52 protein-coding genes (2 of these 52 cut by a window edge) are annotated in these 56768 nt (G+C 72.0%); 28 read left to right on the plus strand and 24 right to left on the minus strand.

All coding sequences use genetic code 11. The features are described from left to right. The 6 genes from ABT295_RS07785 to ABT295_RS07810 form a co-directional block, all read right to left on the minus strand. A protein-coding gene (locus ABT295_RS07785) for a VanW family protein (protein WP_352393816.1) crosses the window boundary here: on the minus strand, positions 1-352 show its beginning. It extends 1382 nt beyond the left edge of the window; the window shows 352 of its 1734 coding nt (coding positions 1-352); its start codon is at positions 350-352; the stop codon falls past the left edge of the window. A 111-nt stretch (positions 353-463) separates the two neighbouring features. After that, on the minus strand, positions 464-1405 hold the full coding sequence (locus ABT295_RS07790) for a PIG-L family deacetylase (RefSeq protein ID WP_352393817.1): 942 nt from the start codon (positions 1403-1405) through the stop codon (positions 464-466). Positions 1406-1479: 74 nt separating this feature from the next. Next, complete coding sequence (locus tag ABT295_RS07795) at positions 1480-3282, minus strand: ABC transporter substrate-binding protein (RefSeq protein WP_352393818.1); 1803 nt, start codon at positions 3280-3282, stop codon at positions 1480-1482. A 7-nt stretch (positions 3283-3289) separates the two neighbouring features. Further along, positions 3290-5188 carry a translational GTPase TypA gene (gene typA / locus ABT295_RS07800; protein WP_352393819.1) on the minus strand — a complete coding sequence of 633 codons (1899 nt, stop codon included), beginning with the start codon at positions 5186-5188 and terminating at the stop codon, positions 3290-3292. A 66-nt stretch (positions 5189-5254) separates the two neighbouring features. Further along, positions 5255-6241 carry an NAD-dependent epimerase/dehydratase family protein gene (locus tag ABT295_RS07805; protein ID WP_352393820.1) on the minus strand — a complete coding sequence of 329 codons (987 nt, stop codon included), beginning with the start codon at positions 6239-6241 and terminating at the stop codon, positions 5255-5257. 167 nt (positions 6242-6408) lie between these two features. Continuing rightward, entirely contained in the window at positions 6409-6849 is a 441-nt protein-coding gene (locus ABT295_RS07810; RefSeq protein ID WP_352393821.1) for a (deoxy)nucleoside triphosphate pyrophosphohydrolase, read from the minus strand. Positions 6850-6910: 61 nt separating this feature from the next. Here ABT295_RS07810 and ABT295_RS07815 point away from each other — a divergent pair, with 61 nt between their 5' ends. The 8 genes from ABT295_RS07815 (at position 6911) to ABT295_RS07850 (ending at position 16526) form a co-directional block, all read left to right on the plus strand. Further along, a complete protein-coding gene (locus tag ABT295_RS07815; protein ID WP_352393822.1) occupies positions 6911-7219 on the plus strand; it encodes a 4a-hydroxytetrahydrobiopterin dehydratase in 309 nt (102 codons plus the stop codon). Positions 7220-7420: 201 nt separating this feature from the next. Continuing rightward, positions 7421-9061 (plus strand): hemolysin family protein, encoded by a 1641-nt coding sequence (locus ABT295_RS07820; RefSeq protein ID WP_352393823.1) that lies wholly within the window; start codon positions 7421-7423, stop codon positions 9059-9061. Continuing rightward, positions 9058-10071, plus strand: coding sequence for a hemolysin family protein (locus ABT295_RS07825; RefSeq protein ID WP_352393824.1), 1014 nt, complete (start codon positions 9058-9060; stop codon positions 10069-10071). The genes ABT295_RS07820 and ABT295_RS07825 overlap by 4 nt, the downstream gene beginning before the upstream one ends. A gap of 230 nt (positions 10072-10301) precedes the next feature. After that, positions 10302-11294, plus strand: coding sequence for an ABC transporter permease (locus ABT295_RS07830; RefSeq protein WP_352393825.1), 993 nt, complete (start codon positions 10302-10304; stop codon positions 11292-11294). 44 nt (positions 11295-11338) lie between these two features. Further along, positions 11339-13117, plus strand: a complete 1779-nt coding sequence (locus ABT295_RS07835; RefSeq protein ID WP_352393826.1) for an ABC transporter substrate-binding protein — start codon at positions 11339-11341, stop codon at positions 13115-13117. A 133-nt stretch (positions 13118-13250) separates the two neighbouring features. Next, positions 13251-14264, plus strand: a complete 1014-nt coding sequence (locus ABT295_RS07840; RefSeq protein ID WP_345507407.1) for an ABC transporter permease — start codon at positions 13251-13253, stop codon at positions 14262-14264. Further along, entirely contained in the window at positions 14261-15391 is a 1131-nt protein-coding gene (locus tag ABT295_RS07845; RefSeq protein ID WP_352393827.1) for an ABC transporter ATP-binding protein, read from the plus strand. Before ABT295_RS07840 ends, ABT295_RS07845 begins: the two co-directional genes overlap by 4 nt. Before the next feature lie 67 nt (positions 15392-15458). Then, positions 15459-16526: an ABC transporter ATP-binding protein gene (locus ABT295_RS07850; protein ID WP_352393828.1), complete on the plus strand. Its 1068-nt coding sequence runs from the start codon at positions 15459-15461 to the stop codon at positions 16524-16526. 95 nt (positions 16527-16621) lie between these two features. Here ABT295_RS07850 and ABT295_RS07855 read toward each other — a convergent pair whose 3' ends face one another. Next, on the minus strand, positions 16622-17302 hold the full coding sequence (locus tag ABT295_RS07855) for a winged helix-turn-helix transcriptional regulator (RefSeq protein WP_352393829.1): 681 nt from the start codon (positions 17300-17302) through the stop codon (positions 16622-16624). Positions 17303-17482: 180 nt separating this feature from the next. Here ABT295_RS07855 and ABT295_RS07860 point away from each other — a divergent pair, with 180 nt between their 5' ends. Further along, positions 17483-18322 (plus strand): class I SAM-dependent methyltransferase, encoded by an 840-nt coding sequence (locus ABT295_RS07860; protein WP_352393830.1) that lies wholly within the window; start codon positions 17483-17485, stop codon positions 18320-18322. A gap of 146 nt (positions 18323-18468) precedes the next feature. Here ABT295_RS07860 and ABT295_RS07865 read toward each other — a convergent pair whose 3' ends face one another. The 4 genes from ABT295_RS07865 to ABT295_RS07880 form a co-directional block, all read right to left on the minus strand. Further along, positions 18469-19287, minus strand: coding sequence for an ABC transporter permease (locus ABT295_RS07865; RefSeq protein ID WP_352393831.1), 819 nt, complete (start codon positions 19285-19287; stop codon positions 18469-18471). 10 nt (positions 19288-19297) lie between these two features. Further along, positions 19298-20110: an ABC transporter permease gene (locus tag ABT295_RS07870; protein ID WP_352393832.1), complete on the minus strand. Its 813-nt coding sequence runs from the start codon at positions 20108-20110 to the stop codon at positions 19298-19300. Positions 20111-20197: 87 nt separating this feature from the next. Continuing rightward, on the minus strand, positions 20198-21421 hold the full coding sequence (locus tag ABT295_RS07875; protein WP_352393833.1) for an ABC transporter substrate-binding protein: 1224 nt from the start codon (positions 21419-21421) through the stop codon (positions 20198-20200). Between the two features lie 38 nt (positions 21422-21459). Then, entirely contained in the window at positions 21460-22542 is a 1083-nt protein-coding gene (locus ABT295_RS07880) for an ABC transporter ATP-binding protein (protein ID WP_352393834.1), read from the minus strand. A 100-nt stretch (positions 22543-22642) separates the two neighbouring features. Here ABT295_RS07880 and ABT295_RS07885 point away from each other — a divergent pair, with 100 nt between their 5' ends. From ABT295_RS07885 to ABT295_RS07895, 3 genes are all read left to right on the plus strand, one after another. After that, positions 22643-23392: a FadR/GntR family transcriptional regulator gene (locus ABT295_RS07885; protein WP_352393835.1), complete on the plus strand. Its 750-nt coding sequence runs from the start codon at positions 22643-22645 to the stop codon at positions 23390-23392. Next, entirely contained in the window at positions 23389-24174 is a 786-nt protein-coding gene (locus tag ABT295_RS07890) for a PDC sensor domain-containing protein (RefSeq protein ID WP_352393836.1), read from the plus strand. The genes ABT295_RS07885 and ABT295_RS07890 overlap by 4 nt, the downstream gene beginning before the upstream one ends. A 512-nt stretch (positions 24175-24686) precedes the next feature. After that, entirely contained in the window at positions 24687-26123 is a 1437-nt protein-coding gene (locus tag ABT295_RS07895) for a glycoside hydrolase family 3 N-terminal domain-containing protein (RefSeq protein ID WP_352393837.1), read from the plus strand. Between the two features lie 61 nt (positions 26124-26184). On the opposite strand, the gene ABT295_RS07900 is transcribed toward ABT295_RS07895, so the two are convergent. Next, positions 26185-26328, minus strand: coding sequence for a hypothetical protein (locus tag ABT295_RS07900; RefSeq protein ID WP_352393838.1), 144 nt, complete (start codon positions 26326-26328; stop codon positions 26185-26187). Beyond that, positions 26328-26759, minus strand: a complete 432-nt coding sequence (locus ABT295_RS07905) for a hypothetical protein (RefSeq protein WP_352393839.1) — start codon at positions 26757-26759, stop codon at positions 26328-26330. The genes ABT295_RS07900 and ABT295_RS07905 overlap by 1 nt, the downstream gene beginning before the upstream one ends. A 143-nt stretch (positions 26760-26902) precedes the next feature. On the opposite strand from ABT295_RS07905, the gene ABT295_RS07910 reads away from it, so the two are divergent. The 4 genes from ABT295_RS07910 to ABT295_RS07925 all read left to right on the plus strand — a co-directional run bounded on the left by ABT295_RS07910 (position 26903) and on the right by ABT295_RS07925 (position 29543). Next, positions 26903-27481: an ArsR/SmtB family transcription factor gene (locus ABT295_RS07910; protein ID WP_352393840.1), complete on the plus strand. Its 579-nt coding sequence runs from the start codon at positions 26903-26905 to the stop codon at positions 27479-27481. Then, entirely contained in the window at positions 27478-28269 is a 792-nt protein-coding gene (locus tag ABT295_RS07915; RefSeq protein WP_352393841.1) for an SRPBCC family protein, read from the plus strand. Before ABT295_RS07910 ends, ABT295_RS07915 begins: the two co-directional genes overlap by 4 nt. A gap of 163 nt (positions 28270-28432) precedes the next feature. After that, a complete protein-coding gene (locus tag ABT295_RS07920) occupies positions 28433-29242 on the plus strand; it encodes an LLM class flavin-dependent oxidoreductase (protein ID WP_352393842.1) in 810 nt (269 codons plus the stop codon). 130 nt (positions 29243-29372) lie between these two features. Beyond that, entirely contained in the window at positions 29373-29543 is a 171-nt protein-coding gene (locus tag ABT295_RS07925; RefSeq protein WP_352393843.1) for a BldC family transcriptional regulator, read from the plus strand. A gap of 32 nt (positions 29544-29575) precedes the next feature. Here ABT295_RS07925 and ychF read toward each other — a convergent pair whose 3' ends face one another. From ychF to ABT295_RS07940, 3 genes are all read right to left on the minus strand, one after another. Further along, on the minus strand, positions 29576-30661 hold the full coding sequence (gene ychF / locus ABT295_RS07930; protein WP_352393844.1) for a redox-regulated ATPase YchF: 1086 nt from the start codon (positions 30659-30661) through the stop codon (positions 29576-29578). Between the two features lie 67 nt (positions 30662-30728). Next, positions 30729-31268 (minus strand): histidine phosphatase family protein, encoded by a 540-nt coding sequence (locus tag ABT295_RS07935; protein ID WP_352393845.1) that lies wholly within the window; start codon positions 31266-31268, stop codon positions 30729-30731. Positions 31269-31290: 22 nt separating this feature from the next. Next, entirely contained in the window at positions 31291-32130 is an 840-nt protein-coding gene (locus ABT295_RS07940) for a thioesterase family protein (RefSeq protein WP_352393846.1), read from the minus strand. A 139-nt stretch (positions 32131-32269) separates the two neighbouring features. On the opposite strand from ABT295_RS07940, the gene ABT295_RS07945 reads away from it, so the two are divergent. Continuing rightward, a complete protein-coding gene (locus ABT295_RS07945; protein ID WP_352393847.1) occupies positions 32270-33478 on the plus strand; it encodes a DNA recombination protein RmuC in 1209 nt (402 codons plus the stop codon). Between the two features lie 22 nt (positions 33479-33500). On the opposite strand, the gene ABT295_RS07950 is transcribed toward ABT295_RS07945, so the two are convergent. Further along, complete coding sequence (locus tag ABT295_RS07950) at positions 33501-34535, minus strand: 4-hydroxy-3-methylbut-2-enyl diphosphate reductase (RefSeq protein WP_352393848.1); 1035 nt, start codon at positions 34533-34535, stop codon at positions 33501-33503. Positions 34536-34613: 78 nt separating this feature from the next. Here ABT295_RS07950 and xseA point away from each other — a divergent pair, with 78 nt between their 5' ends. After that, positions 34614-35927: an exodeoxyribonuclease VII large subunit gene (xseA, locus tag ABT295_RS07955; protein ID WP_352394702.1), complete on the plus strand. Its 1314-nt coding sequence runs from the start codon at positions 34614-34616 to the stop codon at positions 35925-35927. A gap of 10 nt (positions 35928-35937) precedes the next feature. Beyond that, the gene (locus tag ABT295_RS07960; RefSeq protein WP_352393849.1) at positions 35938-36255 is read left to right on the plus strand and encodes an exodeoxyribonuclease VII small subunit; all 318 of its coding nucleotides are present in this window, start codon (positions 35938-35940) and stop codon (positions 36253-36255) included. A 189-nt stretch (positions 36256-36444) separates the two neighbouring features. Here the strand turns inward: ABT295_RS07960 and ABT295_RS07965 are convergent, their stop codons facing one another. Next, positions 36445-37212, minus strand: a complete 768-nt coding sequence (locus ABT295_RS07965; RefSeq protein WP_352393850.1) for a DUF4245 domain-containing protein — start codon at positions 37210-37212, stop codon at positions 36445-36447. 96 nt (positions 37213-37308) lie between these two features. Here ABT295_RS07965 and glpX point away from each other — a divergent pair, with 96 nt between their 5' ends. The 7 genes from glpX (at position 37309) to ABT295_RS08000 (ending at position 45258) form a co-directional block, all read left to right on the plus strand. Then, positions 37309-38301, plus strand: coding sequence for a class II fructose-bisphosphatase (glpX, locus tag ABT295_RS07970; protein ID WP_352393851.1), 993 nt, complete (start codon positions 37309-37311; stop codon positions 38299-38301). 9 nt (positions 38302-38310) lie between these two features. Further along, the gene (locus tag ABT295_RS07975; protein ID WP_352393852.1) at positions 38311-39249 is read left to right on the plus strand and encodes a carbohydrate kinase family protein; all 939 of its coding nucleotides are present in this window, start codon (positions 38311-38313) and stop codon (positions 39247-39249) included. A 248-nt stretch (positions 39250-39497) separates the two neighbouring features. After that, positions 39498-40853, plus strand: a complete 1356-nt coding sequence (locus tag ABT295_RS07980; protein ID WP_352393853.1) for an ABC transporter substrate-binding protein — start codon at positions 39498-39500, stop codon at positions 40851-40853. Further along, the gene (locus tag ABT295_RS07985) at positions 40850-42004 is read left to right on the plus strand and encodes a carbohydrate ABC transporter permease (RefSeq protein WP_352393854.1); all 1155 of its coding nucleotides are present in this window, start codon (positions 40850-40852) and stop codon (positions 42002-42004) included. Before ABT295_RS07980 ends, ABT295_RS07985 begins: the two co-directional genes overlap by 4 nt. Next, positions 42001-42864: a carbohydrate ABC transporter permease gene (locus tag ABT295_RS07990; protein WP_345507377.1), complete on the plus strand. Its 864-nt coding sequence runs from the start codon at positions 42001-42003 to the stop codon at positions 42862-42864. Before ABT295_RS07985 ends, ABT295_RS07990 begins: the two co-directional genes overlap by 4 nt. 150 nt (positions 42865-43014) lie before the next feature. Then, entirely contained in the window at positions 43015-44727 is a 1713-nt protein-coding gene (locus ABT295_RS07995; protein WP_352393855.1) for a fumarate hydratase, read from the plus strand. 15 nt (positions 44728-44742) lie between these two features. Then, complete coding sequence (locus ABT295_RS08000; protein ID WP_352393856.1) at positions 44743-45258, plus strand: beta-class carbonic anhydrase; 516 nt, start codon at positions 44743-44745, stop codon at positions 45256-45258. Positions 45259-45312: 54 nt separating this feature from the next. Here ABT295_RS08000 and ABT295_RS08005 read toward each other — a convergent pair whose 3' ends face one another. The 4 genes from ABT295_RS08005 to rplM all read right to left on the minus strand — a co-directional run bounded on the left by ABT295_RS08005 (position 45313) and on the right by rplM (position 49247). Then, positions 45313-46494 (minus strand): low temperature requirement protein A, encoded by a 1182-nt coding sequence (locus tag ABT295_RS08005; RefSeq protein ID WP_352393857.1) that lies wholly within the window; start codon positions 46492-46494, stop codon positions 45313-45315. 88 nt (positions 46495-46582) lie between these two features. Further along, a complete protein-coding gene (gene glmM, locus ABT295_RS08010; protein WP_352393858.1) occupies positions 46583-47929 on the minus strand; it encodes a phosphoglucosamine mutase in 1347 nt (448 codons plus the stop codon). 337 nt (positions 47930-48266) lie between these two features. Beyond that, complete coding sequence (gene rpsI, locus ABT295_RS08015) at positions 48267-48770, minus strand: 30S ribosomal protein S9 (protein WP_034771666.1); 504 nt, start codon at positions 48768-48770, stop codon at positions 48267-48269. 33 nt (positions 48771-48803) lie between these two features. Next, positions 48804-49247 (minus strand): 50S ribosomal protein L13, encoded by a 444-nt coding sequence (gene rplM / locus ABT295_RS08020; protein WP_352393859.1) that lies wholly within the window; start codon positions 49245-49247, stop codon positions 48804-48806. A gap of 280 nt (positions 49248-49527) precedes the next feature. On the opposite strand from rplM, the gene ABT295_RS08025 reads away from it, so the two are divergent. Both ABT295_RS08025 and ABT295_RS08030 read left to right on the plus strand, forming a co-directional pair. Then, entirely contained in the window at positions 49528-50181 is a 654-nt protein-coding gene (locus ABT295_RS08025; RefSeq protein ID WP_352393860.1) for an ArsR/SmtB family transcription factor, read from the plus strand. Continuing rightward, complete coding sequence (locus tag ABT295_RS08030) at positions 50178-51512, plus strand: MFS transporter (protein ID WP_352393861.1); 1335 nt, start codon at positions 50178-50180, stop codon at positions 51510-51512. Before ABT295_RS08025 ends, ABT295_RS08030 begins: the two co-directional genes overlap by 4 nt. On the opposite strand, the gene ABT295_RS08035 is transcribed toward ABT295_RS08030, so the two are convergent. After that, entirely contained in the window at positions 51493-52437 is a 945-nt protein-coding gene (locus ABT295_RS08035; protein ID WP_352394703.1) for an aldo/keto reductase, read from the minus strand. The genes ABT295_RS08030 and ABT295_RS08035 overlap by 20 nt on opposite strands. Positions 52438-52565: 128 nt before the next feature. Next, positions 52566-56768, minus strand: partial view of a pullulanase-type alpha-1,6-glucosidase gene (pulA, locus tag ABT295_RS08040; RefSeq protein ID WP_352393862.1) — the 3' portion only. Its footprint extends 1590 nt past the window's final position; only the last 4203 of its 5793 coding nucleotides appear in the window; its start codon lies off the right edge, out of view; the stop codon is at positions 52566-52568.

Genomic DNA, 56768 nt, shown 5'->3' on the forward strand with positions numbered 1-56768 from the left:
CCGTCGTCGGGTCGAGCGTGAAGCCGGTGAGCCCCTCGAGCGACCGGTCGACGTCGACGCGCAGCCCGGCCTCGCGAGGCACCACCTGAAGGGGGTCGTCACGGCCCGGCACGTGCAGGGTCATCGGGCCGTCGAGCAGGGGCTTGCTCCCCCGCACGACCGCGGCGTGCGCCGACTCCGTCGTCATGCCGCCGACGGCGATGCCGCCGACCGACACGGTGGCGGGCAGGTGCTGCGACGACCAGGCGCACAGGCCGGCATACGCCCCGCCGAGCACGACGACGGAGGCGAGCAGGCGCAGCGCCGTCGAGCGTCGCTCGCGGCGGGCGTCGTGCTGCCAGTCGTCGGCCAAGGGTGCTCCGTGCGCGAGGTGGCGTGTGGGGTCGGCACGACGGTAGCCCGAGCCACGGCCCGACCGGCGCCGCAACGCCGAGGGCTCCCGCTCCCCACCGCGGAGGCGTCGTCAGGCGAGCAGGTCGGTGCCGCGCCGGCCGGTCGGCCGCCAGGTGCGCGGGTCGACCTGCCGGAAGCCCTCACGGGCCGTGGTGCGCACGGCGATGAGGTTGGAGAGGGCGTGCACGTCCTCGCTCGCGACGACGACCTGGGTCGCGTGCGCGCGCAAGGCCGCGTTCTGCGCCGCACGGGCACCCGCGTCGTGCACGACGTGCGTGACGAGGTCGTCGTCGACGACCGACGGCGCGAACGCGTCGTCGGGGGCCGGCACGACCAGCACGGGGGCCGCCGGCGCCGGTGGCCCGTCGGGCCCGTCCGAGACGCCCAGGTCCTGGTCCGCCCACCACGCAGCGGTGTCGAGCAGGTCGGGCCCGGCCGACTGCAGCCACGCGCGGTCCTCGCGTGCCCAGCCGAGCGGGGTCACGATCTCGTAGGCGTGCCGGGGCAGGTCGGCGTCGCCCAGCAGCTCCATCGCGCGCCGCGTCACCCGATGCGCCTGCACGTGGTCCGGGTGTCCGTAGCCACCGTGCTCCTCGTAGGTCACGACGACGTCGGGCCGCACGTCGCGCACGACGTCGGCCACGAGCCCCGCGGCCTCGTCGAGGTCGGCGCCGGCGAACGCCTCGGGGCGCGCCGCAGCCGGCGAGCCGACCATGCCGGAGTCGCGGTAGCGCGACAGGCGCCCGGATGCCGGGTCCGCGCCGAGCACGTGCGACACCGCCCCGAGCCGCTCCAACGCCAGCAGCAGCTCGCCGTGGCGGTGCGGTCCCAGCCGGTCGTCCGGGTCGCCCTCGAGGTGCGCGAGGCCGGGCGGGATGACCTCGCCCTCCTCGCCCAGCGTGCACGTCAGCACGTGCACCTCGTCACCCCGGGCGACGTGGTGGGCCATCGTCACGCCGCACGTCAGGGTCTCGTCGTCGGGGTGGGCGTGGACGAGGAGCAGTCGGGCCACGGGTGATCCTCTCGAGGGCGGTCGGGGCTGCAGGTGGTGCGGGTGGTGCGGTCGCAGACGCCTCAGCGGGCGCCTCAGCGGACGGCCACGGTGGCGAGGTCGACGATGCCACCGACCGCGTGGTCCTCGTAGCCGCGCACCCCGGCGCCGTGCAGGTGCAGGGCCTTGGTCGCCGACAGCGCGATGTAGCCGCCCTGCTCGCGGATCGTCCGGTCGGCCTGGCGCCAGATCGCGGCCCGCCGGGCGGGGTCGGCGGTGGCGTCGGCGCGGTCGACGAGCGCCTCGACGGCGCGGCTGCCGAAGTAGCCGACGTCCTGGCCGGGCCCGGAGGAGTCGAGGTTGATGCGGGCGTCGAAGAGCGCCGGCAGCACGCCGCCCGCCGACGGCCAGTCGGGGGTCCACGCACCGCGGAACACGTCGTAGTCGCCGGCCGCTCCGGGCTTCTCGATGGTCTCGTAGTACTCCTCGGGCGCGACCCCGGTCAGGGTGACCGCGAAGCCGGCGCGCTCCCACCCGGCGGCGAGGGCGGCATACGCCTTGTCGGTGAGCACCGAGCGGGCGTAGACGACGCGCAGCGGCACCGGGAGCGTCACGCCGGCCCGGCGGAGCACCGCACGCGCCCCCTCCGGGTCACCCTCGACGTCGGCGCCGCTCGGTGGCGTCACGGCACCCGGGTCGACGGCGGGCGAGAGCACCGACCACGTCGCCGTGCCGGCGCCGTCGCCACCGGTCGCGGCCAGGTAGGTCGCCCGGTTCGTCGCGAGGGCGAGCGCCTGGCGCACCGCCGGCTTCGCGAGCACCGGGCTGCGCTGGTTGAGCGCGAGGTAGTCGACGTTGCCGGTGTACGGGAAGGTCAGCCGGGCCTGCAGGTCGGTGCCGGCCTGGTTGCGCAGAATGGGGCTCGCCTGCACCCACGAGACGGCATACGCGTCGTCGTCCTGCTGGTTGAGCAGGCGCTGGATGACGCCCTGCTCCTCGAGGCCGGAGGTCACCCGGATCGCGTCCGGGTAGGCGTGCCGGATCGGGTCGCTGCGCGGGTCCCAGCGCTCGTTGCGCACGAAGGTGCCGCCGCGCTCGGGGTCCCACGGCGCCGCGAGGCGGTAGGGCCCGCTCGACATGACGGCGTACGAGGCCGCGTCGGACGGGGTGTCGCTCGAGGCCTTGCGCGGGGCGAACTCCGGCAGCGCGACGATCTGGGCGAAGTCGGGCTCGGGCTCGCGCAGGTGGAAGGTGATGGTGCGACCGTCGCAGGCGACGGCGCGCTCGAGGTCGCCCTGGTGGGCGGTGTCGGACGGCCCGGCGTACACCGGCTTCTCGAGCCCCTCCGGCGTCACGCGGGTGGGCACGTCTAGCAGGAAGCTCGCGTAGTTCGTGCCACCGACGTGGGTGCGCCGGTCGAAGGTGCGCGCCACGCCGTGCCGCACGTCGGCGCACGTGACGGGCGAGCCGTCCTGCCACGTCGGGCCGGCGCGCAGCGTGAAGCGCCAGGTGCGGCCCCCGTCGCTCGAGCTCCCCGTGTCGGTGGCGAGGTCGCCGAGCAGGTCGCGCTGGTGGGTGCCGGTGCCGTATGCCGTGAGCCCCCGGGCGAAGGTGCGCTGGGCGAAGAACGCCTCGGGGCCGACGTACATCAGCTGCGGGTCCCACGTCGCGACCGCGCCCGCGACGAGCACCTGGAGGGTGCCGCCGGCCTGCACGTCGCCGGCCGGTGCCTCCGTCGACGCTCCGGCCGGGCCCGCGCCGAGGGCGTCGGGGCCGGCCGGGGCGTCGGCGCCGGAGGACGTGCAGGCCGCGGCACCGGCCGCGAGCACGGCGGCGCCGAGCCCGCCGATCACCCGCCTGCGGAGCCCCCGCAGGCGGGTGCGCAGCGCTCGGTGCACCGCTCGGTCAGCCTTCGGCCTTCGCGGCGGAGCGCGCGCGGGAGGCCGTGCGGGCGCGCTCGCCCGCGTCGAGGACGACCTTGCGGATGCGCACCGACTCGGGCGTCACCTCGACGCACTCGTCCTCGCGGCAGAACTCGAGGCTCTGCTCGAGGCTGAGCTTGCGCGGCGGCACGATCTTCTCGAAGTTGTCCGAGGAGGAGGCGCGCACGTTGGTGAGCTTCTTCTCCTTGGTGATGTTGACGTCCATGTCGTCGGCGCGCGAGTTCTCGCCGACGATCATGCCCTCGTAGACCTCGGTCGTCGGGTCGACGAAGAGGGTGCCGCGCTCCTGGAGGTTGACCATCGCGTACGAGGTGACGACGCCCTTGCGGTCGGACACGAGCGAGCCGCTCGTGCGGGTCGTGATCGCGCCGAACCACGGCTCGTAGTCCTCGAAGACGTGGTGGGCGATGCCCGTGCCGCGCGTCTCGGTGAGGAACTCGGTGCGGAAGCCGATGAGGCCGCGGCTCGGCACGAGGAACTCCATGCGGATCCAGCCGGTGCCGTGGTTCGTCATCTGCTCCATGCGGCCCTTGCGGGCGGCCATGATCTGCGTGATGGCGCCGAGGAACTCCTCGGGGGTGTCGATCGTGAGGCGCTCGACCGGCTCGTGCACCTTGCCGTCGACCTCGCGCGTGACGACCTGGGGCTTGCCGACGGTCAGCTCGTAGCCCTCGCGGCGCATCTGCTCGACGAGGATGGCCAGGGCGAGCTCACCACGGCCCTGCACCTCCCAGGCGTCCGGTCGCTCCGTGTTCAGGATGCGCAGCGACACGTTGCCGATGAGCTCCTTGTCGAGGCGGTCCTTGACCATGCGGGCCGTGACCTTCGAGCCGCGCACCTGGCCGACCATCGGGCTCGTGTTCGTACCGATCGTCATCGAGATGGCCGGCTCGTCGACCGTGATGAGCGGCAGCGGGATCGGGTTCTCCGGGTCGGCGAGGGTCTCGCCGATGGTGATGTCGGGGATGCCGGCGACGGCGATGATGTCGCCCGGGCGGGCCTCCTCGGCGGGCTTGCGCTCGAGGGCCTCGGTCATCAGCAGCTCGGTGATCTTGACGCGCTGCTGCGAGCCGTCGTGGCGGCACCACATGACCTGCTGGCCCTTCCTGATCGTGCCGTTGAAGACACGGAGCAGGGCGAGGCGGCCGAGGAAGTTGGAGGCGTCGAGGTTCGTGACGTGGGCCTGCAGCGGCGCCTCGTCGTCGTAGGTCGGCGCGGGGATCGTCGACAGGATCGTCTCGAAGAGGGCCTCGAGGTCCTCGCCCTCGGGCAGCCCGCCGTTGTCGGGGCGCTCGGTCGACGCGCGGCCGGCCTTGGCGGAGGCGTAGACGATCGGGAAGTCGATCTGCTCCTCGGTGGCGTCGAGGTCCATGAAGAGCTCGTAGGCCTCGTCGACGACCTCGGCGATGCGCGAGTCGGGGCGGTCGACCTTGTTGATGCAGAGGATGACCGGCATCTTCGCGGCGAGCGCCTTGCGCAGCACGAAGCGGGTCTGGGGCAGCGGGCCCTCGGACGCGTCGACGAGGAGCACGACGCCGTCGACCATCGACAGGCCGCGCTCGACCTCACCGCCGAAGTCGGCGTGGCCGGGGGTGTCGATGATGTTGATGGTGACGCCGTCGGTGAGGCCGCGGTCCTGGGCGGCCTTGCCGGTGTAGTGCACCGCGGTGTTCTTCGCGAGGATCGTGATGCCCTTCTCGCGCTCCAGGTCGCCGGAGTCCATCGCGCGCTCGTCGACGTGCTGGTGCTCGCCGAACGCGCCGGACTGCCAGAGCATCTTGTCGACGAGGGTGGTCTTGCCGTGGTCGACGTGGGCGACGATGGCGACGTTGCGGATGTCCGCGCGGGTCTTCAAAGGCATGAGCACCATTCTCGCAGGGTTTTGGGGTGCCTTTGTCCACCCGGGGTCGGGCCCCTCCCGGGTGCGTCAGCGGTGGGCGGCCACGAGCTGGTCCATGAGGGCGTCCATCCGCTGGTCGACCTGCTGCCGCGACGGGTCCGCGTCGAACCAGTCCACGATCTCGCGGGCGCCCCGGGCGAAGGGCACCGTCGCCCTCCAGCCGGGCACGAGCGACTTGACGAGGCTGTTGTCGAAGACCGTCGAGTGCGCCTTGTCGCCGAGCAGCGCGGCGCCCCAGTCCGCGTCGACCCGGGCCACGGCGTCCGACGGGACGTGCACGAGCCGGGGCTCGACGCCGGCTGCCGCGGCGACGATCTCGTAGACCTGGTTCCAGCTGAGCCACTCGTCCGAGGTGATGTGGACGCTCGCACCCACGGCGGCGGGCTGGGCGAAGAGCCCGACGAAGGCCCGCGCGAAGTCGGTCGCGTGCGTCAGGGTCCACAGCGAGGTGCCGTCGCCGTGCACGACGACCTCGGCCCCGCGGCGCATCCGGTCCACGACGGTCCAGCCGCCGTCGAAGGGGACCGAGGTGTGGTCGTAGGTGTGCGAGGGCCGCACGATCGTCATGCCGAGACCCTCCTCGCGGTGCAGGCGCACGAGGAGGTCCTCGGCAGCGATCTTGCCGCGCGAGTAGGACCAGAAGGGGTTGCGCAGCGGCGTCGACTCGACGACGGGCACGCGGACGGGCGGGGTCTGGTAGGCCGAGGCGGAGCTGATGAAGACGTACTGCCCCATCTGCCCCTGCAGCACGTCGAGGCGCGCGGCCACGTCGTCGGGGCCGAACGCCCGGAAGTCGGCGACGACGTCGAAGTCGCGGCCCGCGACGGCCGCACGGAAGGAGTCGGCGTCGTCGAGGTCGGCGGTCAGCAGCTCGCAGCCGTCAGGGGCCGGGCGGGTCGATCCGGCCGTCCGCCCGAGCACGGCGACCTCGAAGCCCTCCTCAAGGGCCTGCCGCGTGCAGGCCGAGCTGATGGTCCCGGTGCCGCCGAGGAAGAGCACGGAGGGTGCAGACATGGTGGACTCGCTCCCGTGGAGAGGGCCCCTGGGGCCCGGACCGGGCCGCGGTCGCGACCCCCGAGCACCGTATCCCCCACCCTGGGGCCCGGTGGCCGCCCGTGCCGTCGGGGCCTCGGCGGCCCGTGCCGTCGGGGGGCATCGGCGGCCGCGCCTGCCGGGCTCGGTCAGGTCAGGAGGTTCTCGAGCTGCTCGACGATGGGCAGGTCGGCGGGCAGCCACGCGACGGCCCGCAGGTCGTCGCGGCCCAGCCAGCGCAGCTCGTCGTGGTCCTCGAGCGGCTCGGGCGTGCCGTCGACGACCTGCGCGAGCCACACGAGCATCTCGTAGCGGTCGCCGAGCGGCCAGGTGTCCGCGGGCCGGGGGCCCGGCACCGGGGCGCCGAGGCGCACGCGCACGCCGAGCTCCTCGAGGAGCTCGCGGTGCAGGGCGGCCTCGGGCGTCTCGCCCTCGTCGACCTTGCCGCCCGGCAGCTCCCACCCGCCGGCGAGCGCCGACGGCTCGGTGCGCCGGGCCGAGAGCAGCCGGGTCGGTGCGACGAGGTCGTCGACGAGGGCCGCCCCGACGACGAGGCGGACCGCGGCTGGGGAGGGCTCCGGGCTGTTCATGGCGCCCCGATGGTGCCACAGCCGGGCCCCGGAACGGCGCCGACGGGCGTTCAATGGGGTCATGACACGACGGCTGGACGACGAGGAGATCGAGCGGCAGCTGGGCGACCTGCCCGCCTGGACCCGCGACGGCGACACGATCCGGGCCTCCTACGAGGCGCCGGACTTCCTCACGGGCATCGCGCTCGTGCAGGAGGTGGCGGCGGCGGCGGAGACGATGGACCACCACCCCGACATCGACATCCGGTGGCGCACCGTGCACTTCGCCCTCTCCACCCACTCCGAGGGTGGCCTGACGCAGCTCGACGTCGAGCTCGCCCACCAGATCAGCCAGGAGGCCGCGCGCCGCGGCGCCGTCGCGACGTCCTGAGCACCGGCGGGGCGCCAGCACGGCCGCTGGGGCCCTCGCCCGGTCGCGCGACGCACGGGCCGCGCTCATCACTTAGGCTTGCCTCATGCGATCGCACTCACGCTCCGGCTCGCGCGCCGAGTCCCGGGAGGGTCATAGTCCGGGGCCGGACCCCGTCCGGCCAGCCCTCACCCTCCACCCGCTCACCTGGGTGGTGACCGCATGAGCACCGCCCTCGGCATCGGCCTGGGCATCCTGCTGATCCTCGCCCTGACGGCGGCGACGGGCTACTTCGTGGCCCAGGAGTTCGCCTACGTCGCCGTGGACCGCAACGCCCTCAAGCAGCTCGCCGACCAGGGCGACGCGCCCGCCGAACGCGCGCTGCGCGTCACCTCGCAGCTCTCGTTCACCCTGTCGGCCGCCCAGTTCGGCATCACCGTGACCGCGCTGCTCGTCGGCTACGTGTCCGAGCCGCTCGTCGGCGCCGGCATCGCCGAGTTGCTCGACCCGTCGATGTCGTATGCCGCCCGCCTCAGCCTGTCGGTCACCGCGGTCCTCGTCTTCTCGACCGTCGTCCAGATGGTCTTCGGCGAGCTCGCTCCCAAGAACTACGCCATCGCGCGCACGGTGCCGCTGGCCCGCGCGCTCAGTCGCTCGACGCTGGTCTACCTGCGCCTGGCCGGACCCGTCGTGCGGCTCTTCGACCGCGCCTCGACGACCCTGCTGCGCAAGATCGGCATCGAGCCGGTCGAGGAGCTCGAGCAGGGCGCGACCGCGGAGGACCTCACCCGCATCATCGACGAGTCGCACGCCGGCGGCCTGCTCGACGACGACCTCTCCGACGTGCTCGAGGGTGGCCTGCGCTTCCGCGAGCTCGACGCCGGCGACGTCATGACGCCGCGCGTCCGGGTGACGACCGTCGCGGCCGACGCGCCCGTCTCCGACCTCGTGGCGCTGCTTGACACGGGCTGGTCCCGCTTCCCCGTCACGGGCCGCGACGGCGACGACATCGTCGGGGTCGCGGGCATCGCCGAGGTGCTCGCGGTGCCTGCCGACCGCAGGGCCTCGACCACCGTCGGGTCCGTCGTGTCGGACCCCACGGTCGTGCCGACGAGCGCTCCCCTGCCGCGCGTGCTGGACCAGATCCGCGCCGACCACCGCCAGCTGGCCGTCGTCGTCGACGAGCACGGCGGCTTCGCCGGCATCGTCACCTTCGAGGACATCGCCGAGGAGGTCGTCGGCGAGATCCTCGACGAGGACGACAAGCCCGAGCCCGGTGTGGTCGAGACGACGCCGGACACGTGGACCGTGCCCGGCCACCTGCGCCTCGACGAGCTCGACACCGCCACCGACCTGCGCCTCACGAGCAGCGACGAGTACTCCACCGTGAGCGGCCTTATCCTCGAGGCGCTCGGCCGCACCGCGGTCGTCGGCGACGAGGTCCGCCTCGAGGCCCGGCGCGAGGTGGTGACCGACCACCACGACCGGGACGACCGGCACGACCGACACGACCGGCACGACCGGCAGGAAGGGACGACCGACGGGCCCGACGGGCCCGACGGTGCCGGCGCGGACGACGACGCGGACGACCGCCACGACAAGGACCGGCACGAGCACGACCGGCACGAGCACGACCGGCACGAGCACGAGCCGCGCCACCTCCCCGTCTCGGTGCTGCTGCGCGTCGAGGCCGTCGAGCGGCACGTGCCGTCGTCGGTGCGCGTCGAGGTGCTCGACCTGATGAGCGACCTCGAGTCGCTCGACGGCGACTCACCCGGCGACTCACCCGGCGACTCCCCCGACGCCGACGACGTCACCGAGGGCGCGCCCGCGCCCTCCGACCGGACGGAGGCGACCCGATGACCACCGCCCTGCTCGTCTCGCTCCTGCTGCTCGTGCTCAACGCCTTCTTCGTCGCGGCGGAGTTCGCCCTCGTCGCGAGCAAACGCCACCGGCTCGAGGACCTCGCCGAGCGCGGCAGCGTCGCGGCCCGGGCGGCCGTGCGCGGCAGCCGCGAGCTCTCGCTCATGCTCGCCGGCGCCCAGCTCGGCATCACGCTGTGCACGCTGGGGCTCGGCTCGCTCGCGAAGCCGGCCGTGGCCGAGCTGCTGACGCCGGTCTTCACCTTCGCGCGCGTGCCCGAGGCGGCGGCATACGTCGTCTCGGTCGTGCTCGCCGTCGGCATCGTCGTCTTCCTCCACATGGTGGTCGGCGAGATGGCGCCGAAGTCGTGGGCCATCGCCCACCCCGAGCGTTCCGCCGTGCTGCTCGCCCTGCCGTTCCGCGGCTTCGCGTGGGTCATGCGCCCGGCGCTCAGCGTGCTCAACGCCATGGCGAACGGCTGCCTGCGCCTCGTCGGGGTCACGCCGCAGGACGAGCTCGGCCAGGTGCACGGGCCCAAGGAGCTGCAGCTGCTCATCGCGAGCTCCAAGGACCACGGCATGCTCGCCGAGCCGGAGCACCGCGTGCTCGCCGGCGCCATCGACCTCGACACGACGCCCCTCACCGAGGTCGTCGTGCCCCTCGACCAGGTCGTCGGCGTCGCGACGACGGCGACCTGCGCCGAGGCGGAGGCGCTCTCGCGCGACACGGGCCGTTCGCGCCTCGTCGTGCGCGAGGGCGACGCGCCCGTCGGGGTCGCCCACGTGCGCGACGTCGTGCGCGCCGCGGCCGGGGCACCGGTCACGACGGTCACCTCGCCCGCCGTCCACGTCGACTCCGGGCTCTCGCTCCTCGACGCGATCTCGCGGATGCGCGCCGAGCACGCCCAGCTCGTCCTCGTCGACGGGCCGTCCGGGCCGCTCGGCATCGTGACGATGGAGGACCTCCTCGAGCGGGTGCTCGGTCAGTTCGACGACGAGACCGACGCCTGAGCCGAGGGCCCGGCCGGGTCGTGGCGCGCGGGCGATCTTCCCGTCCACGGGGGCAGGTCGCCGGAAGATATCCAGCGCGTCACGATTCGGCATAGTCGGTTGCTGGCCGTGTCGCACCGCTGAATGATGGGGCGCGCGGTCGCGGGGGGATAGGTTGCGGCTGCTGCGGAGCAGCTGGACGACCGATCCGGTCGTCCGGCACCGACCACGACCCGGAGGCGACGGCATCCATGAGCACTCCTCTCGAGCTCGAGCCAGGATCCACCTCGGCCGAGCCGGAGTCGGTCCTGCGGGGCGAGAAGAAGATCGAGGGGCGCTCGCTCGGGCAGATCGCCTGGATGCGGCTCAAGCGTGACAAGGTCGCGCTCGGTGGCGGCGTCTTCGTCCTCCTGCTCATCCTCATGGCGCTGTGCGCGCCCCTCATCGTCGGGCTGCTTGGCCACCCGCCGGACGAGTTCCACCAGGAGCTGGTCGACGCCAACCTGCAGATCCCGACGGCGCCCTTCGGCGGCATGTCGTGGGACTTCCTCTTCGGCGTCGAGCCGGTCAACGGTCGCGACATCTTCAGCCGCATCATCTACGGCTCGCAGATCTCGCTCCTCATCGCGTTCCTCGCGACGCTGCTCTCGGTCGTCATCGGCACGATCCTCGGCGTCGTGGCCGGCTACTTCGGTGGCGTCGTCGACACGATCATCAGCCGCTCGATGGACATCTTCCTCGCGTTCCCGCTCCTCGTCTTCGCCATCGCCCTCGTCGGCGTCGTGCCGGACGAGGCGTTCGGGCTCAAGGGCGACTCGCTCCGCATCGCGGTGATCATCTTCATCATCGGCTTCTTCAACTGGCCCTACATCGGCCGCATCATCCGCGGGCAGACGCTGTCGCTGCGCGAGCGGGAGTTCGTCGACGCGGCCCGCAGCCTGGGGGCGCGCACGCCCTACATCCTGCTCAAGGAGCTGCTGCCGAACCTCATCGCGCCGATCCTCGTCTACGCGACGCTGCTCATCCCGACCAACATCCTCTTCGAGGCCGGTCTCTCGTTCCTCGGCGTCGGCGTCCAGGCGCCCCGCGCGACGTGGGGCGGCATGCTCTCGGATGCCGCCCAGTGGTACCAGATCGACCCCTGGTTCATGGTCTGGCCCGGCCTCGCCATCTTCGTGACGGTGCTGGCCTTCAACCTCTTCGGGGACGGCCTGCGTGACGCCCTCGACCCGCGGTCGCGGTAACCACCGCAGCCCGCTTTCCGCAACACGAAGGAGCGCATCCACTCATGAAGAACACACGCGTGATGGTGGTCGCGACCGCGGCCGCCCTCGCCCTGGGACTGTCTGCCTGTGCCGGCAGCCAGACCCCGGGCACGTCGAACACCGGCGGCGGAGGCGGCGGCGCAGGTGCGGCCCCGGCCGCGGACGCGGCCCTGCAGGCCGTCGTGCGCCCCTCGGACAAGAAGGGTGGCACCCTCAAGTTCGGCATCTCGAGCGACTGGGACTCCGTCGACACGGGTGACACGTACTACGGCCTCTCGTGGGACTTCCTGCGCAACTACGCGCGCACCCTCGTCGCCTTCAAGGCGGCCCCGGGCAAGGAGGGCAACCAGCTCGTCGGTGACCTCGCCACGGGTCTCGGCAAGCCGAGCGCCGACAACAAGACGTGGACCTACACGCTCCGCGACGGCATCAAGTTCCAGGACGGCACGCCGATCACGAGCAAGGACGTCAAGTACGGCGTCGCGCGCCAGCTCGACAAGAACACGTTCCCGAACGGCCCGACGTACTTCAACGACTTCCTCGCCGACGTGCCCGAGGGCTACTCGGTCTACAAGGACAAGAACCTCGACAACCTCAAGTCGATCGAGACGCCCGACGACAAGACGATCGTCTTCAAGCTGAAGACGCCCTTCGCCGGCTTCGACTACTTCGCCCAGCTGCCCGCCACGGCCCCCGTGCCGCAGGCCAAGGACACCGGCACGAAGTACAAGGAGACGTACGTCGCGAGCGGCCCGTACAAGTTCTCGCAGTACCAGACCGGCAAGCGCATCGAGCTGGTCCGCAACGACCAGTACGACGCTGCGAGCGACCCCGACACCGGGCGCAAGGCGCTGCCCGACACCATCACCGTGGAGATCGGCGTCAACGCGGCCGACCTCGACAACCGCCTCATCGCGGGCGACCTCGACATCGACCTCGCCGGCACCGGCGTCCAGGCCCAGGCGCAGGGCAAGATCCTCGCCGACCCGACGCTCAAGGCGAAGACCGACAACGTCGTGAGCGCGCGCACGAGCTACACGCAGATCAACAGCGACGTCGCACCGTTCGACAACATCGAGTGCCGCAAGGCCGTCATCTACGCGTACGACAAGACGGGCTACCAGCGCGCCTACGGCGGCAACGTCGGTGCCGACATCGCGACCGGCCTGCTGCCCCCCATCGTCCCGGGCTTCGCCGAGATGGACATGTACAACGCGAAGAGCAAGCCGACCGGTGACGTCGACGCCGCCAAGGCCGCCCTCGCCAAGTGCGGTCAGCCGAACGGCTTCGAGACCAACATCTCCTACCGTCCCGAGCGCCCGAAGGAGAAGGCCGCTGCCGAGTCGATGCAGCAGGCCCTCGCCAAGGTCGGCATCAAGCTCTCGCTCAAGGCCTACCCCGCCGGTGACTACTTCAAGCTCTACGCCGGCAAGCCGGACTTCGCCAAGGCGAACAACCTCGGCCTCATGGTGATGAGCTGGGGCGCCGACTGGCCCGACGGCTTCGGCTTCCTCCAGCAGATCGTCGACAGCCGCGTCATCCGCCCCGCGGGCAACACCAACCTCGGCATCAAGCTGCCCGAGGTCGACAAGCTCATGGACCAGGCCCTGTCGGAGAACGACAAGACCAAGCGTGAGGCCATCTGGGGCCAGATCGACAAGCTCGTCATGGAGAACGCCCAGGTGATCCCGGGCATCTGGAACAAGGCACTGCTGTTCCGCCCCGACACCGTCTCGAACCTCTTCGTCAACGACGGCTACTCGTACTACGACTACGCCGCCGCCGGCAAGACCAACCCGTGACCGACGGTCCGGCGCCGGGCCCACGGGCCCGGTGCCGGACCCTCCGGTCCGACCCCCTTCCCCCGAAAGTAGGTGAAGGCGCAGGCTGCCCGGGGAACGGCACCACCGTTCCCCGGCCCGCCCGGCCACCACAGTGCTGACGTACCTGATCCGCCGGCTCATCGCCGCCGTCCTGCTGCTCGCCATCGTGAGCGCGGTCGTCTTCGCCATCTTCTTCCTCGTCCCCCGCATCGGCGGCGCCACCGCCGACGACCTCGCGTCGCGCTACGTCGGCAAGAGCGCCGGCCAGGCGCAGATCCACGAGACCGCGGTGCGCCTCGGCTTCACCGACCCGATCTGGGTGCAGTACGGCCGCTTCGTCAAGGGCATCGTGGCCGGCGCCGACTACAACACCGGCGCGGGCACCGACCACTGCCCGGCGCCGTGCCTCGGCTACTCCTTCATCACGCAGAACCCGGTGCTGCCCGACCTGCTCGACCGGCTCCCCGTCACGGCGATCCTCGCCGCAGGCGCCGCCGTGCTCTGGCTCATCGGCGGCGTCGGCACGGGTGTCATCTCGGCGCTCAAGCGCGGCACCCTGCTCGACCGGAGCTTCATGGGCGTCGCCCTCGCCGGCGTCTCCCTCCCCATCTTCTTCACCGGCCTGCTCTCGCTCTCGATCTTCAGCTACGGCCTCAAGTGGACGTATGCCGGCGGCGCCAGCCCGCTCGACGCGACGAGCCCGCTCGACCTCGTCCACCGCATGCTGCTGCCGTGGGTGACGCTGGCGTTCCTCTACGCCGCCGCCTACGCGCGCCTCACCCGCGCGGGCATGCTCGAGACGATGAACGAGGACTACATCCGCACCGCGCGCGCCAAGGGCCTGCGCGAGCGCGACGTCGTCGTCAAGCACGGCCTGCGCTCGGCCCTCACGCCGATCCTCACGATCTTCGGGCTCGACCTCGGCCTGCTGCTCGGCGGCGCCGTGCTGACGGAGACGACGTTCTCGCTCCAGGGCATCGGCTTCTACGCCGTGCAGGCCATCACCAACAACGACCTGCCGAAGGTCCTCGGCGTCACGCTCTTCGGCGCCGTCTTCGTCATTCTCGCCAACCTCGTCGTGGACCTCCTCTACGCCGTCGTCGACCCCAGGGTGCGTACCTCATGAGCCAGTCCACCGACGAGAAGACCACCCGGGCCGGCCGCCGCGCCGACCGGACCGCCGCGGCGGCCGTCAACACGCTCGACGGCATCGGGGGCGTCGGCGCCCCGAGCCCCGACGCGTTCCTCTCGGTGCGCGACCTCCGCGTCCACTTCCCCACCGACGACGGCGTCGTCAAGTCGGTCGACGGGCTCTCCTTCGACGTCGCCCGTGGCAAGACGCTGGGCATCGTCGGCGAGTCCGGCTCGGGCAAGAGCGTCACGAGCATGTCGATCATGGGGCTGCACAAGCCCGGCACCGTCCGGATGACCGGCTCGATCAGGCTCGACGGCACCGAGCTCGTCGGCGCCCGGCCCGACGACGTGCGGGCCCTGCGCGGCAAGCAGATGGCGATGATCTTCCAGGACCCGCTATCGGCGATGCACCCGTTCTACACGGTGGGCCACCAGATCATCGAGGCCTACAGGATCCACAACAAGGTGAGCACCTCGGTCGCCAAGAAGCACGCGATCGACATGCTCGGACGGGTCGGCATCCCCCAGCCCGCGAGCCGCGTCGACGACTACCCGCACCAGTTCTCCGGCGGCATGCGCCAGCGCGCGATGATCGCCATGGCTCTCTCGTGCGACCCCGACCTGCTCATCGCCGACGAGCCGACGACGGCCCTCGACGTCACCGTGCAGGCGCAGATCCTCGACCTCATCCGCGACCTGCAGACGGAGTTCAACTCCGCCGTGGTGCTCATCACCCACGACCTCGGCGTCGTGGCCGAGCTCTCCGACGACATCATGGTCATGTATGCCGGCCGGTCGGTCGAGTACGCCACCGCCGACGAGGTGTTCACGCGTCCGCAGCACCCGTACACGTGGGGCCTGCTCAGCTCGATGCCCCGCCTCGACCGGGTGCGCACCGAGCGCCTCCGGCCGATCAAGGGCACGCCGCCGAGCCTCATCAACGTGCCGGAGGGCTGCCCGTTCCACCCGCGCTGCGCCTACGCCGACCGCACCGACGGCCTGAGCCAGACCGTGCGCCCGCCGTTCGCCGAGACCCACCCCGGCCACTACTCCGCGTGCCACCTGAGCCGCGAGGAGCGAACCGCCATCTGGGAGAACGAGATCAGGCCGACGCTGTGAACCTGGCACCGATCGTCCACGCCCCGTCCGGCCGCGCCGCGCGCGACCTCAGCACAGGAGCCCCATCGTGACCACCCCCCACGTCAAGCCGACCGCCTCGAAGCAGGCGGGCGAGTCCCTGCTGCAGGTGACCGACCTGACGAAGCACTTCCCGATCCGGCGCGGGCTGCTCCAGCGCCAGGTCGGTGCCGTCCAGGCCGTCGACGGTCTGACCTTCGACGTCGCTCGCGGCGAGACCCTCTCCCTCGTGGGCGAGTCCGGCTGCGGCAAGACGACGACGGGCCGGATGCTGACGCGGCTGCTCGAGCCCACCGGTGGCACGATCCTGCTCGAGGGCGAGGACATCACGCACTGGTCGACCAGCAAGCTGCGCCCGCTGCGCCGTGACGTGCAGATGATCTTCCAGGACCCCTACGGCTCGCTCAACCCGCGCCACACCGTCGGCACCATCGTCGGGGCGCCGTACCACCTGCAGGGCATCGACACGGAGCACGGCATCAAGCGGGAGGTGCAGGACCTCCTCGCCCTCGTCGGGCTGAGCCCGGAGCACTACAACCGCTACCCGCACGAGTTCTCGGGCGGGCAGCGCCAGCGCATCGGCATCGCGCGGTCGCTCGCCCTCAAGCCCAAGCTCATCATCGCCGACGAGCCGGTGTCGGCCCTCGACGTCTCGATCCAGGCGCAGGTCATCAACCTCCTCGAGGACCTCCAGGACGAGCTCGGCCTCACCTACGTCGTCATCGCGCACGACCTCTCGGTCGTGCGCCACATGTCCGACCGCGTGGCCGTGATGTACCTCGGCAAGCTCGTCGAGATCGCCGACCGCGACGAGCTCTACACCCGGCCCATGCACCCGTACACGACGGCGCTCCTGTCGGCCGTGCCGATCCCCGACACGCAGCGGCGCACGAAGCGCGAGCGGATCCGCCTCGAGGGCGACGTGCCGAGCCCGGTCAACCCGCCGCCGGCCTGCCGGTTCCACACCCGGTGCTGGAAGGCCCAGGAGATCTGCAAGACGCAGGAGCCGCCGCTCGTGCAGCTCGCGCCGCTGCACCAGGTCGCCTGCCACTTCCCCGAGAACGCCGAGCCGACCGCCCCGGCGACCGCAGACACCACCCCGGCCGCCGAGGCCTGACGCCCCCCGTCCGGCAACACACCGAGAAGCGCACAACCCACCGGGATCCGTTCCCGGTGGGTTGCGCCTTTCTCGGTGTGTTGCGGGGGCGGGGGCTAGCCCGTGGAGGCGGCTGTCGCGACGAAGGGGGCGACGGGGCTGAGGCGGAGCAGCCGGTCGAGACGCCGGGTCACGGCGCTCGGCCCCTCGACCTGCACGCGACCCGACCGCAGCGCGACGGGCAGCGACAGCCGACCGAGCCACACGGCATACAGGCTCGCGACGTCGCTGCTGATCGTCAGGTCGACGGGGAACCCGGGGTCGGCCATGCAGACCGACGGCGTGCCGTGCTCGACGAGGATCCAGAAGCGGCGCAGGTCGTCGCTGAAGCGCACGTGCAGCACGTGCCGGTCGCCGGGCAGCACCGAGGTGTCGACGCGGGCGTGCATCCACCACACGAGCAGCTGCGCGTCGAGCTCGTCGGGCTGCGGGTCGCCGAAGACCCAGTCGGCGCCCCACTGCGCGAGGCCGAAGACGACGGGCTCGAGGGCCTGGCCGGCGGGCGTCAGCTCGTAGCCGTTGACCGAGCGCGCGACGACGCCCGCGCGCTCGAGGTGGCGCAACCGCTTGGTCAGCAGCGTCCGGGAGAGGCCCGGCAGGCCGCGCGCGAGGTCGTTGAACCGGGTCGTGCCCGTCATCATGTCGCGCAGGATGAGCAGCGACCAACGCTCCCCCACGACGTCGAGGGTGCGGGAGATCGGGCAGTACTGGCCTGCTCCCGGGTCGTGTCGGGGCATCTCCACCTCCGTGGCCTCACGCGGCTGGGCTCCGGGCCCACCTTCCGAGTATGGGCCGCCGACCCCGGCCGCGTCAGTTCACTTCGTGTACTGGAGGGGGACCGGACGACGGCGGACGCTGGTCGTGGGCGGCAGGGGGCCGCCGGGGCCGCACCGGCCCGTCACCGATGGAGGGAACGCATGACCACACACACCGACACCCCGGACGCCGTCGCCGACGCGGCGCTCAAGGCCCGCCACGCCGCCATGTGGGCGCTCGGGGACTACGCCGCCGTCGCCCGCGAGGTCATCCCCGGGCTGGGCGCCGTGCTCGTCGACGCCTGCGGGGTGCGTCCGGGGCAGCAGGTGCTCGACGTCGCCGCCGGCACCGGCAACGCCGCCCTGCCCGCCGCGCGGGCCGGAGCCCGCGTCACCGCGAGCGACCTCGCTCCCGAGCTGCTCGACGCGGGTCGCCGCCTCGCCGAGGAGGCCGGGCTCGCCCTCGACTGGGAGCGGGCCGACGCCGAGGCGCTGCCCTTCGGCGACGCGAGCTTCGACGTCGTCGTCTCGTGCGTGGGTGTCATGTTCGCCCCGCACCACCGCGCCGCCGCCGACGAGCTCGTCCGCGTCGCGCGGCCGGGCGCGACGATCGGACTCGTCAGCTGGACGCCGCAGGGCTTCATCGGGCAGATGTTCGCCGCCATGAGGCCGTATGCCGCCGCGCCGCCCCCCGGGGCGCAGCCGCCGCCGCTCTGGGGCGACGAGGCCCACGTGCGCGAGCTGCTCGCCGACCGGGTGGAGGACCTGCGGGCCGAGAAGCGTTCGTGGCCGGTGCGGTTCACGCGACCGGAGGAGTTCCGCGACTTCTTCAAGCGGACGTACGGCCCGACGATCGTCACCTACCGGGGCATCGCCGACGACCCCGAGAAGGTCGCTGCGCTCGACGTCGCGCTCGCCGACCTCGCGCGTGACCACATGGACGCCGACGGGCGCATGGGGTGGGAGTACCTCCTCGTGACGGCGCGCCGCAGCGGTTCGTGAGGACGTGACGGCCGCAGGAGGGCCGGGCCGCCGTGACTGCTGGACGCGGGCAGGTTGAGGGCAGGCTGGGGGCAGGTTGAGGGCAGCCGCACGCTGGAGACGGTGTGCGGCTGCCCTCGGCGCGCGCAGCCGCGGCCGCGGCGCGTCTAGAGGCGGCTCTCGGCGGCGTCCGCGCCGCCGAGACGCTGGGCCAGCCACACGGGCACGATCGAGAGGGCGACGAGCACGACGGCGACGACGTTGACGACCGGGGCCTGGTTGGGCCGGAAGAGGTTGTTGAAGATCCAGATCGGCAGCGTCTGGCTCTCGGGCCCGGCCGTGAACGTCGTCACGACGATCTCGTCGAAGCTGAGGCCGAAGGCGAGGAGCGCGCCGGCGAGCAGGCTCGAGCGCAGGAGCGGGAAGGTGACGCGGCGGAAGGTCGTCAGCGGTCGCGCGCCGAGGTCGGCCGAGGCCTGCTCCAACGAGCCACCGAGGCGGCGCAGTCGCGCCGTCACGTTGTTGAAGACGATGACGATGCAGAAGGTCGCGTGGCCGACGATGATCGTGAAGAGCCCGGCGCCGATGCCGAAGACGGGGCCGAGGACGTTCTGGATCACCGACTGCAGGGCGATGCCGGTGACGATGCCGGGCAGCGCGATGGGCAGCACGACGAGGATCGAGATCGCGTGCTTGCCGAAGAAGTCGAAGCGCGCCAGGGCCAGCGCGAGGAGCGTGCCGAGCACGAGCGCGATCGCGGTGGCGCCGAGCGCGGCCTGCACCGAGGTCAGCAGCGCATCGCGGGGGCCCTGCGCCTGCAGGGCTGCCCGCCACCACTGCGTCGTGAAGCCGGGCGGCGGCCAGCCGAAGGTGCGGTCGCTGTTGAAGCTGTTGACCGCCACGACGACGAGCGGCACGTAGACGAAGGCCAGCACGACGGTGGCGAGTGCGGTGAGGCCCAGCCGGGCCGCGCGTCCGAGTCTCATCGAGCGCCCCTCACAGGTTGTCGAGCGCGCCCGTGCGGCGCACGGCGAGCAGGTAGAGGACCATGACGACGACCGACGCCGTGCCGAGGGCCGCCGCGAAGGGCAGGTCGAGGGTGATGTTCTGCAGCACGGTGGTGCCGAGCACCTGCAGCTTGCCGCCGACGATCTGCACCGCGATGTAGTCACCGAGCGACAGCGAGAAGGTGAACACCGAGCCGGCCGCGACCGCGGGCAGCAGCGCCGGGAGCACCACCCGGCGGAACGTCGTGAACGGTCGGCCACCGAGGTCGGCGCTCGCCTCGAGGTGGCTCTCGGGGAGGCGCTCGAACGCGGCGTAGACCGGCAGCACCATGTAGGGCAGCCAGAGGTAGGTCAGGGTGAGCACGACGGCGCCGAGGCCGTAGCCGGGGATCGCGCCGAAGGTGCTCTCGAGCACTCCCCCGGGCTGGAGCATGGTGCGCCAGGCGTAGGCCTTGACGAGGTAGCTGGCCCAGAGCGGCACGAGGACCGCCGCGAGCAACAGGCCGCGCAGCCGTCGGGGTGCGACGCGCGCCATGAAGAAGGCGAACGGCACGGCCACGACCATGCACAGGACCGTGACGAGCACGGCGATGAGCAGCGTGCGACCGATGATGCCGAGGTAGGTCGGGGTGACGAGCTCGCGGAAGTTCTCGAGCGTGAACGTGCGCACGACGAGGTTGGTGAACGGGTCGGTCGTCCAGAACGCCGTGGCGAAGATGACGGCGAGCGCGCCGAGGTAGGCGACGACGAGCCAGAGCATCGGTGGTGCGAGCAGGAGCGCAAGACCTCTGCGGTTCCTCATGGTCAGACCTCGAATTCCCTTGCAGCGCAACGATCAGGTATGCCGTGGGACCCGGGGCCGGGCGGTCCGCCCGGCCCCGGGGTCGGCTCAGCTGTTGCGGATCTCGGTCCAGGCCTTGGTCCACGTCGCGTAGTCGGTGCACTTGACGTCGGTGCGTCCGTCGAGGCACGCGCTGATGGGCGTGTTCCAGTAGCGCACCTTGGAGAAGTACTCCTCGTCCTCGGCGTGGAAGACCTTGCAGTGGTTGGGGTCGGCCGTCTCGGCGCAGGCCTTCTTGTTCGCCGGCGCCTCGCCGAAGTACTCGGCGATCGCGGCGTTCGCCTTGGGCGAGACGATGTGGTCGATGAACTCGTAGGAGCACGTCTTGTTCTTCGACTTCGCCCCCACCATCCACGTGTCGGACCAGCCGGTCGCGCCCTCCTTGGGCAACACCGCCTCGACCGGGGCCTTCTCGCCCTGGGCGACGTTGGCGATGACCTGCCACGTCGTGCCGATCGTCGTCGAGCCGTTCTTGAAGGCCTGCACCTCCTTGAGGTAGTCCGACCAGTACTCGTTGACGTTCGCCTTCTGCGCCTTGAGCAGGTCGACGGCGGCGGCCAGCTGCTTCTCGTCGAGGGCGTAGGGGTCCTTGATGCCGAGGTCGGGCTTGGTCGACATGAGGTAGAGCGCGGCGTCGGCGATGTAGATCGGCGAGTCGTAGGCAGTCACCTTGCCCTTCTGCGCGCCGACCTGGTCGAAGACGGCCGACCACGAGTCGGGGGCGGGCTTGACGAGGTCGGTGCGGTACATCAGCAGGTTCGCGCCGCGGCCGTGCGGGATGCCGTAGGCCACCCCGTTGACCGAGTTCCACGGCTTCATCTTCAGCGCGTCGAAGATGTCGGCGTAGTTGGGGACGAGGGAGGTGTTGACCGGCTCGACGTCACCTGCGGCGATGAGGCGCAGGGTCGCGTCGCCCGAGGCCGACACGACGTCGTACTGGCCGGTGCGCATGAGCTGCACGGCCTCGTCCGAGGTGCCGAAGGTCTTGACGTTGACGGTGCACCCCGACGACTTCTCGAAGTCGGTGACCCAGTCGACCTTGGGGTCGTTGCTGCCGTCCTCGACGTAGCCCGGCCACGCAAGGACGTTGACCTGGCCCTCCGGGGTGCCGAGCTTGTCGAGCGCCTTGAGGTCGGGCACCTGCATGCCGCCCGGGGCGCCACTGCCACCGGGCGAGCTCGGGGTCGAGCTGCCGCATCCCGCCAGGGCGAGCACGGCAACGGCCGCGACGGTCCCGACGGTCGTGAACCGGGACTTCTTTGACGTGCGCACGCCGATCTCCTTGCTGTGGTTGGGAACTGGGGTCATGGTCAGTGGGCCACCGGTGCGGTGGCGCGAGCACCGGGCACGTCGATGACGTGGTCGGGGTGCCAGTGGAGCGCGACACGGTCGCCGCGCCGCAAGCTCGAGGCGCCGGAGCGTGCGCCACCGTTCTGCTCGAGCGCCGTGAGCCGGGCGCCGGCGTCGAGGGCGACGACATAGCGCGTCACGGGCCCGCTGTAGACGACCTCCTCGAGCACGCCCTCGGCGCCGAGGAGCCCGTCGGCGGCGGGCGCGCCGGCCGCGACCACGGTGAGCTTCTCGGGGCGGATGGCGAAGGAGCCGTCGCGGCGCACCACGTCGCGGGCGACGTCGCCGGTCAGCAGGTTCGACGTGCCGACGAAGCCGGCGACGAACGCCGACGCGGGGCTCTCGTAGACCTCGTGCGCGGTGCCGACCTGCTCGATGCGCCCGGCGTTGAAGACCGCGATCCGGTCGGAGAGGGTCAGGGCCTCCTCCTGGTCGTGCGTGACGAAGAGGAAGGTGATGCCGACGTCGCGCTGGATGCCCTTGAGCTCGACCTGCATCTGCTCGCGCAGCTTGAGGTCGAGCGCGCCGAGCGGCTCGTCGAGCAGCAGCACTGTGGGCCGGTTGACGAGCGCGCGGGCGAGCGCGACCCGCTGGCGCTGGCCACCCGAGAGCTGGGCCGGGCGTCGGGCGCCGTGGTCGCCCAGGCGTACCTGCTCGAGGGCCTCGGCCACCCGCGAACGGCGCTCGGCACGGGGCACGCGCTTGACGAGGAGGCCGTACTCGACGTTCTCGGCCACGCTCATGTGCGGGAAGAGCGCGTAGTCCTGGAAGACGGTGTTGACGTCGCGCTCGTACGGCTGGCGCCGGGTCACGTCCGCACCGGCGAGCTCGATGCTCCCGCTCGTCGGCGCCTCGAAGCCGGCGATCATCCGCAGCACCGTCGTCTTGCCGGAGCCCGACGGCCCGAGCATCGAGAAGAACTCGCCGGCGCGCACGTCGAGGTCGACGTCATCGACGGCCACGACCGGGGGCGTGCCGGCGAACTCCTTGCGCAGCCCGACCAACCGGATGGCCGGGGTGGCGGACACCGCCTGCGTGGTCATGAGGACTCCTCGGGGTTTCGGTGTTTCCTCTGGACGCAAAACGTATGGGTCCATATGTTTACGCGCAAGAGGAATCCGGGAACTGGTGCGAGGAGTCCACGTGGCGGATCGGGTGATGCCGTTGGGGCCGTATGCCGCCGTGTTCGCACCGCTGCCCACGGCGGGTCGCGCCGACGCCGTGCGCCGACGCCTCGGCGAGGCGATCGCGCTCGGGCTGCTGCCGGACGGGAGCATGCTGCCGCCGGAGAGCGACCTCGCCGACCGCTTCGGGGTGGCCACCGTCACCGTGCGCGAGGCGCTCGGCACGCTGCGCGACGACGACCTCATCGTCACGCGCCGCGGGCGCGGCGGCGGCTCCTTCGTCAAGGCGCCCCGCGACGGTGGCCGCGCGGCCCTGCTCGCCCGGCTCGCCCACGTCGGGCTCGGCGAGCTGCGTGACCTCGCGGACCACTACTGCGCGATCAGCGGTCACTGCGCGGCCCTCGCGGCGGAGCGGGCCGATCCCGACGACGTGCGGCGGCTGCGGCGGCTCGCGGTGGCGCATCCCACGACCGACGACCCGACGGCGCTGCCGCGCCACGAGGGCACCTTCCACCTCGAGCTCGCGGCCGTGGCCCAGTCGGCGCGCCTGACCCGCGAGGAGATGGCGCTGCAGCGCGAGATCGGCCCGGTGCTCTGGCTCGCCGACGTCGACGTGCGGCCCGCGGACCACGCGCACGTCGCCGTGGTCGAGGCGATCGCGAGCGGCCATCCCGCCACGGCCCGCGACCGCGCGGAGGATCATGTGCGTCAGCTCTTCGACGCGGTCAAGGCCCTGCACCGCGTCACCCGATCGAGGAGGACACCGTGACCAGAGCCGCGACCGCCGCATCGGCCGGCATCCCATCCTCCCCCGGCCCGACCGCCGCTCCGACGAGCGCGGAGGACGTGGCGCAGTGGGTGTCGGACTTCGGGCGCTGGGTCTTCGAGCAGCTGGGCGCGCTGGGCTCGGCACTCCAGCAGACCCTCGCGGCCCCCGCACCGCGCCGCGCGGACCTCGCCATCGAGGACCGGTGCAGCGCCCTGCTCAGCGATTCGCGCACGGCCGTCGCCGGAGCGGGCGCGGTCTTCGCACCCGGCGTGCTCGCCGACGCCCCCTACTGGCTCGAGTGGTGGACGGTCGAGACCCGGGCGGGTGGCACCACCGTGACCAAGCTCGCCGCGGAGACCGACCCGCGCGCCGTCGGATTCCGCGACTACACCGAGCTGCCTTGGTACGCAAAGGTTCTTGCGTCCGGTGAGCCGCAGGTGACCGGCCCGTACGTCGACTACCTCTGCACCGACCAGTACACGCTGACCTTCACCGCGCCCCTCGTCGTGGACGGGCGCTTCTCCGGGGTGGTGGGCGTCGACGTGCTCGTCGCCTGGTTCGAGGAGCACCTCCTCGAGGTCATGGGCGCCCTCGAGCGCACCTGCGTGCTCGTCAACGCCGCCGGTCGGGTCGTGACGTCGTCCGACCCGACCTGGGTCACGGGAGACCTGATCCGCGACCTGCCGACGGAGCAGTGGCTCGCGGGCGAGGCGGCCACGCACCCGCGCTGGACGGCCGGCAGGTGCGCCACGCTGCCCTTCCTCGTGCTGACGCCGCGCTGACACCACGCTGACGCCGGCGCCGGCGTCCACCGACCCCGGGCATGAGAGAGGCGCCACTCGCTCGGGGGTCCGAGTGGCGCCTCTGACCCCTCCATCGCCACGACCGCCGGCCGCGTTACAGCTCCGGCAGGAGAAGTTTCCGGCGGCGGCGCAGGCGCCGGCGCGAGATGGTGCTGCCGGCCAGCCCCCTGGCGCGGCAGCACCTGCACATCGCGGCCCCGACATCAGCTCCGCGACTTCCCGGAGGCGGGTTGATGCCGAGTCTCCATGCCCTCGATGCGAGGACGTCGTGCGAGCACGTCGTCCCGTCGCGATGACGATATCGCCGGCGACCGGGATGTATCCGGCAAATGCAGAAGTCGGCGGACAACCCGCACGAACCGCACCCGGACGCCGGTGCAGCACTCCTCGCGGCGCACCATCGACCGACCCACCGACGTGCTCCCTTGACGCCTAGACTGGCCGTGCGTCGCTGCCACCCACTGGGACCACCAGGACAAGGACCTGCACCCATGCGCGCACGACGAACCCTCTCGCTCACGGCCGGCCTCGCGGCCCTCACGGCGGTCCCGGTGCTGGCACCGGCGACGACCGCCACCGCCTCCCCCGCCTCCCCAGCCGCGGCAGCGGTGCAGACGCCCGCGCAGGCGGCCCAGTCGGCATACGACCGCCTGACGACGGCGCAACGCATCGGCCAGCTCTTCATGGTCGGGGGCCCCGCGACGGGGCTCGGCGCGACGACGGAGTCGATAATCACGCGCTACCACGTGGGCAACGTCGTGCTCACCGGTCGCGCCACCTCGGGAGCCGCGCCGGTGCGGGTCGTCACGAGCCGGGCCGGCACGCTCGCCACGAGCGCCGCCACCGGTGACGTGCCGCTGCTCGTCGCGGCCGACCAGGAGGGCGGCTACGTGCAGGTGCTGCAAGGTACCGGCTTCTCACGGATGCCGACGGCGCTGACCCAGGGCACGTGGTCCGACGCGACGCTGAGCACGAACGCCGGCCTCTGGGGCCGCCAGGTCATGCGCTCGGGCACCGACGTCGACCTCGCGCCGGTCATGGACACGGTGTCCAAGACCTTCGCCTCGTCGAACCAGCCGATCGGGCGCTACCAGCGCGAGTACGGCTACACCACCTCCGTCGTCGCCGACAAGGGCACGACCTTCCTGTCGGCGATGCGCGCCTCGGGGTTGGCGATGACGGCCAAGCACTTCCCGGGGCTCGGTCGGGTGACCGGCAACACCGACGTCACGGCCGGCGTCACCGACACCGTGACGACGCGGACGTCGGCCGACGTCACGCCGTTCAAGGCGGCCGTCGCAGCCGGCGCCCGCGTGCTCATGCTCTCGTCGGCCTACTACCGCAAGATCGATGCCGCACGACCGGCGGTCTTCTCCCCCACCGTGATCGGCGGCATGGTGCGCACCGATCTCCGCTTCACCGGCATCGTCATGAGCGACGACCTCGGCAACGCCTACCAGGTGCACAACTGGACACCGGCCGCGCGGGCCGTCGACTTCTTCTCGGCCGGCGGCGACATGCTGCTCACCGTGACGCCGACCGTCGTGCCGGCCATGGTGAGCGCCGTGTCCGCGCGCGCCGCCTCCGACGCGACGTTCCGGGCGAAGGTCAAGACAGCCGTGCTGCGCGTGCTGACCGTCAAGGCCGAGCTCGGCCTGCTCGCGCCACGCCTGCCGATCACGGGCTACTTCGGGCCGCTGACGACCGCCTCGCTGCGCCGGTGGCTCAACCTGCCGACCGCTGGTGCGTTCGACACCCAGACGGTGCGCGTGCTGCAGTACCGCCTCTCGACGACCGTCGACGGCGTCTTCGGGGCCCGCACGGTGGCCGCGCTGCAGAGCTACCTCGGCATCAGCCGCGACGGCGCAACGGGCTGGAACGCCCGCACCGTCGCCCAGCTGCAGCGCTACCTCAACACGCAGCTGTGAGCCGGTGGCGGCGGCCCTCCACGCGGGCTCGCGCAGCAAAGCGCTCCTGGCGCAGGCTCGCCTAGTGCAGCCGCGTCGCCGCGGGCTCCGCCTCGGCGATCTTGCGCAGTGAGGACGAGACGGCGCGTCCGGCCTTGAGGCTGCGCTGGACGAGCAGCCTCGCGGCGGTGCGCTGCGCCGCGGTCACGGTCACCTTGGTCGCCATTAGAGCTCCTCGCCGTCGTCCTGCCCCCATGCTACGCCGGGGTCGGCCGGCGTGGCCGGGTCCGAGACCTCGACGACCACCTCCTGGCCCGCCTCCTCCGCGGCCGCGATCGTGCTCAGCGGCTCGGCGACGACGGCGCCCAGCGCCGCCGTGACGAAGACCTTCTGCTCGGCGTCGAGCATCTCGGCCTCGTCGAGCGCCTGGAGCTGCGTGAGCCCGAGCAGCGCCGACCGGGGGTCGTCGCTGACGGCGAGCTCGGCCGCCCAGCGCAGGTTGCGCATTGTCTCCTCGCGCCTCGAGCGCGTCTCCGTCTCGTGGGCGGTCTGCCGGGAGAGCCAGTTGGCCAGCAGCACGCCGCAGAACGTGAGCACCGGGGTGCCGACCGCGACCACGACACCCACCCAGGTCGGGATCATCGCGGCGTCCGGCATGCCGGCAGCCTACGCAGGACCGGTGACGGGCAGCCCTGCAACTCGGTGCGTGCTCTGCGCAGCCACCTTCCGGCCGACCCCGTGGTGGCGAGCCACCACGCGAGACCCTTGACAAGATTCGTTGTCAAGAGCACGCTGACGGCATGCAGGACGTCGAGGTCATCGAGAGCACCGAGGCCGCTGCAGCTGCTCTGGACCCGGTCCGGGCCCGGCTGCTCGCCGAGCTCGCCGAGCCCGCCTCCGCCGCCGGGCTCGCCGCGCGGGTGGGCATCACCCGCCAGAAGGTCAACTACCACCTCAAGACGCTCGAGGCCCACGGCCTCGTCGAGCTGTCGGAGGAGCGACGGCACGGCGGCATCACCGAGCGGCTGCTGCGGGCGTCGGCGACGGCATACGTCGTCTCGCCCGCGGCGGTCAGCGCGGCGGGGGCCGACCCGTCCGCCACCGACGACCACCGGTCGGCGGGCTACCTCGTCGCCCTGGCCGGTCGGCTCGTGCGCGAGGTCGGCGCCCTGGCCAGGCGGGCCGGCGCGTCCGGCACGCGCCTGCCCACGCTGACGATCGACACCGAGATCGGCTTCCGGTCGGCCGCCGACCGGGCGGCCTTCGCCGACGACCTCACTGCCGCGGTGCTCGACCTGGCCGCGCGCTACCACCACGACGACGGGCGCCCGCACCGGCTCCTCGTCGCCGCCCACCCCGTCCCGGAGGAGCAGCCATGAGCACCACCCCGAACGTCCCCTACCGGCTCGAGTTCAGCGTCGAGGTTCCCGGCACGCCGGAGCAGGTCTGGCAGGCCATCGCGACGGCCAAGGGCATGAGCGCCTGGTTCACGCCGACCGAGATGGAGGAGCGCGAGGGCGGCTCCCTGCACTTCACCATGGGCGCCGAGATGGGCTCGGACGGCGAGGTCACCGCCTGGGAGCCGCCGCGTCGCCTCGTCTACGAGGAGGACTGGGCCGCCCTGATGGGCAAGGAACCGGACGCCCTGAGCCCCCTGACCTCGGAGTTCGTCGTCGAGGCGCAGTCCGGGGGCACGTGCGTCGTCCGCGTCACGAGCAGCGGCTTCGGGCGGGGCGAGGACTGGGAGTCGGAGTTCTGGGACACCATGGCTCCCGGCTGGATGCCGTTCTTCGACAACCTGCGCCTCTACCTCTCGCACTTCCCCGGGCAGGAGGCCACGCACTTCGAGGCCTCGGCGTCGCACACCGGCGACGCCGACGCCCTCTGGTCGGGCGTGCGCCGGGCGCTCGGGCTGGGCGACGAGGGCACCACCGCCGACCTTCGCGGCGCCACCGGCACCGTCGAGCGCGTCGGCGAGCGGCAGGCGCTCGTCCGGCTCACCGAGCCCGTGCCCGGGATGATCAGCGTCTACGTGTGGGACGAGGGCGACGGCAAGGCCACCGCGGGCGTGCGTGCGTACCTCTTCTCCCCCGACGCCGCGTCCCACGCGCGGCGCGAGCAACCGGCCTGGACGTCCTGGCTGCAGTCGATCTCCGTCCCGGCCTGAGGCGCGGGTCCGTCCGGGTCCCGAGCGAGCGCCGGGGCGCCCGACCAGAGGCCGAGGCGAGCCACATCCCGGTCAGTGTCGTATGCGGGTCGTCCTGTTCGTGGTCACCATGAGAGGCCGCACCGTCGGTTGCCGCCGACGCCTCGTCCGGACGGAGCCCGCCATGACCCACCCCCTTCGCTTCGGGGTCGTCGCCCCGCTGCTCACCGATGTGCCAACGTGGCGCGACCAGGTGAAGCGGCTTGCCGACCAAGGGTTCTCGACCCTGCTGATGCCCGACGTGCCGCACTGGCAGCCGGCGCCTGCGCCGGTGCTCGCGACGGCGGCGGCCCTGACGACGATGCGTGTCGGCTCATGGGTCCACGCCGCCCCGCTGCGCCCGGCCTGGAGCACCGCGTGGGAGGCGCACTCGCTGTCGGTGCTCACCGAGGACCGCTTCGAGCTGGGCATCGGCACCGGGCGTCCCGGCATCGACGACGAGCTGCGGGCGCTCGGCATGCCCGGCGTGTCACCGGCCGACCGGCTCACCCGCGTGCGCGAGACGGTCGCCGCGCTCCGCGACCTCGACGGGGCCGACCGCCACACCCCGGTGGTCATGGCGGTGCGCGGACCGAAGGCACGCGCGCTCGCCCTCGAGGTCGCCGACACCGTCACGATCGCGGCGACGACGCTCGACACCCGCGACACGATCTCGAGCCTGGCCCGCGAGCTGGGGGCCGCACGGGACGTCGAGCTCGCGCTGCACGTGCCGGTCGTCGGCGACACGGTCGCGCCGTTCATGGCCTCCGCCCGCGAGACCGACCCGGCAGCCCTGCGGGCGGCCGACTCGCTGGCCGTGCTGCCTGACGACCCCGCCGCCGCGACGGAGGAGGTCCTCCGGCGGCGGGAGGAGATCGGCTACACCTACTTCGTCGTCGGTTCCGGCGCGGCCGACACCCTCGCGCCGGTGGTGGCCCGGCTGGCCGGCCTGTGACCGTGCGGCCCCGAGTTCCCTGCGCCACCGAGCGTTACGGCTGCAGCGGGTGGTGGGTAGATTGCTCTGGGGCGTCGCGCCCGGGCACCGTGCCCGCGGCGATCGGCGAGAACACTGGGGGCACGACCGCATGGAGCACGACAACGACCAGCTGATGACGCCTGCCGAGGTGGCGGAGGCGTTCCGGGTCGACACGGCGACGGTGACGCGCTGGGCACGCGCCGGCCTGCTCAACCCGGTGTTCACCCTCGGCGGGCACCGCCGCTACCGGGTGAGCGAGATCAACGAGCGCCTTCAGTAGCCGAGACGCCCCGCCGGGGCACGGGCCGAGGCTCAGACGTTGAAGCGGAACTCCACGACGTCGCCGTCGGCCATGACGTACTCCTTGCCCTCGATGCGCACCTTGCCGGCGGCCTTGGCCGCGTTCATCGAGCCGGCGGCGACGAGGTCGTCGAAGCTGACGACCTCGGCCTTGATGAAGCCGCGCTGGAAGTCGGTGTGGATGACGCCGGCGGCCTGCGGGGCGGTCCAGCCCTTGCCGATCGTCCAGGCGCGCGACTCCTTGGGCCCGGCCGTCAGGTAGGTCTGGAGGCCGAGGGTGTGGAAGCCGGTGCGGGCGAGCTGGTCCAGGCCCGACTCCTCCGCGCCGAAGCTCTGGAGCATCTCGAGGGCCTCGTCGGGCTCCATCTCCATGAGGTCCATCTCGAGCTTGGCGTTGAGGAAGACCGCGTCGGCCGGGGCGGCGAGCTCGCGCAGGGAGGCCTGCAGCTCGGCGTCGGCGAGCTGGTCCTCGTCGAGGTTGAAGACGTAGATGAAGGGCTTGGTCGTCAGCAGGCCGAGCTGCTTGGCCTCGGCGAGGTCGATCCCGGCACCCGGCCCTGCGGCATACAGGGTGTGGCCCTCCTCGAGCACCTTCTGCGCGGCCTGCGCGAGCTCGAGCGAGGCCTTCTTGTCCTTGTTGATCCGCGCCTCCTTCTCGAGGCGCGGCACGGTCTTCTCGAGGGTCTGCAGGTCGGCGAGGATCAGCTCGGTGTGGATCGTCTCGATGTCGCTGGCGGGGCTCACCTTGCCGTCGACGTGCACGACGTCGCCGTCCTCGAAGGCGCGCACGACCTGGCAGATCGCGTCGGCCTCGCGGATGTTGGCGAGGAACTTGTTGCCGAGCCCCTCCCCCTCCGACGCGCCGCGCACGATGCCGGCGATGTCGACGAAGCTCACCGTCGCGGGCAGGATCTTCTCCGACGAGAAGATCTCGGCGAGCGCCGCGAGCCGCGGGTCGGGCAGCGGGACGACGCCGACGTTGGGCTCGATCGTCGCGAACGGGTAGTTCGCCGCGAGCACGTTGTTCTTCGTCAACGCGTTGAAGAGCGTCGACTTTCCGACGTTGGGGAGACCGACGATTCCGATGGTGAGTGCCACGAGGACAAGAGTTTAGTGGCGTTCGGCGCCGCTTCCGACCACGAGGCCGTATGCCGGCCGCCGCGGGTCACGCGATCGTCCACTCCCAGCCCGGTCGCCAGTCGAACGGCGCGTCGACGAGGTGCTCGAGCTTCACGCCTTCGAGCAGGTGCTGCAGCGCCCACCGGTTGGCGGAGTGGGCGATGACGAGCACCCGCTGGCCGTCGTGGTCGCGCCGCAGGTCCTCGAGGAGGTCGGCGGTCGCCTCGACGACCTGGCGGTAGCTCTGCCCGCCGCCGGGGAACGGCTCGTCGAGGTGCTCGCGCCGCACCCGCGCCAGCTCGGCCACGGGGGCACCGTTGAGCGTGCCGTAGTCGCACTCGCGCAGGCGGGCGTCGAGGTGGAGCGGCACGTCGCTGCCGGCATACGCGATCGTCGCGGTCTCGACGGCGCGGGCGAGGTCGGAGGTGTGGACCGCCGCGAACCCGGAGGCCGGGCGCCGCCGCCCCAGCTCGGCGGCGAGCGCCCTCCCCTGCGGGGAGAGGCGCCCCGGCAGCCAACCGGTGGCGATGCCCGCCTCGTTGTCCTCGGTGATCGAGTGCGTCTCGTAGACGAGCTCGAGCGTCACGACGCGGTCCCCGACCCGGCCGTCAGCGCGGCACGCGCACGCCGCACAGCTGGCGCGACTGGGCCACGAGGTTGCCGGCGGAGTCCCAGATGGCGGCGTCCTCCTCCATCATCCCGCCGCCGAGCGTCTGGCTGCCGAGCACGACCTGCAGCCAGCCGGGCTCGGGTCGGCGACGGATGTGCCCGGTGAACTCGAGCGTCGGCGTCCAGCCGAAGAGCCCGAGGTCGAAGGCGACCGGCGGCAGCGCGTCGAGCGCCATCATCAGCAGCGTCGTGTCGGGCTCGCGGCCGTCGCGCAACCGCAGCCAGCCGCGCATGACCCCACGCATCGACGGCATGCCGAGCGCCCACCCGGCGGTGCTCGGGTCGAGCCGCAGGTCGAGCCGCTCGAGGAACTTCGCGTTGGCGAGGAAGTCGGGCGGCGCCTGGTCGGCCGACACGCACTGCTCCGGCGGCGGCATGTCCGGCGGGCTCGCCTGGCGCTGCACGTCGACGTCGGTGAGGTTGCCGAACGAGCCGATGGCGCGCATCCGCTCGACGGGCACGCCGTCCTCGCCCGCCTGGTGGATCGTGACCTGGCCGGTGGAGAGCTTGCGACCGCACCGCATGACCTCGGTCGTCACCGTGAACGGGCCGGGCTGCGAGGCGGTCATGAAGTAGGCGGAGAGCACGACGGGGTCGACGTGCTGCGTCGTCTCCGTCGGGTCGGCGGCGAGGTGCTGACCGAGCGCCGTCAGCGCGGTGCTCATGACGAGCCCGCCGTTGACGGCGTTGCCGATCATCCACTCCTCGTGGAAGGTGCCGCTCCGCCGGGTGGGGTCGTCGCCGGCCTCGAGCCGGATCGCGTCGTCGTACTCGCTCACGAGCAAGGTCTAACAGACGTCGCTCCCCCGCCGTTCACCGCGGCCGTATGCCGTGCGCCACGTCGCGGGGAACGTGGGGGTTTCGTGGTGGGCGGGGTGTCGGAGCCGCGGTGTCGGCGGTGTCTGGGAGCGTGCAGCCATGGACCTCACAGCGCTGCTCGTCGGGCTCGTCGTCGGAGCCGTGGTGGGCGGCCTGCTCGCGTGGCTCTCGGCGCGCTCGGCGCTGCTCGCCCGCTCGGCGGGCGCCGAGGCGGAGCGCGACGTGCTGCGCGAGCGCGTGCTGGACCTCGAGGCGGCCCGCGAGGTCGACGACACGACCGCGAGCCTGCTCGCTCCGCTGCGCGACACCATCGGCCGCGTCGAGCGGCAGGTCGGCGCCCTCGAGCGAGACCGGTCGCAGCAGTTCGGCCAGCTCGGCGAGCGCCTCACCGAGGTGAGCCGCTCCACCGAGTCGCTGCGCTCCGAGACGGCGACCCTCGCGACGGCCCTCAACGCCTCCACGGTGCGCGGCGCCTGGGGCGAGGTGCAGCTGCGGCGCGTGCTCGAGCTGTCCGGGCTGCTCGCGCGCTGCGACTTCGACGAGCAGGTGAGCGGGGTGAGCCGGCACGGCGCCGGCGTGCGCCCCGACGCCGTCGTCAACCTGCCGGGCGGGCGCCACGTCGTCGTCGACTCCAAGGCCCCGATGGCCCACTTCCTGCAGGCGCACGGCGAGACGGTGTCCGAGCTCGAGCGGGCCGAGCTGCTCGCGGCCCACGCCACGTCGCTGCGCCGGCACGTCGAGGGGCTCGCGGCCAAGGCGTACTGGACGGCCTTCACCCGCTCCCCCGAGGTCGTCCTCTGCTTCGTGCCGGGTGAGGCGATCCTCGCGACGGCGCTCGCCGACGACCCGGGCCTCTACGAGCACGCCCTGTCACGCAAGGTCGTGCTCGCCTCGCCCGGCACGCTCTTCGCCGTGCTGCGCACCGTCGGGGCCATCTGGCAGCAGGACGCGCTGGAGCAGAACGCCCGCGAGCTGCTCGCGATCGGCCAGGACCTCTACGCCCGGCTCACGACGCTCGGCGGGCACGTCACGACGATGGGCCAGTCGCTCTCCCGCTCGGTCGAGCAGTACAACAAGTTCGTCGGCACCCTCGAGTCGCGCGTGCTCGTCACGGCGCGGCGCATGCACGAGCTGCACCTGACGACCGAGCGGCCGCCGAGGCTCGAACCGCTCGAGGCGGCGCCCCGGTCGCTCAGCGCGGCCGAGCTGACCGACGACCTCGGCCGTGAGGCCCGCGACGAGGCGTGGCTCGAGCACGAGTCGCGCCGGCGCGACGCCCGCGGCGAGGGCGGCCAGGCCACCGCCTGAGCAGCGAGGCCTGACGGGCCCGTCAGTGGAGCGAGCCGGCGTCCTCGAAGGCGGCGTCGTGGCGCACGGTGGCGGCGGTCTCGCCCTTGCGGGCCTTGAGGTCGCGGCGCAGCTCGTTCGGCAGCGAGAAGAGCAGCGACTCCTCGGCGGCCACGACGGCCTCGACCTCGCCGTAGCCGCGCTCGGCCAGCCAGGTGAGCACGTCGCGCACCAGCACCTCGGGCACGCTGGCCCCGGAGGTGACGCCGACGGTCGTGACGCCCTCGAGCCAGGCCTCCTCGATCTCGTCGGCGTAGTCGACGAGGTGGCCCGCGCGGGCGCCGTGCTCGAGCGCGACCTCGACGAGACGCACCGAGTTCGACGAGTTGCGCGAGCCGACGACGATCATGAGATCCGTGTCCTTCGCCATCTGCTTCACGGCGAGCTGGCGGTTCTGGGTGGCGTAGCAGATGTCGTCCGAGGGCGGGCTCTGCAGCGCGGGGAACTTCTCCTTGAGCCGGGCCACCGTCTCCATCGTCTCGTCGACCGAGAGCGTGGTCTGCGAGAGCCACACGACCTTCTCCGGGTCGCGCACCGTGACGTTCTCGACGTCGTCGGGCCCGTCGACGAGGGTGATGTGCTCGGGAGCCTCGCCGGAGGTGCCGACGACCTCCTCGTGGCCCTCGTGACCGATGAGCAGGATGTCGAAGTCGTCGTCGGCGAAGCGGACCGCCTCGCGGTGCACCTTCGTCACGAGCGGGCAGGTCGCGTCGATCGTCTTGAGGCTGCGCGCCCTGGCCTCCTCGTGCACGACCGGGGCGACGCCGTGGGCCGAGAAGATGACGGTCGCGCCCTCGGGCACCTCGTCGGTCTCGTCGACGAAGATCGCGCCGCGCTTCTCGAGCGTGGTGACGACGTGCTTGTTGTGCACGATCTGCTTGCGCACGTAGACCGGCGGGCCGTAGAGCTCGAGGGCCTTCTCCACCGTGACGACGGCCCGGTCGACGCCGGCGCAGTAGCCACGCGGGGCGGCGAGGAGGACCTTCTTGTCGGACGACTGGTCAACTGGCTCGCTCATGGCCCCATCGTACGGTGACCGCCGCGCGGGGCCGCATCCTCCTCGCGCCGGCTCGGCCCTATGGTTGCCCGGGTGAGCATGACGAGCCCGCTGCCCGACAAGGCCGCCGACACCACGGCCGAGATGCCGTGGCCGGTGCGGGTGCTCAGCCTCAAGATCTCCGACTACGTCGACCGGATGAGCCAGCTCTGGGTCGAGGGCCAGGTCGTGCAGTTCAACCCGCGCGGCGGCATGGCCTTCCTCACGCTGCGCGACCCCGACGTCGACATGTCGCTGTCGGTCTCGGTGCCGATGAACGCGGTCAACGCCATGCCGATCCCGCTCGCGCAGGGCGCCCGGGTCGTGCTCCAGGCCAAGCCGACCTTCTGGACCAAGCGCGGCACGCTGCAGCTCGAGGCCCGCCAGATCCGGCCCGTCGGCATCGGCGACCTGCTCGCCCGTGTCGAGATCCTCAAGCGCACCCTCGCCGCGGAGGGGGTCTTCGACGCCGGCCGCAAGCGGCCGATCCCCTTCCTGCCGCGCCGCGTCGGCCTCATCACCGGCCGCAGCTCGGCCGCCGAGAAGGACGTCGTCGAGAACGCCCGCCGGCGCTGGCCCGCCGTGGTCTTCGAGATCCGGGAGGTGGCGGTGCAGGGCACCTCCGCCGTCACCGAGGTCGTCGAGGCGCTGCGTGAGCTCGACGCGATGCCCGCCGTCGACGTCATCGTCATCGCCCGCGGCGGCGGGGCCCTCGAGGAGCTGCTGCCGTTCTCGAACGAGGCGATGGTCCGCGCCGTCGCCCAGGCCCGCACCCCGGTCATCAGCGCCATCGGCCACGACGTCGACCAGCCGCTGCTCGACCTCGTCGCCGACTGGCGCGCCTCGACCCCGACCGATGCCGGCAAGAAGGTGGTGCCGGACGCCGCGCACGAGCGCGCCCTCGCCGAGACGGCCCGCGACCGCATCCGGCGGGCGCTCGTGCGCCGGGTCGAGGCCGAGCGGTCGGGCCTGCGCTCGCTCGTCTCCCGGCCCGTCATGGCCGACCCGGTCGCGCTCGTGCGGGCGCGGCGCCAGGAGCTCACCGCCCTGCGGGCCCGCGCCGCCACCCGCATCGAGGGCCGCCTGCACCGCGCGGCCGACGAGGCCGAGCACCTGCGGCGCCAGGTCGTCGCACTCTCCCCGCAGTCGACGCTCGAGCGGGGGTATGCCGTCGTGCAGCACCGCGACGGACGCATCGTCATGGACCAGGACGACGTCGGTGTGGGCGAGCTGCTCCGGGTCCATGTGGCCCGCGGCGACTTCGGCGTGCGCCCGGTGACCGCCGGAGCGGAGGACCCACCGGCGCAGCCCGCCCGTCGCTCGCGCGCGAAGAAGAAGGCGACGGCCCCGGGGCCCGACGCCCCGACGTCGTAGGGTGTCGGCCATGGCTGACGCGACGACGACCGACGGCTCGTTCCCCGACATCGCCGGGCTCCGCTACGAGGACGCCCGCGAGGAGCTCATCGCCATCGTCGCCAGGCTCGAGGCGGGCCAGGCCCCGCTCGAGGACTCGATGCACCTCTGGCGCCGCGGTGAGGCGCTCGCCGCGCACTGCGCGACGTGGCTCGACGGCGCCCAGGCCGAGATCGAGCAGGCCACACGCCCCCAGGCGGCGGCACCGGCGGCACCGGCGGCACCGGCGGCCCACCCGGCCGGCGAGCTGCACGCCGACGACGCCGTCTTCGACGACGACGACGCCTGAGTAGGCAGCAGCCATCCGCACGGCGATGCCGAGGGCGCTGTGGATGCTGCGGCCGATGGTGCGGCACCTCGTGGGGTGATCACCCCACTTCGCGCAGCACCTTGCGCAGCACCACGTGCAGCACCATCCACAGGTTCGTCGACGGGTTCTTCGGTGCGCTCGTCGACGAACCCGGCGTGAAGCCGCGGGTCAGCTCGCCGGCGTGGCCGTGCCGCCCGGGCCTGTCGGTGAGCCGGTCGGTGAGCCGGTCGGTGACGACGCAGCGGCACCGGGCGCGACCGGGGCGAGCGCGGCGACGAACGCCTTGAGCTCGTCCTCCGGCGCCGTGCCGCTCGCGACGAGCGTCAGGCCGGTCGCGCCGGTGCCGCGTTCGACGTAGCCGACCTGCCCGCCGTTCGAGGAGACGTAGCGCTGCAGCGAGCGCCCGCCGATCTGCACGGTGCCCGAGGCCTCGCCGTCGTCGACGGAGCGGGCCACCCAGCCGTTCGTGACCCTGGCGGCCTGCTTGAGGGCGATGTCGGCGCCGCTGGGGGTCATCCAGACGGTGGTGAAGGTCGCGACGCCCTCGGTGCCCGGCGCGTAGGTCGCCACGGTCGGCACCCAGCCGTCGCCGAGACCCTTCGGCAGCTGCACCGGCCAGCGGGTCTGCGCGGCCACCTGGCTCGCCTTGGCCGCCGCGTCGACGGCCGGCCGCTCGACGTGCGTGATCCGCGGCACGATGGCGACGAGGGCGAGCACGAAGAGGCCGATGACGAGCATCGAGCGCAGCATGTTGGGCAGCGTGCCCATCGAGTAGCGGCTCTTCGGCGGACCGGCCGGCGCCCCGCCCGCAGCAGGACCGCTGGCAGGCGCGGCGGCCGCGTCCGACGCCGTCGTCCCGTCCGGAACGGTCGGAACCATCGACTCGGTCGGGTGCTCGTCGCTCGCGGGTGTCGACGGGGTCGACGGGGTGCTCATGCCCCCATCGTCCCCGACCGACGGACGGCGTCCAAACCGGGCCCCACCCACCGATAGGCTGGCGCCGACTCGTTCTGCGCCGACGGAGGACCTTTGATGAAGCACAGCCAGCCCGATCGCAACCTCGCCCTCGAGCTGGTCCGTGTGACCGAGGCCGCCGCCATGGCCGGTGGCCGGTGGGTCGGCCGCGGCGAGAAGAACAAGGCCGACGGCGCCGCCGTCGAGGCGATGCGCGCGATGATCTCGACCGTCAGCATGCGCGGCGTCGTCGTCATCGGCGAGGGCGAGAAGGACAACGCCCCGATGCTCTTCAACGGCGAGCAGGTCGGCGACGGCAGCGGCCCCGAGGTCGACGTGGCCGTCGACCCGATCGACGGCACGACGCTGACCGCCAAGGGCATGAACAACGCCGTGGCCGTCATGGCGGTGGCGAACCGCGGCGCGATGTACGACCCCTCCGCCGTGTTCTACATGGACAAGCTCGCGACCGGCCCCGAGGCGGCCGACGTCGTCGACATCCGGCTGCCCGTCGCGGAGAACATCCGCCGCATCGCCAAGGCCAAGAAGGAGACGCCCGCCGACGTCACGGTCGTCATGCTCGACCGGCCGCGCCACGAGGGTCTCGCGCAGGAGATCCGCGACACGGGCGCCCGCATCCGCTACATCGTCGACGGCGACGTCGCGGGCGCCGTCATGGCCGCCCGCCCCGGCACCGGTGTCGACCTGCTGCTCGGCATCGGCGGCACGCCCGAGGGCATCATCGCCGCGTGCGCCATCAAGTGCACCGGCGGCGTCATCCAGGGCAAGCTCTGGCCCAAGGACGACGACGAGCGCCAGCGCGCCCTCGACGCGGGCCACGACCTCGACCGGGTGCTCTCCACCGACGACCTCGTCGTCGGCGAGTGCTTCTTCGTCGCCACCGGCATCACCGACGGCGAGCTGCTCCGCGGCGTGCGCTACGGCGCCAAGTCGGCCCGCACCAACTCGCTCGTCATGCGCTCGCGCAGCGGCACGATCCGCACCATCGACAGCGAGCACCGCTTCGACCGTCCCGGCTGGTTCGGCAGCGCCGACATGATCGACGCCTGAGGCCCTCCGGTGACCAGCGCCCCCACCCCGGTCCGCACCCTCGTCGTCGGTGAGGCCCTCGTCGACGCCGTCACCACGGCCGACGGCGGCACGGCCGAGCACGTCGGCGGCAGCCCCGCCAACGTCGCCTTCGGCCTCGCGGCCCTCGACCACCCCGTCGACCTCGCGACGTGGATCGCGACCGACGAGCGGGGCGCCCGCATCGAGGCCGTGTGCCGGCAGCGGGGCGTGCATCTCACCCCGGGCTCGCAGGGGGCGCCGTTCACCTCCGTGGCCCACGCGACCCTCGACGACACCGGCGCCGCGACCTACGTCTTCGACCTGGAGTGGCAGGTGGCGCCGGTCCCCGACCTGACGGCATACGGCCACGTCCACACGGGCAGCATCGCCGCCGTGCTCGAGCCCGGGGGCAGCCAGGTGCGTGGCATCCTCGCGACGGCGCGCGCGCACGGCGCGACCGTGTCCTACGACCCGAACGCGCGACCGTCGCTGATGGGTCGCCCCGCGCAGGCGCGCGCGCTCATCGAGTCGTCGATCCGGCTCACCGACGTCGTCAAGCTGAGCGACGAGGACGTCGAGTGGCTGTGCCCGGGCGAGTCGCTCGACGACGTGCTGCGCGCCTGGGGTGAGCTCGGCCCGGCCGTCGTCGTCGTGACCCGGGGCGGCGAGGGCGCCGTCGTGCGCGTCACCCGCACCGGCGAGCAGGTCGCCCTGCCCGCGCCCGTCGTCGACGTCGTCGACACCGTGGGCGCCGGCGACTCCTTCATGGCAGGGCTCGTCTCCGGGCTGCTCGACGCCGGTCTGCTCGGCGGTCCCGAGGCCCGCGAGCGACTGCGCGGCGCCGACCTCGCTGACGTGCGCCCCGCCGTCGAGCGGGCACTCGCCACCGGTGCGCTCACCGTGCGCCGGGCCGGGGCCCACGCCCCGGTGCGCGCCGACCTCGCCTGAGGCGATCGGACCCTCCGGAGCGCCACTCCCGTCGCTCCCGCCCCACCCGCCCCAGCGGGCCGGCCCGCCGGTGCGCGCGCCGCGCTTCGCCCACCGTTCGCCCGTTCTGTCCCGAACGGGTAGGTCACGGGCAGGTCACTGACACTGGACCACCCCCCTACGACGCGGTAGGAATGGTCTACTTCACGTGACGGTCATCACGTTGATCGGTGGGATCGACGCGCACAACTCAACGACGAGGAGCGACCATGACGGGAATTCCCAGACGGGCACTGCAGACAGGCGGGGTGGTCGCCGCGGCAGCCCTGGTGCTGACCGGGTGCCTCCAGAACCCCAACGCCTCGGGCGGCGGTGCTGCCGGTGGCGCCGGCACGGTCGTCGACGGCGGTAGCGCCGACGGCGACAAGAAGGTCACGATCCTCGGCGCGTTCGGCGGTGACGAGGAGAAGAACTTCAACGCCTCCCTCGCCGAGTTCGAGAAGAGCAGCGGGATCGACGTGCAGTACACGTCCGACCAGGACTTCACGACGACGATCAAGCAGAAGGTGGGGGCGGGCGACGCCCCCGACATCGGCCTCTTCCCGCAGCCGGGTGGACTGCTGGAGATGGCGGCCCAGAAGAAGGTCGAGCCGATCGACACCTTCCTCGACTACGACAAGATCCAGGGCACGCTGCTGCCGGGCTTCCTCGACGCGGGCCGCTACAAGGGCCGCGTCTACGGCGCGCCGATGCGCAACGCCGTCAAGAGCATCGTCTGGTACCCGAAGGCCGCGTACGACAAGGGCGGCTGGTCCAAGGAGCCGTCGTCGATCCAGGACCTCCAGACCAACGTCGCCGACAAGATCGCGGCCACCGGCATCACCCCGTGGTGCATCGGCTGGGAGTCCGACCAGGCCACCGGCTGGGTCGGCACCGACTGGGTGGAGGAGCTCATGCTGCGCATGTGGGGGCCCAGCGTCTACGACGACTGGACCTCGCACCGCATCCCCTTCAACGACGAGCGCGTCGTCAAGGCGCTCGACGAGGCCGCCAAGTTCAACAAGGACCCGAAGATGGTGCTCGGTGGCACCAAGGGCGTGCTCAACACGGCCTTCGGTGACGCGATGACGCCGGCCTTCGCGAACCCGCCCAAGTGCATGCTCCACCGCCAGGGCAACTTCGCCACGACCTTCTACCCGAAGAACGTGCAGGCCGACCTCGACAACCAGGTCGGCATCTACGTCTTCCCGAAGTTCGACGGCGGCTACGACGGCCAGGCGATCCTCGGCGGCGGCGACCTCGCCGGCCTCTTCAACGGCAACGACCCCGACGCCAAGAAGGTCATGGAGTTCCTGACCTCCGACAAGTTCGGTGGCCCGTGGGCCAAGGCCGGCGGGTGGCTCTCGCCGCACAAGACGTTCGACGTCAGCAACTACCCCAACGAGACGACGAAGAAGATCGCCGACATCGCCAACAAGGCGAGCGTGCTGCGCTTCGACGGCTCCGACCTCATGCCCAAGTCGATCGGCTCGGACGTGTTCTGGAAGGAGATGGTCAAGTGGGAGGGCGGGCAGAGCTCACAGCAGACGGCTGACAACATCGAAGCAGCGTGGCCGAAGTCATGACCGCCGACACCAGCACCGCGTCGCGCTCGCAGCTGCGCAGCCAGGACGACCCTGACGCGCCGCTGCGGGCCAACCCCCTGCGGATCGTCCTCGGTCTCGTCGGGATGGTCCTCGTCGTGTGGGCGCTCGCGAACCTCTTCCTCGCGTTCGGCTACTACCCGCAGTGGTTCGGCAACAAGTTCATCATCGGCGTGCTCGCCATCGTCGGCGGTGTCGGTGGTGCCGCGCTGCTCTTCTACTTCCTCAACATGTTCGTCGAGGGGCTGCCGCGGCGCTTGTCGGAGGGGCTGATCCCCTACGCCTTCCTGCTGCCGGGTCTGCTCCTCGTCGCCCTCATGCTCATCTACCCGACGTTCCAGACGATCAACTACTCGTTCGCGAACGCCGACAGCACGGCCTACGTCGGTCTGCAGAACTACCGGACGATCTTCGGGGACAGCGAGTTCTGGTCCTCGATCGTCAACAACGTCCTGTGGCTGCTCATCGTGCCGGCCATCGTCGTCAGCTTCGGCGTCGTCGTCGCCGTGCTGGCCGACAAGCTGTCGGCCATGGGCGAGAAGGTCGCCAAGAGCCTGATCTTCCTGCCGATGGCGATCTCGTTCGTCGGCGCCTCGGCGATCTGGGGTCTCGTCTACGCGTACAACAACCCGGGTCAGGCGCAGACCGGCCTGCTCAACGCGATCGTCGTCGGCCTCGGCGGCGACCCGCAGACCTGGCTCGCCATCGACACGGCCAAGCTCAACTCGATCCTGCTCATGGTCATCCTCATCTGGCTCCAGGTCGGCTTCTCGATGGTGCTGCTCAGCTCGGCCATCAAGGGTGTCCCGGAGGACACCCTCGAGGCCGCGCGCATCGACGGTGCCGGCGAGTTCCAGATCTTCTGGCAGGTGATCATCCCGCAGATCCGCGGCACGATCATCACGGTGTTCGTCACCGTCTTCATCACCGTGCTCAAGGTGTTCGACATCGTCTACGTCACCACCAACGGCGCCTACGGCACCAACGTCATCGCGAACCTCTTCTTCAACAAGCTCTTCGCGGCGAGCGAGGCCGGCCAGGCGACGGCCATCGTCGTCGTCCTGCTCATCGCGGTGATCCCGCTCATCTGGTACCAGATCAAGCACTTCCGCGACGAGGAGGCAGGGCGATGAGCCGCTCGCTGATGAAGGACGGGCGGCCCCGCAGCCCGTTCTCGATCGTCACCATGACGATCCTGACGGTCCTCTGGACGATCCCGACGATCGGCCTGCTCGTGACCTCGTTCCGCACGAGGGACGACGCCGCCGGCTCCGGCTGGTGGAGCGCCCTCTTCAACCCGTTCGGCGCCGACTGGACGACGAGCAACTACAGCGGGGCCTGGACCGGGTCCGACCTCAGCTCGGGCTTCATCAACAGCATCGTCGTCGCCATCCCGGCGACGATCATCCCGATCATGTTCGCGGCGTTCGCCGCCTACGCGTTCACCTTCATGGACTTCCCGTTCAAGGAGTTCTTCTTCCTGCTCATCATCGCCGTCATGGTGGTCCCCATCCAGGTGGCCTTCCAGCCAATGCTCAACATCCTCGGCCCGCGCGGCCTCGGCATCAGCGGGCAGTACATCGCGGTGTGGCTGCTGCACACCGGGTTCGGCATGCCGCTGTGCATCTACACGCTGCGCAACTACATGAGCACCCTGCCGCGCAGCGTCGTCGAGTCGGCCAAGATCGACGGGTGCAGCCACTTCCAGACCTTCTGGCGCCTCGTCGCCCCGATGTCCGTCCCGGCCATCGCGGCGTTCGCGACCCTCCAGTTCCTCTGGGTCTGGAACGACCTGCTCATCGCCAAGCTCTTCCTCAAGAGCGAGAACACCACGGTCATCGTCAAGCTCCAGCAGCTGCTCGGCACGCAGGGCCAGGGCCAGGAGCTGCTGACGGCGGGCGCGTTCATCTCGATCGTCGTCCCGATGATCGTCTTCTTCGCGCTGCAGCGCTTCATGGTCCGCGGCATGACGAGCGGCGCCGTCAAGGGCTAGACGCGTCGCTGCATCCCGCGGCGCGGCACCTCGCGTCAGTCCCCTCCCGGCCGTTCACTAGGCTGGGAGGGGACTTTCGTGTGCCGGGTGGTTGCCGGCACACGCCAGTGCGGCGGGTGCCCGCCCGCCACGGATCGCAAGGAGCACGTCGTGGCCGACTTCGCCTACGAGGACCTGCTGCCGATCGGCGCCGACGAGACGCCCTACCGGCTGCTGACGACCGAGGGCGTGCGCGCCGTCGACGGACCCGGTGGCCGCACCTTCCTCGAGGTCGACCCCGAGGCGCTGCGGCTGCTCACCGAGACGGCGATGCACGACATCGCGCACTACCTGCGGCCCGGCCACCTGCAGCAGCTGCGCAACATCCTCGACGACGACGAGGCGAGCAACAACGACAAGTTCGTCGCGCTCGACCTGCTCAAGAACGCGAACATCGCGGCCGGAGGCGTGCTGCCGATGTGCCAGGACACGGGCACCGCGATCGTCATGGGCAAGCGCGGCCAGCACGTGCTGACCGAGGGCACCGACGAGCGCGCCATCAGCGAGGGGGTCTACGACGCGTACACGCGCCTCAACCTGCGCTACTCGCAGATGGCCCCGCTGACGACCTGGGAGGAGAGGAACACCGGCTCCAACCTGCCCGCGCAGGTCGAGCTCTACGCCGACACCCTGCCCGGCCACGAGGCGCAGTACAAGTTCCTCTTCATGGCCAAGGGAGGCGGCTCGGCGAACAAGAGCTACCTCTACCAGGAGACGAAGGCCATCCTCAACGAGGAGGCGATGATGCGCTTCCTCGACGAGAAGCTGCGCTCGCTCGGCACGGCGGCCTGCCCGCCCTACCACCTCGCCATCGTCGTCGGCGGCACGAGCGCCGAGTTCGCCCTCAAGACGGCCAAGTACGCGTCGGCGAAGTACCTCGACTCGCTGCCGAAGTCGGGCTCGATGACCGCCCAAGGCTTCCGCGACACCGAGCTCGAGGAGAAGGTGCTCGAGCTGACCCGGCAGTTCGGCATCGGCGCCCAGTTCGGCGGCAAGTACTTCTGCCACGACGTGCGCGTCGTGCGCCTCCCCCGCCACGGCGCCTCGCTGCCGGTCGCGATCGCCGTCTCGTGCTCGGCCGACCGGCAGGTGCTCGGCAAGATCACCGCCGACGGCGTCTTCATCGAGCAGCTCGAGACCGACCCGGCCCGCTTCCTGCCCGACGCCGGCGCGGTCGACCTCGGCGAGCACGAGGACGACGTCGTGGGGGTCAGCTCGATCAGCCGCAACGTCGTCGTCAAGATCGACCTGACCCGGCCGATGGACGACATCCTCGCCGAGCTCTCGAAGCACCCGGTCAAGACGCGGCTGTCGCTGAGCGGCCCGCTCGTCGTCGCCCGCGACATCGCGCACGCCAAGATCAAGGAGCGGCTCGACGCCGGCGAGGAGATGCCGCAGTACCTCAAGGACCACCCCGTCTACTACGCCGGGCCCGCCAAGACGCCCGAGGGGATGCCGTCCGGCTCGTTCGGCCCGACGACGGCCGGCCGCATGGACTCCTACGTCGACCAGTTCCAGGCCGCCGGCGGCTCGAAGGTGATGCTCGCCAAGGGCAACCGGAGCAAGCAGGTCACCGACGCGTGCGACACCCACGGCGGGTTCTACCTCGGCTCCATCGGCGGCCCGGCCGCCCGTCTCGCGCAGGACTGCATCAAGCACGTCGAGGTGCTCGAGTACGAGGAGCTCGGCATGGAGGCGGTGTGGAAGATCGAGGTCGAGGACTTCCCCGCGTTCATCGTCGTCGACGACAAGGGCAACGACTTCTTCGCCGACGTGAGCAAGCCGATGGCCTTCACGATCTCCAAGCGACCCGGGCTCGACTGACCGAAAGGCACCCTGATGAGTGAGAACCCCTCTGGCAACACTGGATTCGACGACCTGCTCGCGGCCAACCGCGAGTGGGCCGAGGACTTCGGCATGAGCGGCTTCGACGGTGTCGCGCACGCCGGCGTCGCCATCGTCACCTGCATGGACTCCCGCATCGACCCCCTCCGCATGCTCGGGCTGAAGCCCGGCGACGCGAAGATCTTCCGCAACCCCGGCGGCCGGGTCACGGACGCCGCGCTCGAGGCCCTCGTGCTGGGCACCCACCTGCTGAACGTCGAGCGCGTGCTCGTCGTGCCGCACACCCGGTGCGCCGTCGCCTCGAACTCCGAGGACGAGCTGCGCCACAAGGTCGGCGCCAGCGCCGGCAAGGACGCGTCGTGGATGAGCTTCGGGGTCATCGAGGACCAGGTGCGCACGCTGCGCGCCGACGTGGCGCGGGTGCGCAGCCACCCGCTCATCGCCGAGGGCACCCAGGTGGGTGGGTTCGTCTACGACGTCGACAGCGGCCTGCTCCAACCCGTCGACTGAGTCGCCCCCCTCCCCCGGGTCTGGTGCGCCCGCCGGGCGCGGGAGCTCAGGCGGTCAGCCCACAGCCGGCATGGCGTCGCGTGTCGTCCACACGTGGTGGGCCACGGCCGCCGTCAGGACGACCCCGACGGCGAGCACCGTGATGCCGATGGGCGGGGCGAGCGCCGCCACCACGAGCACGAGGACGCCCACCGCCACCCCGGCCCGCAGCTCCGTCGCCGGAGCACCGGCCATGGCGTGCATGGCGGTCAGGCACCAGACGTAGACCGCGACCGCGCCGGCGAGGGCGAGTCCCACCGTGCGCGCGGAGGCGTGCGCCTCGCCCTGCACGAGATCGACGGCGGCCGCGAGGCCCGCACCGGTCGCCGCCACCGAGACGAAGACGAGGTAGTGGCCGTAGCCGGTCACGAACGTGGTGCGGACGCCGCGGTCGAAGAGGTCCGCGTGGTCCCGCTTGAAGTAGAGCCACCACATCGAGAAGACGATGAGCAGCCCCCCGACGACGAGCGCGAGCAGCCCCGGCTCCGCGCCGGCGACGAGCGCGCCCTGGACGGCCTGCACCGAGGCGAGGATGACCTCGCCGAGCACGATGATCGTCAGCAGCGCGTAGCGCTCGGCGATGTGGTGCGGGTGGAAGGGTGTGATCCCGCTGCGCTCGGCGACGAGCGGCACGAGCAGCTCGAGCACGACGAGCGAGAAGAACGACACGAGCAGCACCGTGTGGTCGGTGAGCAGCAGCCGCGCGATCCACAGCACCTGCACGATCCCGATGCCGGCGGCATACGTGAGCGCGGTGCGCCGCCCCTCCGGGTGGCTGCCGGCCGCGCGCAGCCACATGACGACCATGGCGACCCGCATCACGGCGTAGCCGCCGACGACGAGGCCCGACTGCCCGGAGACGAAGAGGTCGGGGATGCCGGCCGCGAGCATGAGCGAGCCGGCCATGATGGTGAAGGTGAGCAGCCGGTAGGGCACGTCGTCGCAGTCGTAGGACGACGCGAACCACGTGTAGTTCATCCACGCCCACCAGATGGCGAAGAAGACCATGACGAGGTTGACGAGGTCGCCGAGGTGCCCCTCGGCCAGCCCGTGGTGCCACTGCGCTGCGGCGCTCGCGATGGCGACGACGAAGACGAGGTCGAAGAAGAGCTCGAGGGGCGTCGCGACGCGGTGCGCCTCGTGGGGGTCCCGGGGCTGCATGCGTCGGGACAGCGGCACGACGTTGGCGTGGCTCACGGGCCCAGTCTGCCAGCAGGGCACGCCCGCGCGCCGGGACGCGTGCGGCGACCGCCCGAGGCCGCGTGCCGGGTGCCGACCGGTCGGGTCAGAGGGCGAGCTCGGCCTTGACGACGCCGACGAGACGGTCGGCGAGGTCACGGGCCTGGTCGCCGTCGGCCGCCTCGACCATGACCCGGACGACGGGCTCGGTGCCGGACTTGCGCAGCAGCACCCGGCCGTTCTCGCCCAGCTCTCCTTCGGCCGCACGGACGGCGTCGGCCACGGCGGTGTTCGCCTCGAGGGCCGCCTTGTCGACGTCCTTGACGTTGACGAGCACCTGGGGGAAGTGGCTCATGATGCCGGCGAGGTCGGCGAGGGTGCGGCCCGTGGCAGCCACCCGTGAGGCGAGCATGAGGCCGGTCAGCGTGCCGTCCCCGGTCGTGCCGTGGTCGAGCATGACGACGTGCCCCGACTGCTCGCCGCCGAGGGTGAAGCCGCCCTCGCGCATGCCCTCGAGGACGTAACGGTCGCCGACGGCGGTCTGGAGCACCTTGATGCCCTCGCTCCCGAGGGCCTGGATCATGCCGAGGTTGCTCATGACGGTGGCGACGAGGGTGTCGCCACGGAGCACGCCCTGCTCCTTCATCGCGAGGGCGAGGATCGCCATGATCTGGTCGCCGTCGACCTCGCCACCCTCGGCGTCGACCGCGAGGCAGCGGTCGGCGTCACCGTCGAGCGCGATGCCGAAGTCGGCTCCGGCCGCGACCACGGCCTCCTTGAGGCGATCGGTGTGGGTGGAGCCGTAGCCGTCGTTGATGTTGAGGCCGTCCGGCTCGCCGCCGATGAGCGTCACCTCGGCCCCCGCCTCGCGGAAGGCCCGCGGCGCGACGTCCGACGCCGCCCCGTGGGCCGCGTCGATGACGACGTGGAGCCCGTCGAGGCGGTGCGGGAGCACGCTCAGCAGGTGCGCGACGTAGCGGTCCGCCCCGTCGAGGAAGGGCGTGATGCGCCCGACCCCGTCGCCCGTCGGGCGCTGCCAGTCGTCACGGAGCCGGCCCTCGATCCGGTCCTCCAGCTCGTCGGCGAGCTTGTGCCCGCCGCGGGCGAAGAACTTGATGCCGTTGTCGGGCATCGGGTTGTGCGAGGCCGAGAGCATGGCGCCGAGGTCGGCGTCCTGCTCCGCCACGAGGTAGGCGATCGCCGGGGTCGGGAGGACGCCGGCGTCACGCACGTCCACGCCGGCCGAGGCGAGCCCGGCCATCGTGGCAGCGGCGAGGAACTCACCGGACGCACGGGGGTCGCGACCGACGACGGCCACGGGACGGTGACCGTTGAACGCGCCCACCTCGGCGAGCACGTGCGCCGCCGCGACCGAGAGGTCGAGCGCGAGCTCTGCCGTGATGTCCTGGTTCGCGAGTCCACGGACGCCGTCCGTGCCGAAGAGTCGAGCCACGCTGATGTGCCTTCCCGGTGGTCGGCCCGAGGGCCGGAAGATGTGCTCGGTCGACGATACCGCCCCGGGGCGGGAGCGCCCGTCGGGCCGCCGCGTCCACCTCGAGCGGGTAGGTGGTGGCGCCCCTGCCGTGCGCGACCGCGACGGACAGCCGCGGAAGGGCGGCATCCGCCCTCGGGCACGAAGAAGGCCCCCGAGCACGAGGAAGGCCCCCGAGCACCGCTCGGGGGCCTTCTCGTAACACCTCAGCGCGACTGGAGCCAAGCGGTGATGCTCGGCGCCAGCGCTGCTCAGCGCGACTGGAGCCAAGCGGTGATGCTCGGCGCCAGCCGAAGCATCAGCGCTTGGAGTACTGGGGGGCCTTGCGGGCCTTCTTGAGACCAGCCTTCTTGCGCTCCGGGACGCGGGGGTCACGGGTGAGGAAGCCGGCCTTCTTGAGGGCGGGACGGTTCAGCTCCTCGTCGACGCCGTTCAGCGAACGGGCCACGCCGAGGCGCACCGCGCCGGCCTGGCCGGAGGGACCACCGCCGTGCACGCGCACGAGCACGTCGTACGAGCCGTCGAGCTCGAGGAGCGTCAGCGGCTCCTTGACGATCTGCTGGTGGACCTTGTTGGGGAAGTAGGCGTCGAGCGTGCGGCCGTTGATCTTCCACTCGCCGGTGCCGGGGACGATGCGCACGCGGGCGATGGCCTGCTTGCGACGACCGGTGGCGGCGCCGGGGGTCGAGACCTGGCGGGCGCGCTTCGGCTCGCCGGCGACGGTGCCGTCTGACTCCGAGGTGTACTCGGTCAGCTCGGGCTCGTCGGTGTCGAGGACGTCCTCGTTCACGATGTCAGTCACGTGTCTTGTCGCTTTCTCCGCAGCAGCCGGGGCTTACTGCGCAACCTGGGTGATCTCGAAGGGGACGGGCTTCTGTGCCGAGTGCGGGTGCTCGGCGCCGCGGTAGACCTTGAGCTTGGAGAGCTGCTGGCGGGCCAGCGAGTTCTTCGGGAGCATGCCGCGGATGGCCTTCTCGACGGCCTTCTCGGGGCTCTTGGCGAGCAGCTCGGTGTAGGAGGTCGACCGCAGGCCGCCCGGGAACCCGGAGTGGCGGTAGGCCTTCTTCTGCTCGAGCTTGGCGCCGGTGAGCGCGACCTTGTCGGCGTTGATGATGATGACGAAGTCACCGGTGTCGACGTGCGGCGCGAACTGCGGCTTGTGCTTGCCCCGGAGCAGGACAGCGGCCTGGCTCGCGAGACGGCCGAGCACGACGTCGGTCGCGTCGATGACATGCCACGTGCGAGTGACCTCGCCGGGCTTCGGGGTGTACGTGCGCAATGGAGTCTGCCTTCGCTTCTGAAATGGTGGAGCCACTGATGTGCCGGGCCCGGTCCGCGTCGCCGTCCCGGGAGGCTGCCCGGCCGATGGCCCGCAGCTCCCGCGACCGGTTCGCCTGACGGCCCGGTGCACAACCTCATCAATGGTACGGGGTCCGGCACCCGAGCCCAAATCACGCCACCGACCGCTCGAAACCGCCCCTGACCTGCACGGACGCCAATTCACGAGCCTCGTGCAGAACTCTTGTGCAGCCGTAGTGTGCAAAGGTATTGTGCACACTATGGCTGCACACGACTCCCACCGCTCCCCCCTCCCCGGCACCGCCGGCACCCCCTCGGCCGACGCCGAGAACGTGTGGCTGACGCCGGAGAGCGTCCGGGTCCTCGCCCACCCGCTGCGGTCCCGACTGCTCGGCGCGCTGCGCCGTGGTGGCCCGGCGACCGCCACCGACCTGGCCAACGCCCTCGGCACCAACTCCGGGGCCACGAGCTACCACCTGCGCAAGCTCGAGTCGGTCGGGCTCGTGCAGGACACCGAGGAGGGCGAGGGCAAGCGCCGGATCTGGCGCGCCAGCTCGGAGTACCACTCGTGGCACCCGAGCGACTTCGAGGGCGACGAGGACTCCGAGACCGCCCTGAACTGGCTGAGCCGCGACTACGCCCGGCACTTCGGCGAGCAGTACGACAAGTGGCTCGACGTCTCGACGACGTGGCCTACCGCGTGGCAGGACGCGTGCGGCTCGAGCGACACCGCCGTGCTCGTCACCGCCGAGGCCCTCGAGGCCATGCGGGAGGAGATGTGGGACCTCATCGAGCGCTACCGCCGCGTCGGGCAGGGCAACCCGCAGGCCCGCCGCATCGCGGTGTACGCGTTCGCCTACCCGCTCGACCTCGACCGCCCGCCCACGGCCCCCGTGACGGAGAGCTCCCGATGAGCCCCACCCCGCACGGCCTGCTCTTGCCCGCCGCGGCACGGCGCGTCTTCCTCGTCCTCAGCTTCACCCGGTGGTTCCCGGTCGGGCTGGTCGTCGGGCTGCTGACGCTGTGGCAGCTCGAGCGCGGGCTCACCGTCGCCCAGGCCATGACGATCTCGTCGGCCGCCGGACTGACGATCTTCGCGCTGGAGCTGCCGACGAGCGGCTTCGCCGACGCGTTCGGGCGGCGCCCGGTCTTCGTCGTGTCCGCCGTCGTCAACGTCCTCGCGAGCGGCCTGCTGCTCGTGGCGCACTCGTTCTGGGCCTTCTTCGCCTCCGCCGTGCTGACGGGCGTCTTCCGCGCCCTCGACTCCGGCCCGCTCGAGGCGTGGTTCGTCGACACCGTGCACGCGACCACGCCCGGCGCGGACGTCGACCAGGCCCTCTCCGCACAGGGCACGGTGCTCGGCGGTGGCATCGCGGCCGGCGCGCTCGTCAGCGGCGGGCTGGTCTGGTGGCACCCCTTCGCCGGCGCCTCGGCGCTCGTGCTGCCCGTCGCCGTCTTCGTCGCGCTCAACGTGCTGCACCTGCTCGCCGTCCTCGTGCTGCTGCGCGAGCCCCGTCGTGCCGAGCACGTCGACGCGACGGGAGCGCGCCGGGCCCTCGCCTCGGCCCGCGAGGCCCCGGCCGTCGTGCGCGACGGCCTCGTGACGCTGCGGGGCAACGCCGTGCTGCGCGGCATCGTCAGCGTCGAGATCTTCTGGTCGGTCGCGATGATCGTCTTCGAGACGTTCCAGCCGATCCGGCTCGCCGAGCTCGTCGGCGGCGAGGAGCGGGCCGGGGCCATCATGGGCCCGGTCGCGGCCGCCGGCTGGGCGGTCTTCGCGCTCGGCGCCGCGCTCTCGGGCTGGTCGAGCCGGCGCATCGGGGTGGCCCGCACCGCCATCGCGGCGCGGGTGCTCAACGGGCTCGGCGCCGTCGTCATGGGCCTCGTGGCCGGGCCTGCCGCGCTCGTCGCCGCCTACGGGGTGACCTACCTGCTGCACGGCTCGGCCGGACCCGCGCACGCCGCGTTGCTCCACCGGCAGGCCGAGGCCCGCAACCGCGCCACCGTGCTGTCGATGAACTCCATGGTCGCGAGCGCCGCGTTCGGCGTGGCCGCCCCGCTCATGGGCCTGCTCGCCGAGCGCACGTCGACGCAGCTGGCGATGGTGGCCGCGGGCGCGTTCAGCGTGCTCGGCGCCTGGTTCTACCGCCACGCCGCACGCGCCGAGCGCGACGCCGCGGAGGACGTTCACCCCCGGCCGGCCGAGCGTGACGCTCCCGGCGTGGTCAGCCGCCCGGCGTCGTGACGTCGTCGAGCTCGGCGAGGTCGTCGGCGGTCGGCTCCCAGAGCCCGGCGCGCACGTTGTCGAGGACCTGCTCGGGGCGGGTCGCCCCGGCGATGACGGACGCCACGGCCGGCTGCGCGGCCAGCCCACCGATGGCGACGTCGATCGGTCGCAGGTCGCGCTGGGCGGCGTAGGCCTCGAGCCGCTCGATCGTGTCCCAGTCCGCCGCGGCCAGCCGGTCCGCCATGCCGGCCAGGCGCGTGCCCTCCGGGGCCGCCTCGCCGCGTCGGTACTTGCCCGTGAGCAGCCCCGACGCGAGCGGGAAGAACGGCAGCAGGCCGACCCCGACGTGCTCGCAGGCCGGCACGAGCTCGTCCTCGACGTCGCGCTCGAGCAGGGAGTACTCGTTCTGCGCCGAGACGAACCGCGCCGTGCCGGCCGCCCGCGCCGTCCAGTCCGCGTCGACGACCTGCCACCCGGTGAAGTTGCTGCTCCCGAGGTAGCGCACCTTGCCCTCCCGCACGAGCTCGTCGAGCGCGGCGAGGGTCTCCTCGATGGGGGTCCGCGGGTCGGGCCGGTGCAGCTGGTAGAGGTCGATCCAGTCGGTGCCGAGGCGGCGCAGGCTCGCCTCGACCGCCTTGCGGATGTAGCGCCGCGAGCCGCGCACGCCCCAGTCGGGACCGTTCGCGCCCTGCATGTCCATGCCGAACTTCGTCGCGAGCACGACGTTCTCGCGCTCGGACCCCAGGGCGAGGCCCAGCATCTCCTCGCTCGCGCCCTGGCCGCCGTAGATGTCGGCCGTGTCGAAGAGGGTGATGCCGCTGTCGAGGGCCTGGCGGACCACCGCGTTGGTGCCGTCCTGGTCGAGGCGCCGACCGAAGTTGTTGCAACCGAGCCCCACGGTCGAGACGGTGAGGCCGCTGTCGCCGAGCTGGCGGTAGGTCATTTCAGGAGTGGTCGTCACCCCTCCAACCTAACCGCGATCGCCGCTCGCGCCAGAGCTGCCCGCACGGCCGGAGCCGGGGTGCGCCACGCGCGCCCCGGCTCCGACTCCCCCGCTCCCGGGGCGAGCGCTCAGTTCGGCTGGACGAAGACCGCCACGGTGCGCGCGGGCACCGTCAGGGTGCTGCTCCCGGCGTCGTAGGCCGACTGCTTGACGACGCTGTCGGAGCCCCCGGCCTGCACCGGGCTGAGCCGCACGGTGCCCGACAGGCCGGGCACCTTCTGCGCCACGGCGTCCGGCGTCGCGTTGAACACCACGACGGCTCCGCGCAGCCTGGGGTCGGCGTCGGCGCCCACGGTGTCGTCGATGCGCATGACGATCACGCCCTGCTTCGCGTCGGCCGTGCCGGACACCGGGAAGGTGACCTTGGCGTCGATGGCCGCGGCCGTGCCGAGCCGGAAGAGCTTCGTGCTGAAGCGCAGCCGCAGCAGGTCCTGCGCCATCGCGTCGGCCCGGCGCACGTCGGCCGCCGACGGCTTGAGGGCCCGGTCGGCCAGCAGCGGCTTCATGAAGGACCACTTCGCGGAGTTCTGCTCCTGCGGGGGCAGGCCGTGGCCGAAGCCGTTGTCGGCGCCCGTCCAGTCGAGCCGGTTGAACCAGTCGCCGCTGTCGTAGGAGTCGCGGTTCAGCGACTTGCTGCGGAGCAGGTCGGCACCGGCGTGCCAGAACGAGGGCGTCTGCGCGAGCGCCGTCGTCGCGAGCGAGAGGGTGTTCATCCGCACCCGGTCCTGCATCGAGGTCGCCACCGGCAGCTTGTAGGTGAGCGAGTCGAAGAGGGTCTCGTTGTCGTGCGCGTCGACGTAGCTGACGACCTCGTCCGGCTGGTCGGCGTAGCCCGCCGGCGAGCCGTTGTAGTCGACCTGCGACCCCGTGACGACCTCGCCGCTGCGCTGGCTGCGGAAGCTGAACGACCGGAGGTTGCCGGCGAGGCCGAGCTGCACGAGGTCGGTGTCGCTCGCGAGCCGCGCGGTGGCGTCGGCGTTGATCGCCGCGCCGTTCGAGTCCGTCGCCTCGCCGGAGCCGAAGCCCTGGCGACGCGGGTCCTCGTCGAACGGGCCGCCACCACGCACGGCGTCACGGAGGCGGTCCGAGAAGGTGCCGATGCCGGTGCCGCCGAGCTGGCCCTGCGTGGCCTGGACGAAGAGCTTGTTGTCGGCGACCTCCCCGAAGTTCCAGCCCTCTCCGTAGAGGTAGACGGCCTTGCCGTCGACGCCGTCCTTGCGCAGGGTCAGCGCGTCGAGGGCCGAGCGGACCGCGAGCATGTTGGCCTTGCTGTGGTGGCCCATGAGGTCGAAGCGGAAGCCGTCGACGCGGTAGTTGCGCGCCCACGACACGACGGAGTCGACCATGAGCTTTTGACCCATGGCGTGCTCGGTCGCGACGTTCTGGCAGCACGTCGAGGTCTCGACGGCGCCGGTGGCGTTGAGGCGGTGGTAGTAGCCGGGCACCACCTTGTCGAGCACCGACTTCTCCCCCTGACCCGACTGCGCCGTGTGGTTGAAGACCTGGTCGAGCACGACCCGCAGGCCGTCCTGGTGCAGGGCCCCGACCATGGTGCGGAACTCCGCCACCCGGGCGCCGCCGTCGGCCGCCTTGGCGCTCGAGGCGTACGAGCCGTCGGGCACGCTGTAGTGGAACGGGTCGTAGCCCCAGTTGAAGGCGTCGGTGGAGGCGACGGCCCCGACGCACTTCTGCTGCTCCTCGCTGTCGGGCGCGTAGGAACCGAGGTCGCACGCCGGTCGCTGCTGCTTGGCCGGGTCCTCCTCGATCGAGGCGATGTCGAAGCTCGGCAGCAGGTGCACGGTGTTGAGGCCGGCCCTGGCGAGCGCCTTGAGGTGCGCCCGCCCGTCGCCGTTCGCGGCGAAGGCGAGGTAGCTGCCCCGCAGCGCGGCGGGGACCTTGGCGTCGGACATCGAGTAGTCGCGCACGTGCAGCTCGTAGATCGTCGAGTCGACGTCCTGGGCGAGTCGTGGCGACGGCGTCGTGCGCCACAGCGTCGGCATCCAGTCACGGCTCGCGAGGTCGACGACGACCGACCGGGTCGAGTTGAGCGTCAGCGCCACCGAGCTGGGGTCGGTCACGGCGTTGGTCTCGACCTTGCCGGTCGTCGGCGCCCAGACCTTCACCTCGTAGAGGTAGCGCGAGCCCTGCTCGATCCCGCGCAGCGCGCCGCTCCACGTGCCGTCGGCCGACCGTGTGAGCCGGGTGCGACGGGCGGTGTCGAGCGGCCGGTCCGCGGTGCCCTTCGGCCAGCTGAGCAGGGTGACCTGCTGGGCCGTCGGGGCCCAGAGCCGGAACGTCGTGCGGCCGTTCCCCACCTGGACGCCGTACGCGCGACGCGACGCCGACGACGCGTACATCGCGTCGAGCGCGATCGCCGCCTGCGTGCCCGTCGCGTCGAGGAGCACCCCGTCGACGTCGTAGAGGGCGACGGCCACCTGACCCTGCAGGATCTCGGGCATCCGCGCGGCCGTGCGACGGTCGACGCGCAGCGCCACCGCCCCCGCGAGCTCGGGGTGCGCCTCGACCACGGCCGCCGGCAGACCGGCAGGGTCACGGGTCAGGGTCGCGACCTCGCCACCGGTCACCGCCTCCGCGTCGACGCCGAGGCCACCGGAGCGCGCCCAGTGCAGGCGCCACTCGAGGGTCGCCGGGTCAGCGCCCTCGGGCACGGCCGAGGCGGGCCAGGCCACGAGGTTCGGGCCGACGACGTAGGCCTTGGCCTTGGTGAGGTCGGGCGCCGCGCCGGCCCGCGATGTCTTCACGGTGACCGCGTGCGTCGAGGCGACGTAGGTGATGGTCGTGAGCACGCCGTCGGCCGGCACCGAGAAGGCGACGTTGTCGGCGGGGTAGGCCTCGTCCCACGTCTGGCCGACCGCCACCTTGAACTCGTAGGCCCCGGCGGGGATGCGGTCGGTGCTGAAGACGTAGGTGCCGTCACCATCCGGGTCCTGAAGCCACGAGCGGAGGCAGTCGGGCGCCCAGTCGCCCGGGCAGCCGAGCTCGCTCTGGAAGCTGCCGGGGGCGCTGACGATCGGCCCGTCGCTGCTGTTGGTGACCCAGTGCGTGCGGTGGTCGTAGTAGAAGGTCGTGGGCGTGCCGTCGGAGGTGAACGGGACGTTGCCGCCGTTGGGCGCTCCCCCGACCCCGTAGTTCTCGTCCCACTTCTTGTCGATCGCGGCCTTGTACTCGTAGTCGCCGGCAGGCACCGTGACGGTGCGCGTCCACACGTCGTCGTCGGCGCCGCGGGTCAGCTGCGCCTGGTCGCAGTCCGGCTGCCAGTCACCGGGGCAGCCCAGCTCGGAGTCGAAGCTGCCGGGGATGCTGACGTTGGCCGGCTGGACGACGGGGCCCGTGCCACCGCCGCCACCCGTGCCACCCGTCGGGGCGGGGTCGCCGACGACGCCGTAGGTCGAGGTCGCGGAGACGTGGCCGGCGAGGTCCCTGGCGACCATGCGGTACTCCACGAGGGTGCCCTTGGCGAGGCCCGAGACGTCGTGGAAGACGCGGTAGGGCGCGTTGTCGTCGGTGCCGATGCGCGTCCAGGTCGCCGTGCCGACCGGGCGCTGGAGGAACGTGACCTCGGCGAAGGTGTGGTCGGGCAGGGCTGCGCGGACCTCCGCGCGGCCCCCGACGACGCCACCCGCTGCGGGTGCGACCGGGCGGATCGTCGGCGCGGCGGCGGGTCGCGCCATCGGCGAGCCGGCGCGGTAGACAGCCACCGAGAGCGGCGGGACGGTCACCGTGAGGCGGCCGTCGGTGCCGGTGCGCAGGGCGGTCCGTGAGCCGAGCAGCGGCGTGAAGCTCGAGCGCGGCGTGTAGGTCGCGAAGGTCGCCGTGCGGGCGGTCGTCGCGTTGTTCGCCACGACGACGTACTCGCGCCGCGCGGCCTTGTCGATGCGGCTCATGGCGTAGATGCCGGCCGCGTCCGAGGCGTAGCGGTGCACCTGCGCGCCGTCGGCCAGTGCCGGGTGCGCGGCACGGAGACGGGAGAGCTCGGCGATCTGCCGGTACAGCGGGGCCGAGGTGTCGAAGCGGTCGCGCGAGCCGGCGGGCCGGTCGCTGCCGACGATCACGTCGTCCTGGTAGATCGGGGTCTTCGTCGCGAACATGTCCTGCCGGGCGCGCTTGTCGCCGAAGTCGCTCGTCGGGCCGGTGAAGCCCTGCTCGTCGCCGTAGTAGACGACGGGCTGGCCGCGGGTGAGGAACATCAGCGACGTGGCGAGGCGGTCGCGCGCGAGCAGGTCGTCCCCGGTCGCGCCGCCGGCGAGCAG

Source organism: Terrabacter sp. NPDC000476 (assembly GCF_040300125.1).
Taxonomy (GTDB): Bacteria; Actinomycetota; Actinomycetes; order Actinomycetales; family Dermatophilaceae; genus Terrabacter.

Excerpts from the sequence above, each read along its gene's own strand:
- ABT295_RS07920 (WP_352393842.1), top strand. The coding sequence starts at position 28,433 with ATGACCCACCCCCTTCGCTTCGGGGTCGTCGCCCCGCTGCTCACCGAT.
- glpX (WP_352393851.1), top strand. The coding sequence starts at position 37,309 with ATGAAGCACAGCCAGCCCGATCGCAACCTCGCCCTCGAGCTGGTCCGT.
- ABT295_RS07870 (WP_352393832.1), bottom strand. The coding sequence starts at position 20,110 with ATGAGGAACCGCAGAGGTCTTGCGCTCCTGCTCGCACCACCGATGCTC.
- ABT295_RS07985 (WP_352393854.1), top strand. The coding sequence starts at position 40,850 with ATGACCGCCGACACCAGCACCGCGTCGCGCTCGCAGCTGCGCAGCCAG.
- ABT295_RS07895 (WP_352393837.1), top strand. The coding sequence starts at position 24,687 with ATGCGCGCACGACGAACCCTCTCGCTCACGGCCGGCCTCGCGGCCCTC.
- typA (WP_352393819.1), bottom strand. The coding sequence starts at position 5,188 with ATGCCTTTGAAGACCCGCGCGGACATCCGCAACGTCGCCATCGTCGCC.
- ABT295_RS08000 (WP_352393856.1), top strand. The coding sequence starts at position 44,743 with ATGAGTGAGAACCCCTCTGGCAACACTGGATTCGACGACCTGCTCGCG.
- ABT295_RS07815 (WP_352393822.1), top strand. The coding sequence starts at position 6,911 with ATGACACGACGGCTGGACGACGAGGAGATCGAGCGGCAGCTGGGCGAC.
- ABT295_RS07830 (WP_352393825.1), top strand. The coding sequence starts at position 10,302 with ATGAGCACTCCTCTCGAGCTCGAGCCAGGATCCACCTCGGCCGAGCCG.
- ABT295_RS08025 (WP_352393860.1), top strand. The coding sequence starts at position 49,528 with ATGGCTGCACACGACTCCCACCGCTCCCCCCTCCCCGGCACCGCCGGC.
- ABT295_RS07925 (WP_352393843.1), top strand. The coding sequence starts at position 29,373 with ATGGAGCACGACAACGACCAGCTGATGACGCCTGCCGAGGTGGCGGAG.
- xseA (WP_352394702.1), top strand. The coding sequence starts at position 34,614 with ATGACGAGCCCGCTGCCCGACAAGGCCGCCGACACCACGGCCGAGATG.
- ABT295_RS07965 (WP_352393850.1), bottom strand. The coding sequence starts at position 37,212 with ATGAGCACCCCGTCGACCCCGTCGACACCCGCGAGCGACGAGCACCCG.
- ABT295_RS07990 (WP_345507377.1), top strand. The coding sequence starts at position 42,001 with ATGAGCCGCTCGCTGATGAAGGACGGGCGGCCCCGCAGCCCGTTCTCG.
- ABT295_RS07805 (WP_352393820.1), bottom strand. The coding sequence starts at position 6,241 with ATGTCTGCACCCTCCGTGCTCTTCCTCGGCGGCACCGGGACCATCAGC.
- ABT295_RS07820 (WP_352393823.1), top strand. The coding sequence starts at position 7,421 with ATGAGCACCGCCCTCGGCATCGGCCTGGGCATCCTGCTGATCCTCGCC.
- ABT295_RS07945 (WP_352393847.1), top strand. The coding sequence starts at position 32,270 with ATGGACCTCACAGCGCTGCTCGTCGGGCTCGTCGTCGGAGCCGTGGTG.
- ABT295_RS07835 (WP_352393826.1), top strand. The coding sequence starts at position 11,339 with ATGAAGAACACACGCGTGATGGTGGTCGCGACCGCGGCCGCCCTCGCC.
- ABT295_RS08035 (WP_352394703.1), bottom strand. The coding sequence starts at position 52,437 with ATGACCTACCGCCAGCTCGGCGACAGCGGCCTCACCGTCTCGACCGTG.
- ABT295_RS07960 (WP_352393849.1), top strand. The coding sequence starts at position 35,938 with ATGGCTGACGCGACGACGACCGACGGCTCGTTCCCCGACATCGCCGGG.
- ABT295_RS07980 (WP_352393853.1), top strand. The coding sequence starts at position 39,498 with ATGACGGGAATTCCCAGACGGGCACTGCAGACAGGCGGGGTGGTCGCC.
- ABT295_RS07810 (WP_352393821.1), bottom strand. The coding sequence starts at position 6,849 with ATGAACAGCCCGGAGCCCTCCCCAGCCGCGGTCCGCCTCGTCGTCGGG.
- ABT295_RS07845 (WP_352393827.1), top strand. The coding sequence starts at position 14,261 with ATGAGCCAGTCCACCGACGAGAAGACCACCCGGGCCGGCCGCCGCGCC.
- ABT295_RS07950 (WP_352393848.1), bottom strand. The coding sequence starts at position 34,535 with ATGAGCGAGCCAGTTGACCAGTCGTCCGACAAGAAGGTCCTCCTCGCC.
- ABT295_RS07865 (WP_352393831.1), bottom strand. The coding sequence starts at position 19,287 with ATGAGACTCGGACGCGCGGCCCGGCTGGGCCTCACCGCACTCGCCACC.
- ABT295_RS07880 (WP_352393834.1), bottom strand. The coding sequence starts at position 22,542 with ATGACCACGCAGGCGGTGTCCGCCACCCCGGCCATCCGGTTGGTCGGG.
- ABT295_RS07905 (WP_352393839.1), bottom strand. The coding sequence starts at position 26,759 with ATGCCGGACGCCGCGATGATCCCGACCTGGGTGGGTGTCGTGGTCGCG.
- ABT295_RS07910 (WP_352393840.1), top strand. The coding sequence starts at position 26,903 with ATGCAGGACGTCGAGGTCATCGAGAGCACCGAGGCCGCTGCAGCTGCT.
- ABT295_RS07900 (WP_352393838.1), bottom strand. The coding sequence starts at position 26,328 with ATGGCGACCAAGGTGACCGTGACCGCGGCGCAGCGCACCGCCGCGAGG.
- ABT295_RS08030 (WP_352393861.1), top strand. The coding sequence starts at position 50,178 with ATGAGCCCCACCCCGCACGGCCTGCTCTTGCCCGCCGCGGCACGGCGC.
- ABT295_RS07855 (WP_352393829.1), bottom strand. The coding sequence starts at position 17,302 with ATGCCCCGACACGACCCGGGAGCAGGCCAGTACTGCCCGATCTCCCGC.
- ABT295_RS07915 (WP_352393841.1), top strand. The coding sequence starts at position 27,478 with ATGAGCACCACCCCGAACGTCCCCTACCGGCTCGAGTTCAGCGTCGAG.
- ABT295_RS07860 (WP_352393830.1), top strand. The coding sequence starts at position 17,483 with ATGACCACACACACCGACACCCCGGACGCCGTCGCCGACGCGGCGCTC.
- ABT295_RS07825 (WP_352393824.1), top strand. The coding sequence starts at position 9,058 with ATGACCACCGCCCTGCTCGTCTCGCTCCTGCTGCTCGTGCTCAACGCC.